This is a genomic window from Streptacidiphilus sp. BW17, from assembly GCF_041262485.1.
GTDB lineage: Bacteria > Actinomycetota > Actinomycetes > Streptomycetales > Streptomycetaceae > Streptacidiphilus.
In genome coordinates this window covers 167,358-223,543 of record NZ_JBGCCR010000008.1, presented here as the reverse complement: position 1 = coordinate 223,543, position 56,186 = coordinate 167,358, and the positions used below count along the sequence as shown (strand labels likewise).

Annotated in this window: 52 protein-coding genes and 2 pseudogenes (2 of these 54 cut by a window edge); 26 read left to right on the top strand and 28 right to left on the bottom strand. The window is 71.1% G+C overall.

Annotated features, from left to right (window positions below):
- Positions 1-648 carry the 5' portion of a glucose-6-phosphate dehydrogenase gene (zwf, locus tag ABH940_RS13020; RefSeq protein WP_370105314.1) on the bottom strand. Its footprint begins 717 nt before the window's first position, so the window shows 648 of its 1,365 coding nt (coding positions 1-648); its start codon is at positions 646-648; the stop codon falls past the left edge of the window.
- Positions 649-838: 190 nt separating this feature from the next.
- Entirely contained in the window at positions 839-2,422 is a 1,584-nt protein-coding gene (locus tag ABH940_RS13015; protein WP_370105313.1) for a DUF4157 domain-containing protein, read from the bottom strand.
- Between the two features lie 448 nt (positions 2,423-2,870).
- Between ABH940_RS13015 and ABH940_RS13010 the strand changes: the two genes are divergently transcribed.
- From ABH940_RS13010 to ABH940_RS13000, 3 genes are read left to right on the top strand one after another with little or no spacing between them, the layout of a single operon-like run.
- Positions 2,871-3,302: a hypothetical protein gene (locus tag ABH940_RS13010; RefSeq protein WP_370062822.1), complete on the top strand. Its 432-nt coding sequence runs from the start codon at positions 2,871-2,873 to the stop codon at positions 3,300-3,302.
- Positions 3,299-5,194: a GMC family oxidoreductase gene (locus ABH940_RS13005; RefSeq protein WP_370062820.1), complete on the top strand. Its 1,896-nt coding sequence runs from the start codon at positions 3,299-3,301 to the stop codon at positions 5,192-5,194. Before ABH940_RS13010 ends, ABH940_RS13005 begins: the two co-directional genes overlap by 4 nt.
- Positions 5,191-6,021 carry a hypothetical protein gene (locus ABH940_RS13000; RefSeq protein WP_370062818.1) on the top strand — a complete coding sequence of 277 codons (831 nt, stop codon included), beginning with the start codon at positions 5,191-5,193 and terminating at the stop codon, positions 6,019-6,021. The genes ABH940_RS13005 and ABH940_RS13000 overlap by 4 nt, the downstream gene beginning before the upstream one ends.
- Before the next feature lie 91 nt (positions 6,022-6,112).
- Here the strand turns inward: ABH940_RS13000 and ABH940_RS12995 are convergent, their stop codons facing one another.
- Entirely contained in the window at positions 6,113-7,600 is a 1,488-nt protein-coding gene (locus ABH940_RS12995; protein WP_370062816.1) for a sulfatase-like hydrolase/transferase, read from the bottom strand.
- 96 nt (positions 7,601-7,696) lie between these two features.
- On the opposite strand from ABH940_RS12995, the gene ABH940_RS12990 reads away from it, so the two are divergent.
- Positions 7,697-8,362, top strand: coding sequence for a TetR/AcrR family transcriptional regulator (locus ABH940_RS12990; RefSeq protein ID WP_370062814.1), 666 nt, complete (start codon positions 7,697-7,699; stop codon positions 8,360-8,362).
- A gap of 67 nt (positions 8,363-8,429) precedes the next feature.
- Here the strand turns inward: ABH940_RS12990 and ABH940_RS12985 are convergent, their stop codons facing one another.
- Together ABH940_RS12985 and ABH940_RS12980 are read right to left on the bottom strand one after the other, a co-directional pair.
- Complete coding sequence (locus tag ABH940_RS12985; RefSeq protein ID WP_370062812.1) at positions 8,430-8,948, bottom strand: SRPBCC family protein; 519 nt, start codon at positions 8,946-8,948, stop codon at positions 8,430-8,432.
- Entirely contained in the window at positions 8,945-9,271 is a 327-nt protein-coding gene (locus ABH940_RS12980; protein WP_370105312.1) for an ArsR/SmtB family transcription factor, read from the bottom strand. The genes ABH940_RS12985 and ABH940_RS12980 overlap by 4 nt, the downstream gene beginning before the upstream one ends.
- Before the next feature lie 252 nt (positions 9,272-9,523).
- On the opposite strand from ABH940_RS12980, the gene ABH940_RS12975 reads away from it, so the two are divergent.
- The 4 genes from ABH940_RS12975 to ABH940_RS12960 are packed head-to-tail and all read left to right on the top strand — an operon-like array spanning position 9,524 to position 13,045.
- Positions 9,524-10,285, top strand: a complete 762-nt coding sequence (locus ABH940_RS12975; protein WP_370105311.1) for an enoyl-CoA hydratase family protein — start codon at positions 9,524-9,526, stop codon at positions 10,283-10,285.
- An 11-nt stretch (positions 10,286-10,296) separates the two neighbouring features.
- Positions 10,297-11,148 carry a CoA transferase subunit A gene (locus ABH940_RS12970; protein ID WP_370105341.1) on the top strand — a complete coding sequence of 284 codons (852 nt, stop codon included), beginning with the start codon at positions 10,297-10,299 and terminating at the stop codon, positions 11,146-11,148.
- Entirely contained in the window at positions 11,148-11,897 is a 750-nt protein-coding gene (locus tag ABH940_RS12965) for a CoA-transferase subunit beta (RefSeq protein WP_370062804.1), read from the top strand. Before ABH940_RS12970 ends, ABH940_RS12965 begins: the two co-directional genes overlap by 1 nt.
- Positions 11,894-13,045, top strand: a complete 1,152-nt coding sequence (locus ABH940_RS12960; protein WP_370105310.1) for an NAD(P)H-dependent flavin oxidoreductase — start codon at positions 11,894-11,896, stop codon at positions 13,043-13,045. The genes ABH940_RS12965 and ABH940_RS12960 overlap by 4 nt, the downstream gene beginning before the upstream one ends.
- 33 nt (positions 13,046-13,078) lie before the next feature.
- On the opposite strand, the gene ABH940_RS12955 is transcribed toward ABH940_RS12960, so the two are convergent.
- Positions 13,079-13,546, bottom strand: coding sequence for a winged helix-turn-helix transcriptional regulator (locus tag ABH940_RS12955; RefSeq protein ID WP_370062800.1), 468 nt, complete (start codon positions 13,544-13,546; stop codon positions 13,079-13,081).
- A gap of 89 nt (positions 13,547-13,635) precedes the next feature.
- Here ABH940_RS12955 and ABH940_RS12950 point away from each other — a divergent pair, with 89 nt between their 5' ends.
- Entirely contained in the window at positions 13,636-14,130 is a 495-nt protein-coding gene (locus tag ABH940_RS12950; RefSeq protein WP_370062798.1) for a PaaI family thioesterase, read from the top strand.
- A gap of 46 nt (positions 14,131-14,176) precedes the next feature.
- On the opposite strand, the gene ABH940_RS12945 is transcribed toward ABH940_RS12950, so the two are convergent.
- The 3 genes and pseudogenes from ABH940_RS12945 to ABH940_RS12935 form a co-directional block, all read right to left on the bottom strand.
- Positions 14,177-14,965: an SDR family oxidoreductase gene (locus ABH940_RS12945; RefSeq protein ID WP_370062796.1), complete on the bottom strand. Its 789-nt coding sequence runs from the start codon at positions 14,963-14,965 to the stop codon at positions 14,177-14,179.
- A 101-nt stretch (positions 14,966-15,066) separates the two neighbouring features.
- Positions 15,067-15,400, bottom strand: a pseudogene (locus ABH940_RS12940) (acyl-CoA dehydrogenase family protein); the annotation flags it as partial.
- A 123-nt stretch (positions 15,401-15,523) separates the two neighbouring features.
- The gene (locus ABH940_RS12935) at positions 15,524-15,682 is read right to left on the bottom strand and encodes a hypothetical protein (RefSeq protein WP_370105309.1); all 159 of its coding nucleotides are present in this window, start codon (positions 15,680-15,682) and stop codon (positions 15,524-15,526) included.
- A 157-nt stretch (positions 15,683-15,839) separates the two neighbouring features.
- Between ABH940_RS12935 and ABH940_RS12930 the strand changes: the two genes are divergently transcribed.
- On the top strand, positions 15,840-16,562 hold the full coding sequence (locus ABH940_RS12930; protein ID WP_370062794.1) for a dienelactone hydrolase family protein: 723 nt from the start codon (positions 15,840-15,842) through the stop codon (positions 16,560-16,562).
- 131 nt (positions 16,563-16,693) lie between these two features.
- Here ABH940_RS12930 and ABH940_RS12925 read toward each other — a convergent pair whose 3' ends face one another.
- Positions 16,694-17,296 carry a chorismate mutase gene (locus tag ABH940_RS12925; protein WP_370105308.1) on the bottom strand — a complete coding sequence of 201 codons (603 nt, stop codon included), beginning with the start codon at positions 17,294-17,296 and terminating at the stop codon, positions 16,694-16,696.
- 227 nt (positions 17,297-17,523) lie between these two features.
- On the opposite strand from ABH940_RS12925, the gene ABH940_RS12920 reads away from it, so the two are divergent.
- Positions 17,524-19,155, top strand: coding sequence for an APC family permease (locus ABH940_RS12920; RefSeq protein ID WP_370062790.1), 1,632 nt, complete (start codon positions 17,524-17,526; stop codon positions 19,153-19,155).
- Between the two features lie 78 nt (positions 19,156-19,233).
- Entirely contained in the window at positions 19,234-19,596 is a 363-nt protein-coding gene (locus ABH940_RS12915; protein WP_370062788.1) for a 5-carboxymethyl-2-hydroxymuconate Delta-isomerase, read from the top strand.
- 288 nt (positions 19,597-19,884) lie between these two features.
- Here ABH940_RS12915 and ABH940_RS12910 read toward each other — a convergent pair whose 3' ends face one another.
- The 10 genes and pseudogenes from ABH940_RS12910 to ABH940_RS12865 all read right to left on the bottom strand — a co-directional run bounded on the left by ABH940_RS12910 (position 19,885) and on the right by ABH940_RS12865 (position 32,028).
- Positions 19,885-21,306 (bottom strand): amino acid permease, encoded by a 1,422-nt coding sequence (locus tag ABH940_RS12910; protein WP_370105307.1) that lies wholly within the window; start codon positions 21,304-21,306, stop codon positions 19,885-19,887.
- 178 nt (positions 21,307-21,484) lie between these two features.
- The gene (gene gap, locus ABH940_RS12905; protein ID WP_370105306.1) at positions 21,485-22,483 is read right to left on the bottom strand and encodes a type I glyceraldehyde-3-phosphate dehydrogenase; all 999 of its coding nucleotides are present in this window, start codon (positions 22,481-22,483) and stop codon (positions 21,485-21,487) included.
- Positions 22,484-22,635: 152 nt separating this feature from the next.
- Entirely contained in the window at positions 22,636-23,592 is a 957-nt protein-coding gene (locus tag ABH940_RS12900; RefSeq protein ID WP_370062782.1) for a GlxA family transcriptional regulator, read from the bottom strand.
- A gap of 152 nt (positions 23,593-23,744) precedes the next feature.
- On the bottom strand, positions 23,745-25,466 hold the full coding sequence (locus tag ABH940_RS12895; protein ID WP_370062780.1) for an ABC transporter substrate-binding protein: 1,722 nt from the start codon (positions 25,464-25,466) through the stop codon (positions 23,745-23,747).
- Positions 25,467-25,704: 238 nt separating this feature from the next.
- Positions 25,705-26,880 (bottom strand): ABC transporter ATP-binding protein, encoded by a 1,176-nt coding sequence (locus tag ABH940_RS12890; RefSeq protein ID WP_370105305.1) that lies wholly within the window; start codon positions 26,878-26,880, stop codon positions 25,705-25,707.
- 106 nt (positions 26,881-26,986) lie between these two features.
- A pseudogene (locus ABH940_RS12885) lies at positions 26,987-28,118 on the bottom strand (ABC transporter ATP-binding protein).
- On the bottom strand, positions 28,115-29,098 hold the full coding sequence (locus tag ABH940_RS12880) for an ABC transporter permease (protein WP_370105304.1): 984 nt from the start codon (positions 29,096-29,098) through the stop codon (positions 28,115-28,117). The pseudogene ABH940_RS12885 and the gene ABH940_RS12880 overlap by 4 nt, the downstream one beginning before the upstream one ends.
- Before the next feature lie 3 nt (positions 29,099-29,101).
- Positions 29,102-30,088 carry an ABC transporter permease gene (locus ABH940_RS12875; protein WP_370062774.1) on the bottom strand — a complete coding sequence of 329 codons (987 nt, stop codon included), beginning with the start codon at positions 30,086-30,088 and terminating at the stop codon, positions 29,102-29,104.
- 12 nt (positions 30,089-30,100) lie between these two features.
- The gene (locus ABH940_RS12870) at positions 30,101-30,550 is read right to left on the bottom strand and encodes a LacI family DNA-binding transcriptional regulator (RefSeq protein ID WP_370062772.1); all 450 of its coding nucleotides are present in this window, start codon (positions 30,548-30,550) and stop codon (positions 30,101-30,103) included.
- Between the two features lie 17 nt (positions 30,551-30,567).
- Positions 30,568-32,028 (bottom strand): GH1 family beta-glucosidase, encoded by a 1,461-nt coding sequence (locus ABH940_RS12865; RefSeq protein ID WP_370062995.1) that lies wholly within the window; start codon positions 32,026-32,028, stop codon positions 30,568-30,570.
- Between the two features lie 307 nt (positions 32,029-32,335).
- On the opposite strand from ABH940_RS12865, the gene ABH940_RS12860 reads away from it, so the two are divergent.
- Entirely contained in the window at positions 32,336-33,370 is a 1,035-nt protein-coding gene (locus ABH940_RS12860) for a LacI family DNA-binding transcriptional regulator (protein ID WP_370105303.1), read from the top strand.
- 219 nt (positions 33,371-33,589) lie between these two features.
- Here the strand turns inward: ABH940_RS12860 and ABH940_RS12855 are convergent, their stop codons facing one another.
- Positions 33,590-33,886, bottom strand: coding sequence for a GYD domain-containing protein (locus ABH940_RS12855; RefSeq protein ID WP_370105302.1), 297 nt, complete (start codon positions 33,884-33,886; stop codon positions 33,590-33,592).
- Between the two features lie 229 nt (positions 33,887-34,115).
- Here ABH940_RS12855 and ABH940_RS12850 point away from each other — a divergent pair, with 229 nt between their 5' ends.
- Positions 34,116-35,060, top strand: coding sequence for a S16 family serine protease (locus ABH940_RS12850; protein ID WP_370105301.1), 945 nt, complete (start codon positions 34,116-34,118; stop codon positions 35,058-35,060).
- Positions 35,061-35,197: 137 nt separating this feature from the next.
- On the opposite strand, the gene ABH940_RS12845 is transcribed toward ABH940_RS12850, so the two are convergent.
- Complete coding sequence (locus tag ABH940_RS12845; RefSeq protein WP_370105300.1) at positions 35,198-35,770, bottom strand: AAA family ATPase; 573 nt, start codon at positions 35,768-35,770, stop codon at positions 35,198-35,200.
- 480 nt (positions 35,771-36,250) lie between these two features.
- Here ABH940_RS12845 and ABH940_RS12840 point away from each other — a divergent pair, with 480 nt between their 5' ends.
- From ABH940_RS12840 to ABH940_RS12830, 3 genes are all read left to right on the top strand, one after another.
- Positions 36,251-36,574: a hypothetical protein gene (locus ABH940_RS12840; protein ID WP_370105299.1), complete on the top strand. Its 324-nt coding sequence runs from the start codon at positions 36,251-36,253 to the stop codon at positions 36,572-36,574.
- 92 nt (positions 36,575-36,666) lie between these two features.
- Positions 36,667-38,058 (top strand): DUF4331 domain-containing protein, encoded by a 1,392-nt coding sequence (locus ABH940_RS12835; protein WP_370105298.1) that lies wholly within the window; start codon positions 36,667-36,669, stop codon positions 38,056-38,058.
- Between the two features lie 123 nt (positions 38,059-38,181).
- The gene (locus ABH940_RS12830; RefSeq protein ID WP_370062758.1) at positions 38,182-38,565 is read left to right on the top strand and encodes a hypothetical protein; all 384 of its coding nucleotides are present in this window, start codon (positions 38,182-38,184) and stop codon (positions 38,563-38,565) included.
- Positions 38,566-38,626: 61 nt separating this feature from the next.
- Here the strand turns inward: ABH940_RS12830 and ABH940_RS12825 are convergent, their stop codons facing one another.
- Entirely contained in the window at positions 38,627-39,469 is an 843-nt protein-coding gene (locus ABH940_RS12825) for a hypothetical protein (protein ID WP_370105297.1), read from the bottom strand.
- An 84-nt stretch (positions 39,470-39,553) separates the two neighbouring features.
- Positions 39,554-40,618, bottom strand: coding sequence for a BadF/BadG/BcrA/BcrD ATPase family protein (locus tag ABH940_RS12820; RefSeq protein ID WP_370105296.1), 1,065 nt, complete (start codon positions 40,616-40,618; stop codon positions 39,554-39,556).
- A 191-nt stretch (positions 40,619-40,809) separates the two neighbouring features.
- Between ABH940_RS12820 and murQ the strand changes: the two genes are divergently transcribed.
- Positions 40,810-41,721, top strand: a complete 912-nt coding sequence (murQ, locus tag ABH940_RS12815) for an N-acetylmuramic acid 6-phosphate etherase (RefSeq protein WP_370105295.1) — start codon at positions 40,810-40,812, stop codon at positions 41,719-41,721.
- A 46-nt stretch (positions 41,722-41,767) separates the two neighbouring features.
- Here the strand turns inward: murQ and ABH940_RS12810 are convergent, their stop codons facing one another.
- Positions 41,768-42,694, bottom strand: coding sequence for a MurR/RpiR family transcriptional regulator (locus ABH940_RS12810; RefSeq protein WP_370105294.1), 927 nt, complete (start codon positions 42,692-42,694; stop codon positions 41,768-41,770).
- A 161-nt stretch (positions 42,695-42,855) separates the two neighbouring features.
- Here ABH940_RS12810 and ABH940_RS12805 point away from each other — a divergent pair, with 161 nt between their 5' ends.
- From ABH940_RS12805 to ABH940_RS12780, 6 genes are all read left to right on the top strand, one after another.
- Entirely contained in the window at positions 42,856-44,127 is a 1,272-nt protein-coding gene (locus ABH940_RS12805; protein WP_370062748.1) for an exo-beta-N-acetylmuramidase NamZ domain-containing protein, read from the top strand.
- Positions 44,124-45,248 (top strand): serine hydrolase domain-containing protein, encoded by a 1,125-nt coding sequence (locus ABH940_RS12800; protein ID WP_370105293.1) that lies wholly within the window; start codon positions 44,124-44,126, stop codon positions 45,246-45,248. The genes ABH940_RS12805 and ABH940_RS12800 overlap by 4 nt, the downstream gene beginning before the upstream one ends.
- A 216-nt stretch (positions 45,249-45,464) precedes the next feature.
- On the top strand, positions 45,465-46,361 hold the full coding sequence (locus ABH940_RS12795) for a carbohydrate ABC transporter permease (protein ID WP_370062744.1): 897 nt from the start codon (positions 45,465-45,467) through the stop codon (positions 46,359-46,361).
- Between the two features lie 76 nt (positions 46,362-46,437).
- On the top strand, positions 46,438-47,787 hold the full coding sequence (locus ABH940_RS12790; RefSeq protein ID WP_370105292.1) for an ABC transporter substrate-binding protein: 1,350 nt from the start codon (positions 46,438-46,440) through the stop codon (positions 47,785-47,787).
- 8 nt (positions 47,788-47,795) lie between these two features.
- Positions 47,796-48,842, top strand: coding sequence for a carbohydrate ABC transporter permease (locus ABH940_RS12785; RefSeq protein WP_370105291.1), 1,047 nt, complete (start codon positions 47,796-47,798; stop codon positions 48,840-48,842).
- A gap of 27 nt (positions 48,843-48,869) precedes the next feature.
- Positions 48,870-51,827 (top strand): PKD domain-containing protein, encoded by a 2,958-nt coding sequence (locus tag ABH940_RS12780; RefSeq protein ID WP_370105290.1) that lies wholly within the window; start codon positions 48,870-48,872, stop codon positions 51,825-51,827.
- A gap of 11 nt (positions 51,828-51,838) precedes the next feature.
- Here ABH940_RS12780 and ABH940_RS12775 read toward each other — a convergent pair whose 3' ends face one another.
- Together ABH940_RS12775 and ABH940_RS12770 are read right to left on the bottom strand one after the other, a co-directional pair.
- The gene (locus tag ABH940_RS12775) at positions 51,839-53,053 is read right to left on the bottom strand and encodes a beta-1,3-glucanase family protein (RefSeq protein ID WP_370062736.1); all 1,215 of its coding nucleotides are present in this window, start codon (positions 53,051-53,053) and stop codon (positions 51,839-51,841) included.
- Positions 53,054-53,234: 181 nt separating this feature from the next.
- Positions 53,235-53,432 carry a hypothetical protein gene (locus ABH940_RS12770; RefSeq protein ID WP_370105289.1) on the bottom strand — a complete coding sequence of 66 codons (198 nt, stop codon included), beginning with the start codon at positions 53,430-53,432 and terminating at the stop codon, positions 53,235-53,237.
- Between the two features lie 146 nt (positions 53,433-53,578).
- On the opposite strand from ABH940_RS12770, the gene ABH940_RS12765 reads away from it, so the two are divergent.
- Both ABH940_RS12765 and ABH940_RS12760 read left to right on the top strand, forming a co-directional pair.
- Entirely contained in the window at positions 53,579-54,724 is a 1,146-nt protein-coding gene (locus ABH940_RS12765) for a glycosyltransferase family 2 protein (protein ID WP_370062732.1), read from the top strand.
- Positions 54,725-54,793: 69 nt separating this feature from the next.
- Positions 54,794-55,777: a hypothetical protein gene (locus ABH940_RS12760; RefSeq protein ID WP_370105288.1), complete on the top strand. Its 984-nt coding sequence runs from the start codon at positions 54,794-54,796 to the stop codon at positions 55,775-55,777.
- A 15-nt stretch (positions 55,778-55,792) separates the two neighbouring features.
- On the opposite strand, the gene xylA is transcribed toward ABH940_RS12760, so the two are convergent.
- Positions 55,793-56,186 carry the 3' portion of a xylose isomerase gene (gene xylA / locus ABH940_RS12755; protein ID WP_370105287.1) on the bottom strand. It continues 779 nt past the right edge of the window, so the window shows 394 of its 1,173 coding nt (coding positions 780-1,173); its start codon lies beyond the right edge, outside the window — the gene reads right to left on this strand; it ends in the stop codon at positions 55,793-55,795.

Here is a 56,186-nt window from a genome sequence, read left to right as displayed (position 1 = left end):
GCGGTCGTAGAAGGCGCCGCGGTCGGCGACGTCGAAGGCCTCGGCCATGGTGATCTGGACGCTCTCGACATAGGTGCGGTTGAGCAGCGGCTCGAAGACCGCGTTGGCGAACCGCGCGAAGAGGATGTTCTCCACCGGGTCCAGGCCCAGCCAGTGGTCCACGCGGTAGATCGCGTCCTCGGGGAAGAAGCGGTGCAGCGTCGTGTCGAGGGCGCGGGCGCTGTCCAGGTCGGTCCCGAACGGCTTCTCGACCATCACCCGGGCACCCTCGGCCCGCCCGGCGGTGGCGATGCCCTGCGCGATCCGGGCGAACAGCGGCGGCGGCACCTCCAGGTAGAACAGCGCACCTCCGGATGCCGGGCCCATGGCCTCGGACATCGCGTGGTAGGTCGCGTCGTCGCCCAGGTCCCCGTCCACGTAGCGCAGCAGGCCGAGCATCGTGCGGGCCGCATCGGAGTCGGGATCCAGGCCGTTGAGCCGGAGCGAGGCCGCAGCGTAGTCCCGGAACTGGTCCAGCCCCCAGCCGCTCTTGGCCACCCCGACCACGGGGGCGTCCAGCACACCGCGTTCCACCAGCCCGACCAGCGCCGGGAAGGTCTCCAGCTTGGCCAGGTCCCCGGTCGCACCGAAGATCACCAGCGCGTCCATGCGATCACTTGTCGTGCGCCCCGCTGTCGTGCGCCCCGCCGCCATCCGAGCCTCCCGTGTGCCGTGTCCCTCCCCAGGCTCGGGGCACAGCGCTCAGTGGGCAGCGCGAGGGGGCCGCTCAGGTGACAGGCGCACCGGCATGGAGGAGGTGCCCCATGGGGAGGGGATTCCCGTACGCCTGTCCGGCGGATCAGAACCGAGGAGCCCGAGCCCCCGCCGCGATCAGGATGAACTGGGCGTACGAGTCGGCGTTCATCAGTGCCCGCTGACCCATGGCGTACCAGTTCGCCTGCCGACCGGACTCCTTGTTCTCACCGCTGTACTTGGAGGGGTCCCGCAGGGCGCGCTTGCCGATCATGTTCCGCTCGGTCTCCGCCGCCGCCTCGGGCATGGTGGCGGCCAGGCCGGCGAGGTACTCCTCCTCCTGCAACTCCGAGTCGTGGGCGCTGTACTGGTAGTCCAGCGTGCCCGCGAACCGGTGCGTCGCCTCATGGATGACGTACCAGGCGACCTGGCCCTCCTCCGTGAGGTTGATCGGGCCGCTGCGGCCCGTGTCCAGGGGCGGCAGGTCCTCGCTCTTCTGCTGGTTCGGGTTGGTCGCCCGGGTGTACAGGTCCTGCCAGCTGGAACCGACCCAGCCCGCGACTCCGCGCGGCACCTTCCCGTTGCCGACCAGGGTGAACTCCGCCCCGTGGGCGTTGAGCCCGGTCTGGATACGCCGTACGACCTCGGTGATGCGCGGCAGGAAGGTGGCGATCTGCTCGGGCGTCGCGGACCGGAACACCGGGAAGCCCGACTGAAGCCCCGTCAGCAGCTGGCCGCCCGGGTCGTTCCCCGCCGCCGCCAGCAGCGTCAGGGCCGTCGCGATGGCCTGCTTGGCCTCGACCAGGGCCCCTCGGGTCTGCGACTCGCGCTGCGGGTACTCGCGCTCCGGAATGGCGCCGCTCTTGCCGAACTTCGCGTTCGCGCTGCTGTGCACCTGCCGGGTCGCGTCGTCGTAGACGTCCCCGTGCCGTGGTGCGCCATGGCCGTCGATGCCCAGTTGAGTGGAGGTGCGGACCTCAGTCCGGTTGTCCCTGTTGACCCAGCGGGTCTCCCGGCCCGAGCGGGGGTCGCTGAAGTTGGCGCCCTGACTGAACTCCCAGACCGTACGCTGGACCGCCGGACCCCTGTGGGTCGCGTCGGCGCGAACCCCGGCCGTGCGCTGCGCGACGACGGACGGCGCGGTGGCCGCTCCCGACGCGAACGCGGCGCCGTCGGCGGCAGCCGCGCGCTCCGAGCCCTGCCCCGGGTCGGTCACCGTGACACCGGCGCCGCTGTCGTTGCCCGTCTCGCGGATCCCCCGGAGGTTCTTGTCGAGGTGGCTGGCCTCGTGGGCCAGGATCTCGGTGTTCCCGGCGGCCGACGGGCCGAGGAAGATGTGGCTGCCGATCGTCATGGCGTGCGCGCCGAGCGCCGCGGTGGCGCGTTGGGCGGTCGCGTTGTCGTGCACGCGGCCCGCGGAGAGGCCGTCGTTGCGGTAGAACGTCTTCGCCTTGGAGAGGAAGGGTCCGGGGAGCGGGCTGCTCGGCGTCGCCATCGCGGCGTCGATGAGGCTGCGACGGCTGGTCGGTTCGGTGTCCTCGGCGCCCCCGTGCGCGTGGCCGTGCTCTGCAGCCTCCGCACGCTGAACGGCTGGGTCCGCGTGCTCGCATCCCGGCCCGTGCTGGTGCCGTTCCTGCTCGACCACGCGGGCCACCGCGTCGTTCCCCGCCGCTTGCTGAAGGTCCAGCATCCGTTGGACCGGTGCCGGCGCGCCGGCACCGGCACCCGCACCGGTCCGGGTCGCTCTGTGACCGGCGTCCCGCTCGTTCGATGACCGGTTCGGCTTTCCCCGCGCGTGCATGACGTTCCCTTCGAACCCGCGTACGACCAGCGCCCCATCCTTACCGGCGCGCCGCCGCTTCCCGAAGGTCCGCAAGATCATTTCTCAGGGCAGCCCTGACGGTCCGTAGGGCGGGTCGACCTCGGGGCGGGCCGGGGCGCGACGCGGCAGGAGATGTCGATGTACGGCGTCCAGCCGCAGGACACCTACCCGCAGTTGGAGGGGGGCGCCTCCCCGACCGGCCTGCGTCGTGGGAGCCGCCGTGAGAGACGTCGTGCGCATGCGCATGAACAAGACCCGGATGAGGAAGGCTCCTGGCAAAGTAGTCGTCATGAGCATGAAAACAACGGGGGATGGAATGACGACCGTAGACGCGTTCCTTGCAGCGTCCGCGACGCTGACGGGCTTCCGCGAGGAGGAGTTACAGAAGACCGGACTGGTCGGGTCGTATCTCCTGCTGATCGCCGGAAGCGTCGGCGACCAGCCGTTACAGGGTCTGGTCGAGACCGTCGCCGCCGCGCCGGACCTCTCCCTGCTCCTGGCCGCCGCGGAGCGTGACCCGGAACTCGCGGTGCTGGCCCGCGCCGTGGCGCACCTCTGGTTCACGGGTGTCTGGTCCCCACCGTCCGGCCTCGGCCAGCCGTCCCTGGCCTCGCCGCAGGGCTACTCGCAGGGCCTGGTCTGGCGCAGTTTCGGCGCGGTGCCTCCCGGGACGGCCGGACCGGGGCACGGGAGCTGGTCGTCTCCCCCGCGTCCCGTCGGCCGGGGCATTCCTGCGGGGTCCCGGTGAGCGACCTGGATGCGCAGCGGTGGGACGTGGTCGTCGTCGGCGCGGGCTTCGCCGGAAGCCTGGTGGCGAAGCGGCTCGGCGAACAGGGCTGGCGGGTGCTGGTCCTGGAGGCCGGTCCTGGAGGCCCGGCCGGTGCGGAGGCGGAGGTCCGGTCGGCGGCCGTCGAGCGCTTCGGGGCGGCGCTGTGGAAAACACCCAACTCCCCCTATGAGACAAGTCGGTTCGCACCGTCACCGGACGTGACGGAGCTGGAGGGACTGACCGGTGGCGGGTTCCGCGCACACGGCTACCTCGAACAGCGCGGCCCGCTCCCCTACGCCAGCGGCTACCTGCGCGCCAACGGCGGCACCGGGCTGGCCTGGACCGGGCTGACCCCGCGCATGCACCCGGAGGACTTCCGCTCCGGCGACTTCGGCCACGGCCGCAACTGGCCGATCGGCTACGGCGACCTGGAACCGTACTATCGGGCGGCCGAACGCGAGCTGGGCATCTCCGGAGACGCCGACGAACAGCGCGCCGCCGTCGGGCTGCCGTTCCCGGACGGCTACCGGTACCCGATGCGGGCGATCCCGCGCAGCCACCTCGACCAGGTCATGGCTGCTGCCCTCGACGGCCACCACGTTCGCGACCCCGGCACCGGCCGACCCGTGGCGCTGCGCGTGACCACCACGCCGCACGCCCGCAACGGCCTGCCCCACCCGGACGAGCCCGACCCCGGATACGGCGCGCCGTGCTCCGGGCACGCCAGTTGCGTGCCCGTCTGCCCGTCCGGCGCAAAGTACACGCCCCTGCGCACGCAGTCCCGCTGGCCGGCCAACGTCACGCTGCGCACCCGCAGCGTCGTCACCCGGGTACGCCTGGACAGCGACGGGCGCGCACGGGGCGTGGACTACCTCACCTATGACGGCGCCGGACCCGAAGGCGCCGGAACCCAAGGCGCCGGAACCCAAGGCGCCGCCCCGAGCGCCCGGCCGCACCACGTCCTCGCGGAGCTCGTCGTCCTGGCCGCACACGCCATCGAGAACGCCAAGGTGCTCCTGCTGTCCGGGGCCGCCGACAGCAGCGGACTGGTCGGCCGGAACCTGATGGACCACCCGGTCCTGCTGACCTGGGGATTGATGCCCCAGCAGGTCGGCGCCTACCGAGGACCGGGATCGACCTCCGGTCTGGAGGGGTTCCGCTTCGGCCGGGCTCGCGCGCACCGGGCGCCGTTCCGCGTCGAGATCGGGAACTGGGGCTGGACCTGGGCCCTCGGCCCGCCCGAGGGCCGGGTCGCCGAGCTGCTCCGCTCCGGCGGCCCGCACCGCCGCGGCCTGCTCGGCAGGGAGTTGCGTGATGCGCTCGCCGACCGGGTCGGCCGCGAGTTCGCCTTCCAGTTCGAGATGGAGCAGGACGCCGACCCCGCCAACCGCGTCGCTATCGATCCCCGCCACCGCGACCGCCTCGGGATCCCCCGACCGGTCATTCACTACGATCTCTCCGGGTGGGTGCGGCGCGGCGTCGCCGCCGCGAAGCACGTCTCCGACCGACTGTTCACCCTGCTGGGAGCGGAGGACCACACCCGCTTCGAGCCCGGCCCCGCGTGGCCCGGCTACTTCGAACACGAGGGCCGCGGCTACGGCTACCGCGCCGCAGGCCACGGCGCGGGCACCCACATCATGGGCGACTCGCCCTCCTCGTCCGTGGTCGACCAGTGGCAACGGTGCTGGGACCACCCCGGGCTCTACGCGGTCGGCTGCGGCTCCATGCCGACCGTCGCCACCTCGAACCCCTCCCTGACCATGGCCGCCCTCGCGCTCCGCAGCGCCGAGCGGATCCACCTGGACCTGAGCTCACGCCGCCGCGTCGTCACCGCGGGCGCGCACCCGATCGAAGGAGACCTCGCGTCGTGAACGACCGCCGCCCGCTGCCGCTGCCGCCCGTCGCCGCACCGTTCCAGCTTCCGTTCCACTACGGCGCGCTGCACAACATCGGTGTCGACTTCCTGACCGACGCCGAGCCGGCCCGCAAACTCCTCGCCCAGCGACACCCGGCCCTGGCCGCGGCCGACTTCGGTGGACGGGCCTGCGTGTCGGTCAACTACCAGCTCTACTTCGCGCAGTATCCCAACGGCGGAGGCATCACCCAGGAGATCGAGATCAACCTGATCGCACACCCCGCGGGCGAGGAACACCGTGTCGCCGCGATCGGCTACCAGGACTACGCCCGCGGGATCGACCAGACCAAACTGCTCGGCATCGCCCGGCTCCACGTCCTGTGCGACAACCCGCTCGCCATCGACGCGGGACGCCTGTTGTACGCGGAACCCAAGCACCCGGGCTCGTTCGAGACCGTCATGCCGTCCCTCAACGGCCCGACCGACCACCACGCGTGGTCCATCATCTGCAAGACCCCCGAGGGCGCTCCGCTGCTGACTCTCGACGCCGACCTCGCCGGACTCGACGGGGAGCCCGTCAACAGCGCCCCCGTCACCGGCTACGGCACCGACGCCGAACAGCGCCTGCTCGCCGGACCGATGAACGTCTACCACCCTTACCGCTACCACCCGCTCGACACCGCCACGGCCGACCGCGTCCGACTGACCGTCACCGCCCCCGACCACCCGGCCGGCGCCGATCTTCAGCTGCTTCTCGGGGACGCCGCGGCGGTCGGCGCCTGGACGTACCAGTCCGCGCCCGTCGCGGCCCACAACCGCCCCTACTACCTCCCGTCCCGGTAGTGAACCCTCCGGTGCGGTCCGGGCAGTCCGGACCACACCGGACCGCACCGGTGCGAGGCATGGGGCCCGGGCACCACCCGAGTGGATTCCGCTACTCCAGCGGCGTGAGGTCGGTGCGCTCCAGTGCTCTCAACTGCGCGAAGTGCTCGCGGACCTGCGCCCGCCGCCCGCGGTCCATGGCGAGGTTCACGAGTTCGTGGGGGTCCTCCTGGAGGTCGTAGAGTTCGTGGTCGTTGTCGTCGAAGTCGGCGTCGGGGCCGAAGCGCATCTGTGACGGCACGAGCTGCTGGGGACCGTCGGCGGGCATGCCTCCGCCCACGCCGAAGTAGCGTGCGTACTTGTAGCGCCCGTCGAACATGCCGCGGATCGCGTACCGCGTCTGCTGGATCTGCCGGGTGTGCACGGCGTCATGGGCGAAGAGCACGTAGTCGCGGACCGAGGCGGCCGGGTCGCGGAACAGCGGGGAGAGATCGGTCCCCCGGAACGAGGCCTCCGGTCGCGCGCCGGCGAGCGAGCAGATCGTCGTGGCCAGGTCGACGTGCGAGGCCAGGGCGTTCGTCACGGTGCCGGCCCGGGTGACACCGGGGATCTTCACGTAGCAGGGCACGCGCATGATCTCGTCATAGACGAACGGCCCCTTGGAGCGCAGCCCGTGCGAGCCGCACATGTCGCCGTGGTCGGAGGTGAAGACGACGACGGTGTCGTCCCAGCCCCCTGAGGCCTCCAGCGCGCCGAGCACCGTGCCGAGGCTCTCGTCAGCGAGGCGGTGCAGTTGGACGTAGTAGTCGAGTTGGCGCAGCCAGGCGCGCTTGTCGGCGGGGTCGATCCGGCCCCACAGGCTGTGCTGCTGGTCGTACCGCCACTGCCGCTGGGTGTCGGGCTTGGTGTGCAGGTCGTCCTCGAAGTTGGCGGGAAGGTCGCTGAACACCCGCTCGTAGGGCTGCTCGTAGGGCGGGACGGCCTGTCCCCCGCCCCAGTCGCCGCCGTCGAGGAACTGGCGCACGAAGTCCAGCATCGCCGGGTTCGCGCGCTGGTACTCCGGCTGGTCGATCGGGTACCACATGACGTCGTGCGGGTTGACCAGCGCGACGGTGAGGAACCACGGGTCCGGCGCGTCGGCGTTCTGTCGCAGCCAGTGCGCGGCGTTGCGGGCGATGATCGGGTCGAAGTGCACGCCGGTGCCGGCCATGCCCATGAAGTGGTGGTCGTTGCCGTCCCAGTCGCCGTATCCGTAGGCCTCCATGTTCGGGTGTGCCGAGGCGGACAGGTGCCACTTGCCGAGGTAGGAGGTGCGGTAGCCGGCTTTCCGCAGGGCGCTGCCGATGGTCGGGACGCCCGGGTCCAGCTGCGGCTGCCAGGGAAGGATCACGTTCTCCGCGACCTGGTGCTGGGTGACGTACTGGCCGGTCATCATGGTGGCGCGCGACGGCGAGCACGGGGACGAGTGGGTCCAGTAGTTGGTGAACTCCAATCCTTCGGCGAGCAGTCGCTCGCGCCAGGGCAGCCGCACCGTGGGCGGGATCCAGCCGCGTTGCCGCTCCTGGTCGGAGACGACCAGGAGGATGTTGGGCTTCTTCACGCGTGAGCTCCTGACGCGGTCGCGAGAGCAACGTTGACGCACCGTCAGTTCTAACGCGAGTGCGTTAATCGTGCAAGATGCTCCACACTGGCCCGTGTGACTCCCGCATCCGACACCCGCGTGCGCCTGATCGAGGTGGCCGAGCAGCTCTTCGCCGAGCGCGGCATCCATGCCGTGTCCCTGCGCGAGATCGCGTCGGCCGCCGGCCAGCGCAACACCTCGGCCGTGGCCTACCACTTCGGCACCAAGCAGGCCCTGGTCGAGGCCGTCTACCAGCACCGCATGGCACCGACGAGCGAACGGCAACTGCGGCAGCTGGAACAGCTCGACGCAGAAGGGCGGGGCAAGGACCTGCGCGCGCTGGTCGAACTGCTCGTGCACTCCATGGCCGAGCGGCTGGACAGCCCCGAGCGGCCCAGCCGGTTCCTGCGGTTCGTCGTCAACGCCCTCTACGTGGAGGAGATAGCGCCGTACGACCTGGCCGCCCAGGAGTGGACGCACGGTATTGCGCTGATCCGGGCACGCATCGAGCAGGGTATGTCCGCGCTCTCGCTCTCCCCACGGGTCCGGGCCAACCGGTGGGAGTTCTTCGTCGGGCTCGTGCTGCACACCCTGGCCCAGCGCGAGCGACTCCTCGACACCTGTGCCGGCAGGAGCGGCACCACGCGCAGGAAACTCCCCAGCCAGAGCCTGCTGGTGGCGGACCTGGTCGACTCCGCCCTCGCCCTGCTGACCGCCGAGAGCTTCCCGACCATTCGGTGACTCCTCGTCAGTCTTCCCTGACCAGCACCTGGTTGACGGTCAGTCCGGCGGTCCCGCCGCTACCCACTCACGCCCGGTCCTCGGCAATCGCCTGGTAGACGGGCTTGAGTTCCAGCACCCGCTCCAGCCACTCGCCTCGTTCGCGTCCGGCCAGGTAGGCGGCCAGGTCTTCGGCGTGTGTCTGCCACCCGGCACCGTAGGCGGGGACGTATTCGAGCGGGAGGCCGCGTTCCTCGATGATCAGTCGGGTTCGACTGCCGACGGACGTGAGGTTCGCTTCCACGATGGTTTCGTTGGGCGTGCCCGGTTCGAAGGTAACCCGCAGGCGCCGGGGGGCGTCGCACACGTCGATGCGTCCGGGGCCCTCGTTGTCGCTGGTGAACTTCGCATGGATACGACCACCGAGGCGCAGCTCCCCGTCGACCACGGCGAGCCAGCGTGCCAGTCGGTCGGGGTCGGTCACCGCCGACCACAGGTCGTCGATGTCGGTGTCGTAGAAGTCTTCCATCGTCACCGCGCCCCTGCCGTCGTCGAGACGGCGCAGGCTGCCGATGATGCGGGGGTCGCGCCCGGTGGCACTGGTCATTGTTTGGCCTTTCGCTCTTGTTTTCCACGTGCGATTTCCGTGTGGAGATCACCCATGCGCCGTTCCCACAAGGCGCGATAGCGGCCTAGCCACTCGTCGAGCTCGGCCAGCGGCTCCAGGCGCAGGCTGTAGACCCGCCACTGCGCTTCCTGGCGCACCTCCACCAGGCCCGCCTCCCGCAGCACCCGCAGATGCCGGGAGACGCCGGGCCGGGCGATCGGCAGCACGGAGGCCAGTTCGTTCACGGTGGCCGGGTGATCCCGCAACACTTCCAGTACCGTCCGCCGACTCTCGTCGGACAGCGCGTGCAGCACAACGTCCATGGCAGCCAACGTACCCACTTGGGTACGTACCCGTCAAGGTACATGCGCGCCGACGCGCACCGAGGCTTCCAGCCAAGGCAATGGCGACAGGCGCGACACTCCGCCGAAGACCCCGGGGCGATGCCCGTGCCCACTCCTCCGGCCCCGCCGATGACGGGCATCACTCGTTTGGGCAGATCCGTTGCGGGCAGCCGTCCGCTCCCGTACCTTCACACCTAACAAATGTTTGGTTGAAAGGTAGCTGGTCGTCTCATGGCTGTCTCCACCTCGACGCCCGACAAGGGCGTGGCCGTCGTCACGGTCGATTTCCCACCCGTCAACGCCCTTCCGGTGCAGGGCTGGTACGACCTCGCCGCCGCCGTGCGGGCCGCGGGCGCGGACCAGGAGGTGCGCTGCGTCGTCCTGGCCGCCGCCGGGCGCGGCTTCAACGCGGGCGTCGACATCAAGGAGATGCAGCGCTCCGCCGGTCACGACGCGCTGATCGGCGCCAACCGCGGCTGCTACGAGGCGTTCGCCGCCGTCTACGAGTGCGAGGTGCCGGTGGTCGCCGCCGTCCAGGGCTTCTGCCTGGGCGGCGGCATCGGCCTGGTGGGCAACGCGGACGCGATCGTGGCCAGCGACGACGCCGTCTTCGGCCTGCCGGAGCTCGACCGCGGCGCGCTCGGCGCGGCCACCCACCTCGCCCGGCTGGTCCCGCAGCACCTGATGCGCACCCTGTACTACACCTCACGCACCGTCAGCGCCGAGGAGCTGCACCGGCACGGTTCGGTGTGGCTGGTCGTGCCGCGCGACGAGCTGGCGGCCTCCGCGCTGGAGCTGGCCCGGGAGATCGCCGCCAAGGACGGCTACCTGATCCGCCTCGCCAAGGCGGCGATCAACGGGATCGATCCGGTGGACGTCCACCGGAGCTACCGCTTCGAGCAGGGGTTCACCTTCGAGGCCAACCTGAGCGGGGTGGCCGACCGCCACCGGGACGCCTTCGTGACCGGCGAGGCCAAGGGGGAGGAACGTTGAGCGGCAAGATCATGACGCCGGATCAGGTGGTCGCCCGCCTGGAGAGCGGGATGACCGTCGGCATCGGCGGCTGGGGGTCCAGGCGCAAGCCGATGGCCCTGGTCCGCGCCCTGCTCCAGTCCGAGGTCACCGACCTCACCGTCGTCTCCTACGGCGGCCCCGACGTCGGGCTGCTCGCCGCGGCGGGCCGGATCCGCAAGCTGGTGGCCGCCTTCGCTACCCTGGACTCGATCCCGCTGGAGCCGCACTTCCGCGCGGCCCGCGAGCGCGGCGCCTTCGAACTGGTCGAGCTGGACGAGTCGATGTTCATGTGGGGCCTGACCGCCGCCGCCCACCGACTGCCCTTCATGCCCGCCAGGGCTGGTCTCGGCTCCGACGTCATGCGGGTCAACCCCCAGCTGCGGACGGTGACTTCGCCGTACGCGGACGGCGAGGAGCTGGTCGCCGTCCCCGCCCTGGAACTCGACGCGGCGCTGGTCCACGTCAACGCCGCCGACGCCCGAGGCAACGGCCAGTACCTCGGCCCGGACCCGTACTTCGACGACCTGTTCTGCGCGGCGGCCCGCGAGGCGTACGTGTCCTGCGAACGCATCGTCGACACCGCCGACCTGCTGAAGTCGGGCGCGCCGCAGACCCTGCTGATCAAGCGCTCCGACGTCACCGGCGTGGTCGAGACCCCGAACGGCGCCCACTTCACCTCCTGCCTGCCCGACTACGAGCGCGACGAGGCCTTCCAACGCGCCTACGCCGCAGCCGCCGCCGACCCGCAGGCCTGGGCGGCGTTCGCCGAACGCTTCCTGTCCGGGGACGAGGACGCCTACCAGGCCGCCGTCAGTGCTTTCCGTCAAGAGGAGCAGAATTGATGACCACTCGCGCCGAGTACTGCGTGGTGGCCTGCGCCGAGGCCTGGCGCGGCGACGGCGAGATCCTGGCCACGCCGATGGGCACCGTGCCCGCCGTCGGCGCCCGGCTCGCCCGGCTTACCTTCTCCCCCGACCTGCTGCTCACCGACGGCGAGGCGATGTTCATCGGCGACACCCCTGCGGTCGGCGCCAAGGCCGAGGTCGTCGAGGGCTGGCTGCCCTACCGCCTGCACCTGTCCATGGTGGCGGGCGGGCGGCGGCACGTGATGATGGGCGCCAGCCAGATCGACCGGCACGGCAACCAGAACATCTCCTGCATCGGCGACTGGGCCCGACCCGACCGTCAACTGCTCGGCGTGCGGGGGGCTCCGGTCAACACCGTCAACAACCCGACCAGTTACTGGGTGCCCAAGCACTCCCCGCGGGTCTTCGTGGACAAGGTCGACATGGTCTGCGGCGTCGGGTACGACCGCGCGGCTGCCGCGGGGCCGGCCGCGAGCCGCTTCCACGAGATCCGACGGGTCGTCAGCGACCTCGGCGTCTTCGACTTCGAGACCCCGGACCGCACCATGCGCCTCCGCTCGCTGCACCCCGGGGTGAGCGTCGAGCAGGTTCAGGCAGCCACCGCCTTCCCGCTGGTCGTGCCGGACGAGGTGCCGGCCACCCGGGAGCCCACCGAGGCCGAGCTGCACCTGATCCGCGAGGTGATCGACCCGAAGCGGCTGCGCGATCGCGAGGTCCGGTCGTGAGCACCGACAGCGCACGCAGCGCCGCGAGCTTCGGGACCGCGCTGACCGAGCTCGTCGGCGTCCGCCACCCCCTCGTGCAGACCGGCATGGGCTGGGTCGCCGGGCCGCGCCTGGTATCCGCCACCGCGAACGCCGGGGCACTCGGCAACCTCGCCTCCGCCACCATGACGACCGATCATCTCCGCACCGCAGTGCGCGAGGTCAAGGAGCGCACCGACGCACCGTTCGGCGTCAACCTGCGCGCGGACGCAAGCGACGCCAGGGACCGCGTGCGGATCATCATCGAGGAGGGCGTTCGGGTCGCCTCCTTCGCACTGGCCCCCTCCCGCGAGCTGATCGCGGAGCTCAAGGACGCGGGCGTCGTCGTCATCCCCTCCATCGGCGCCCGGCGGCACGCCGAGAAGGTCGCCGCCTGGGGCGCGGACGCCGTGGTGGTGCAGGGCGGTGAGGGCGGCGGCCACACCGGCGCCGTCGCCACCACCGTGCTGCTGCCGCAGGTGGTCGACGCGGTGGACATCCCGGTGATCGCGGCCGGCGGCTTCCACGACGGACGCGGGCTGGTGGCCGCGCTGGCGTACGGCGCCGCCGGGGTCGCCATGGGCACCCGGTTCCTGCTCACCTCGGACTCCACCGTCCCGGACGCCGTCAAGGCCCGCTACCTCGCCGCGTCCGTGCAGGACGTCACCGTCACCACCAAGGTGGACGGCCTCCCCCACCGGATGCTGCGCACCGACCTGGTCGACGGCCTGGAGCGCTCCGGCCGGACCAGCGCCCTGCTCCGCGCGGTGCGGCACGCCGCGGCGTTCCGCAGGATCTCCGGCATGAGCTGGTCGGCCATGGTCCGCGACGGCCTGGCGATGAAGCACGGAAAAGATCTGACGTGGAGTCAGATCTTGCTGGCCGCCAACACCCCGATGATGCTCAAGGCCGCCATGGTGGACGGCCGTCCCGACCTCGGGGTGATGGCCGCCGGCCAGGTGGCGGGTCTGATCGAGGATCTTCCGTCCTGCAAGGAGCTGGTGGAACGCATCATGACCCAGGCCGCGGACACAGTCGCCGCCCTGGCATGTCCGCCACAGTTGCCAGCGTGCCGCGCAGCGTCCAACCCAGTCCGCCGGCCCGACGGCCCGGTGCTCCCACCCGGATGAACGGGTCGCGGCATCATCTGACGTGATGTCAGTTCACGGCAGCGGCCGGGCCGACGCCGTCAAAGTCGCGCGCGCTTGGCGCGGGGTGAGCGGTCCGTGCCCGTCAGCGCAGTGGACGACGACTTCGAGCGGCGCCTCGCAGTCACGGTGGCTGACTTCCAGGGGCGGGCCGTCCGGATCCGCGGCCCAGCGGTCCCCCCACTGCTTGAGGGCGATGATCGCCGGCCACAGGTCCCAGCCCTTCTCGGTAAGTCGGTACTCGTGGCGGGTGCGGCTGCCGGGCTCGCGATAGGGGACGGCCGTCAGGATGCCGGCGGAGACGAGCTTGCGCAGCCGGTCCGAGAGCACGGCCTCGGAGAGCCCGACGTGCCGGCGGAAGTCGTCGAAGCGGCGCACGCCGTTCATCGCGTCCCGCAGGACGAGCAGGGCCCACCGCTCGCCGACGAGGTCGACGGCCCGCTGGACGGTGCAGTTCTCGGTGCTCGTCTCCAGCCACGTCATGGACCCATCCTAGGCTGACTTCGGGATTGACATCCAGATGCGCGGATGGCTAGCTTCGAAAAGTGAAGTCAGCTGAAGAGGGGCAGGACATGACCAGGTCGCGCACGTATGGCTGGCAGGATCCCGGTATCACCGCGTCGGCCGTCGGGGACGGGAGCGGGCTGGAGTTCCTGCGGCGGCTCCTCGCCGGCGAGCTGCCGCCGCCTCCGCTCGCCGAGACCCTGGGATTCACCCTGGACCAGGTCGAGTTCGGCCGCGCGGTGTTCGTCCTGGAGCCGGGCGAGGAGCACTACAACCCCATCGGCAGCGTCCACGGCGGCGTCTACGCCTCGCTGCTGGACTCGGCCGCCGGCTGCGCGGTCCAGTCCGTGCTCCCGGCCGGCACGGGCTACACCTCGCTCGACCTGAACGTGAAGTTCCTGCGCCCGATCACCGTCGGCACTGGCAAGATCCGCGCGGTCGGCACCGTCCTCAACCAGGGACGGCGCACCGCCCTCGCCCAGGCCGAACTCCTCGACTCCGAGGACCGGCTGCTCGCCCACGCCACCAGCAGCTGCATGCTCTTCCCGGTGCCCCGAACCTGAGCCGAGGGAGCGAACGTCAATGCCGGCCGCCGGACGGCCTGCTCCTTCACGGATGCTGGCTGCTGACCGAGACCGTCTCCCCCGTCATGTACGACGAGTAGCCGCTGGCCAGGAAGACGATGACGTTGGCGATCTCCCAGGGCTCGGCGTAGCGGCCGAACGCCTCCCGGGCGGTGAGCTCCTCCAGCAGTTCCCGGGTGGTGACCTTGACGAGGTGCGGGTGCATGGCCAGGCTCGGCGACACGGCGTTGACGCGCACCCCGTAGCCCGCCGCCTCCACGGCCGCGCAGCGGGTCAGCGCCATGACGCCGGCCTTGGCGGCGGCGTAGTGGGCCTGACCGGCCTGGGCCCGCCAGCCGATCACGGAGGCGTTGTTGACGATCACTCCGCCGTCGCCTGCGGCCTTCATCCGCCGCAGCGCGGCACGCGTGCAGCGGAAGGTGCCGTTCAGGGTGACGTCGATGACCCGGTCCCACTGTTCGTCGGTCATGTCTACGAGTTCGGCGGTGCCGCCGAGGCCGGCGTTGTTGACGACGATGTCGAGGCGGCCGTGGCGTTCCTCCGCGAGGTCGTACAGTGCGGCGACCTGCTCCTCGTCGGTGACGTCGCAGCTGCGTCCGGCCACCCGGTCCGCGCCGAACTCCGCCGCGAGTTGGTCGACCGTCTCCTTGGTGCGGCGGGCGTGTGCGTCGCCGATGACGATGTCCGCGCCCTCCTCCAGCAGTCGGCGGGCGGTCGCACCGCCGATGCCGGCTCCGGCGGCGGCGGTGACCACGGCGGTGCGGCCGGTCAGCAAGCCGTGTGCGGGAACGTACTCGGGGGTCGTGGGCGTCATGCGCGAGCCTCCCTCGGCAGGCCGAGCACGCGCTCGGCGATGATGGTGCGCTGGATCTCGTCGGTACCGGCGTAGACGGTGTCCGGACGGGAGAAGAGGAGGTAGACCTCGTTGAACTCGCTGGTCCCCGTGAGCTGAACGATCGGCCGCACCTCGACGCCCGGCTGGTGCATGGGCACCAGCAAGTAGGACGGTCCCTGGTCGCGGCGTGATCGGGCGGCGGTCCGGGCGATGACGAAGCACCAGTCGGACTCGTCTGCCAGCGAGGTCCAGATCCTCTGGCCCGTCACCACCCGTGCATCGCGGACGAGTTCGGCGCGGGTGCTCGCCGATGTGGTTGACCCGGGCGGGCGCGTCGGCAAGCGCGTACTCACCGGCGAGGTTGCCCTTCAGCCAGTCCCGGATCTCGGCCCGGAAGGCGTCGACTGTGGTCATACTCAGCCCCTTGGCTCTCGAACGTGGCTCGCGACGCCCTAGGGGCACGCTAACCTACCAAACAGTTGTTAGAGAAGAGGGCGCAGGCTGGACGTCGCAGCCCGCCCCGATGGCGTAACCGGCTCAGGCCGCCGGCAGACCGAGGTCCATCGTCCCGACGGACGTGCCGTCCGCCAACCCCGGCAACAGCTCGGCGCAGGCCTCCGCGTCGCCGGAGGCGAGCAGCGCCTCCGGCGTGAACACCGCCGAACCGACGCAGGGCGAAACCTGTTTGCAGACCACGGCAACCCCTGCTTAGCTATGCCGAGACCGTGCAGGAGAACGAGGAGGTGGTACCCGTGAACACACAAACGACATGGGTGCTCCCCTCTGGGGTCATGGTCGGGCGATAGGTCGTCCGGGAGCGCCGTTTTTACGAGCACTCCCGAAAGGCACGACCATGGAATTCACTTCCGAGCAGCGTCTCGACGGCGTCGTCGAGCGCGAGTTCACCCTCGGCGAGATCCCCGGCACCCTGTGGATGCCCGGATCCGCCTCCGCACCGGTACCGCTGGTCCTGATGGCCCACAACAACGGCCTGCCCAAGAACGAACCCCGGCTGGTCGCCCGGGCCCGGCACACCGCGGCGAACGGCTACGCGGTGGCCTCCATCGACGCAGCTGGATGCGGTAGTCGGCCCCGTTCAGCCGCCGACGACCAGGCCCGCGCGGACCTCCGCAGGGCGATGCAGGCCGGCGAGCCGGTTGACGAGATCTTCGAGTCCTTCATCGGCCCGCTGGTCGACAAGGCGGTCCCGGACTGGCGGACCACCCTGGACGCCCTCCTTGAACTGCCCGAGATCGACGGCCCGGTCGGGTACTCGGGGTGGACCGCCGTCGGCATTCGGCTGGCGGTGGCCGAGCCGCGCATCGCGGCCGCGGGTTTCTTCGCCGGGGGTTACGTGCCCCGCGCCCAGCGCGAGGAAGCCCGGCAGCTCACCATTCCGCTGCTGTTCCTGCTGCAGTGGGACGACGAGGGGAACCCTCGGCAGCGCGCCCTGGACCTGTTCGACGCCTTCGGCAGCAAGGAGAAGACGCTGCACGCCAACATGGGCGGGCACACGGGCACCCCGTGGTTCGAGCTGAAGGACGGGAACCAGTTCTTCGGTCGGCATCTGAGGTGAGGCCGGGCCGTCAGGCCGACCGCAGACCCTAGGCGGTAAGCGGGCGGCGCTAGACGGCGTCGACCAGGATGCCGCTCGTCGAGGACAGGTCCCGGCCCTCCTCGACGAGCGGCATCCTGCCGTGTCGCGGATCAGTCGGCGCAGACCGACGGCAGGGCGCGGAGCAGAGCGGCGTAGTGAAGGGCGTCGAGGCTCTGCTGGTGCCGGGCGTGGACCGCCGCTGCGGTCAACTGCCCGTCGCAGGAGGGCGCCTGGCGGCTGGCTTCGGCCGCGGCGATGGCCTGGACGAGTTCGGTGCCGATGGTGTCGAGCTCGACCCGGATGGTGGCCAGGCTGGGCCTGATGGTCGGGACGAGCGACGGGTCGGCGTCCCACTCGGCGTACAGGGCGCGCTGGACGACCTTGTTGGCCTCGATCTGGTCGCGGAAGATCTTCGCGACCGGCGCGGGGTCGATACCCAGAGCCGTGGCCTGCTGCTCGGCGGTGGCGATCTCGGCCGCCTCGCGCGCCGGGTCGTCGATCGGGCTGCCGGTCCCGTATTTGGCCGCCGCCACCTGGTCGCCCACCTCGACCCGCTGCGCGGACAGCGCCGCGATGGTCTCCAACGGCGTCGTCCTCGGCGCGGCGGCAGCGGAGCCCGCTCCGAGCCCGACCCCCGCTGCCGCGGTGGTGAGCAGCAGTGCCGCACCGACGACGGTGGCCGTCGATCGCCTCGACGTGATGAACAGTCGCACAGGAATCCCCCAGTCGTGTACGGAATGTCGCGCCGATCCTACCGGCGGGAATCGCGGCAACGCGGCGATTCGGCGGGATTTGCCTTCCCGCGCAGACACTGCCCCGATGCCGGCCCGCCGAGTGTCGCCGCGGCACCCCGGGTGGGCAGGAATCGGGGAATCGAGTGATCATAGGGACACGTCTCCGACCGCGGTCCGGCGCTGCACGAGCGCCTGGAGGTTTCACCATGGGTGCCTCGTCTCCGACTCCTGAGTCCTCCGAACCGTCTGATTCGTCGTGGGGCCTGGGCGCGTCCGTCGTGCCCGGTGAGGTCTCCGGTTCCGGTTCGGGCGAGAAGGGTCTGCGGGGCAACGCCCTCGGCCTGTTCTCCTCGGTGGCGATCGGCCTGGCGTCGACCGCACCCGCCTACAGCCTGGCGGCGACGCTCGGACTGATCGTCGTCGGCGTCGGTCTGCAGGCGCCGATCATCACCATCCTGGCGTTCATCCCGATGCTGCTGATCGCCTATGCCTACAAGGAGATGAACGCGGTCGACCCGGACTGCGGCACCACCTTCACCTGGGCCGCCCGGGCCTTCGGGCCCCGCACCGGGTGGATGGGCGGCTGGGGCATCATCATCGCCGACATCATCGTCATGGCCAATCTGGCCCAGATCGCCGGCATCTACGGCTTCCAGCTCGTGGGCCACGCGAACCTCGCTTCGAGCACGCTGTGGACGACCGTGGCCGGGGTCGTCTGGATCGTCCTGATGACCTTCATCTGCTACATCGGCATCGAGATCTCCGCGGCGCTGCAGCGCGTCCTGCTCTGCGTCGAGGTCGCCATGCTGGCGCTCCTTTCGGTGACCGCGCTGGTCAAGGTCTACAGCAGCCACGCGCCCGCGACGGCGATCCGCGTCTCGGGCTCGTGGTTCAACCCCTTCCAGGTGTCCTCCCCGAGCGCGCTGACCGCCGGCGTCCTCGCCGCGGTCTTCATCTACTGGGGCTGGGACACGGCCGTCTCGGTCAACGAAGAGACCGCCGACAAGTCGCGCACCCCCGGCCGGGCGGCGGTGCTCTCGACGGTCATCCTGCTGTTGATCTACGCCCTGGTCTCCACCTCGGCGCAGGCTTTCGCGGGCGTTGGCGACAAGGGCATCGGGCTGACCAACCCGGACAACTCCGGCGACGTGCTCTCCGGCCTCGGCGGAGCCGTCTTCGGCACCTCGGGGCTCGGCTGGTTCCTGTCCAAGCTGCTGATCTTCATGGTGCTCACCTCAGCCGCCGCCTCGACCCAGACCACGATCCTGCCGACCGCGCGCACCAGTTTCTCCATGGCCTTGCACAAGGCCATCCCCTCGCAATTCGGCCGGGTGCACCCGCGCTTCGCCACCCCGACATGGTCCACGGTGGGGATGGGCCTGGTCTCCATCGCCTTCTACGTCCTGCTGACCCGGATCAGCAGCAACGTTCTCGCGGACTCGATCTCCTCGGTCGGCCTCGGCATCGCGTTCTACTACGGACTGACCGGTTTCGCCTGCGCCTGGTACTTCCGCAAGGTGCTGCGCCGCAGCGCCCGCGATCTCTGGTTCAAGGGCATCCTGCCGCTGCTCGGCGGCGTCATACTGCTGTACTTCTTCTGCTACGCCGCCTTCGACGTCTACGCCGACCCGAACTACGGCCACACCACCATGACGCTGCCCGTGGTCGGCAAGGTCGGCGGCGTCTCCGTGATCGGCATCGGCGCGCTGGTGCTCGGCCTCGTGCTGATGCTCATCCAGTGGGCCGTCCAGGGCTCCTGGTTCCGCAACCCCGACGTGCCGGTCGGCGCGGCCACGGTGGAAGAGCTGGAAGCCGCAGAGTCCGCACCGCCGGACTGAGCGACCACGATGCGATGCGGCGGGTCATCGCGCAGACCGCGGGCCCCACCGAAGAGGTCCACGTGGTAAGAGTTCCTCATGCCGCAGATCACCGTTGAGTACTCCGCCGAGCTGACCGATGCTTTCGACCGGCGAGGTTTCACCCTCGCCCTGCACCCTCTGGCGGCGGACCTGCTCGACGGTCCGCTGGACGACTTCAAGACCAGGTTCTACGCAAGCGGGGAGAGCGTCATCGGGGAGGGCTCCGGGAGTAACGCGATGATCCACGTGGAGCTTGCGATCCTGTCGGGGCGCACGCCCGAGACCAAGCAAGAGCTTGGCCGCACCGCCCTGGAGACAGCCAGCCGCTACCTTGCGCCGGTGCCCGGCTTGACCGTCCAGGTGACAGTCGAGGTACGCGACATCGACCGGGTCAACTACCACAAGCGTGTCGTGGTGTGACGGGGACGGTTCTGTGTGGCGGACCGTCAGCGGCCTGGGCGGCGCTGTGCGATCGACTCGATCGCACAGCGAACACAGGCGCAGGGCGCGGCGGTGCGAGGGCCGTTGCACGGGCTGGCCGCTTCATCCCACGCACCGCGGCGAGGATCACCCCATGCACACGAGCGCCCGGCAGGGGGGCCGTTGGCCCCAGCCACCGTCGAAGGCGGTCGAGGACGTCGAGGTTCGCTAACCCGAAAGCCCCGCCGCACGGCGAGTGCCGCCAGGAGACGGCACTCGCCGATTCGGTCAGCGGGTGGAATCGGAGGCCGCCGCGCGCCGACGTTGCACGATCGGGGCGGCCGTCAGCACGACGGCTGCGGCCACCAGCGAGAGCACCATCTGCATCCGGCCGGCGGACGTGGTGAACATGTATGCCATCACGAAGCAGATCAGTCCGATGGTGGCCCAGGTCAGGTACGGGTAGAGCCACATCCGGACGGTCAGCTTCTCGGGCGACTCGCGCTCGATGATCTTCCGCATCCGCAGCTGGGACAGACAGATCACCAGCCAGACGAACAGCGCCACGGCGCCGGAGGAGTTCAGCAGGAAGCTGAACACCGTGTCAGGCGAGGTGTAGTTGAAGAACACCGCGACGAAGCCGAAGACCACCGAGGCGAGGATCGCCGCGTGCGGCACACCACGTCGGCTGACCTTGGCGAAGGCACGCGGGGCGTCACCGCGCTGCCCGAGCGAGAAGGCCATCCGGGAGGCGGTGTACAGGCCCGAGTTGAGGCACGAGAGCACGGCCGTGAGCACGATGACGTTCATCAGCTGCGCGGCGCCCGGGATGCCGACGTGCTCCAGGACCGCGACGTACGGGCTGCCCTTGACGGAGGCCGCGTCCCACGGGAGCAGGGTGACCACGATGAGGATCGAGCCCAGGTAGAAGACGCCGATCCGCCAGATCACGCTGTTGGTCGCCTTCGTCACGGCGCGGCGCGGGTCCGCGGTCTCGCCCGCCGCCAGCGTGACGATCTCGCTGCCCATGAAGGAGAAGACGACGGTCAGCATGCCGGTGAACACGGCGCCGACGCCGTGCGGCAGGAAGCCGCCGTGTCCGGTCAGGTTGTCCGTGCCGACCGCGTGGGTGCCGGGCAGCACGCCGAAGATCGCCAGGACGCCGACCACGATGAAGGCCGCGATCGCCACGACCTTGATCCCGGCGAACCAGAACTCGAACTCGCCGTACGAGGAGACCGAGCCCAGGTTGCTGACGGTCAGCACGGCGATCACGAGCAGGGCGAAGGCCCACTGCGGGACGCCGGGCAGCCAGCCGTGCAGGATCTTCGCACCGGCGGTCGCCTCGACCGCCAGCACCACCACCCAGAAGAACCAGTACAGCCAGCCGATGGCAAAGCCGGCCCAGCGGCCGAGTGCCCGGTCGGCGTAGGCGGAGAACGACCCGCTCTGCGGGTTGGCGGCGGCCATCTCGCCGAGCATCCGCATCACCAGCACGACCAGCACACCGGCCAGCGCGTACGAGAGCAGAATGCCCGGGCCGGCCGCCGCGATGCCGGCGCCGGAGCCGACGAACAGACCGGCGCCGATCACTCCGCCGATGGCAATCATGGACAGGTGGCGGCTCTTCAGCCCCGCCTGAAGGTGACCGCCTCCGGCCGCCTCGGTGGAGGCGGTCGGAGGAACCGGCCTTGAGGTCTCGGTACTCATGGATTGTGCTACCTCTCCTGCACGATGTGGTGTTCCGTGCAAACTCAGGAAAAGTAGCCCGACTATCCCCTAGATGTAACCCTCTGACCCAAATCGACAACATATGTTGAGGGTTATCTGAGGTTCCGCCCCTTCGGACGCCAGCGCGCCCCGGCGTCCTGGGCGCGCCGGCGTCCGGTCAGCGGGTGGCGAGGAGCTCGAGCGTGTCGATCACGCGGTTCGAGAAGCCCCACTCGTTGTCGTACCACGCGACCACCTTGACGTGGCGGCCGTCGACGCGGGTGAGGGCCGAGTCGAAGATCGACGAGGCGGGATTGCCCGTGATGTCGGACGACACGAGCGGGTCGTCCGAGTACTCCAGGATGCCGGCGAGCGGCCCCTGTGCTGCGGCGCGGTAGGCCGCCAGCACGTCGTCGCGGGTCACGTCGCGGGCGACGGTGGTGTTGAGTTCGACGATCGAGCCCACCGGCACCGGTACGCGGATCGAGTCGCCCGAGAGCTTGCCCTCGAGCTTCGGCAGCACCAGTCCGATCGCCTTGGCGGCGCCGGTCGTGGTCGGCACGATGTTGACGCCGGCGGCTCGGGCGCGACGGGGGTCGCGGTGCGGGCCGTCCTGCAGGTTCTGCTCCTGCGTGTAGGCGTGCACCGTCGTCATGAACCCGTGTTCGATACCGGCGAGTTCGTCGAGGACCGCGGCCAGCGGCGCGAGCGCGTTGGTGGTGCAGGAGGCGTTCGAGACGATCGTGTGCAGGTCCGGGTCGTAGGCGTCGGTGTTGACCCCGAAAGCGAGCGTGACGTCGGCGCCGTCCGACGGCGCGCTGACGAGCACCTTCTTCGCGCCCGCGTCGAGGTGCGCCCGGGCGGCCTTGGCCGAGGTGAAGCGGCCGGTGGCCTCCAGAACGATGTCGACGCCGAGTTCGGCCCAGGGCAGCTGGTCCGGTTCGCGCTCGGCCAGCACCGTGATCCGACGGCCGTCGACGACGAGGACGTTCCCGTCGACGCTCACCGGGCGCCCGAGCCGGCCGGCCGTGCTGTCGTAGGCGAGCAGGCGGGCGAGAGCGGCGGGCTCCGTCAGGTCGTTGACGGCGACGATCTCGAGGGCGCTGTCGCGCTCCAGCAGTGCGCGCAGCACGTTGCGCCCGATGCGGCCGAATCCGTTGATGGCGATGCGAGTCATTGAGTGATGTCCCTTCCCTTCCACTCCAGCCTCGCCTGCAGCTCAGACCGCTGACAGTGGCGGGATCGCCACGGTTCAAAAGGATCCCGCCAAGGATCCCGCCAACCCGGATTCCGCCCACCCGACCGCAGCGCGGTGTCCGGGCAGGCGGGTCACTCGCCCCGGGTGAAGGTGCGCCGGTACTCGCTCGGCGTGGTGCCGAGGATGCGCTGGAAGTGCAGGCGCAGATTCGCGCCGGTGCCGAGCCCGACGTCGGCGGCGATCTGTTCGACGCTGCGCTCCGAGCGCTCGAGCAGTGCGCGGGCCAGGTCGATGCGGGCGCGCATCACCCACTGCATCGGCGTGTAGCCGGTCTCCTCGACGAAGCGCCGGGAGAACGTGCGCGGCGAGACCCCCGCCTGCCGCGCCAGTATGTCGAGGGTGAGGGGCTCGCCGAGCCGGTGCAGCGCCCACTCCCGGGTCACGGCGAACCGCTCGCCGAGCGGCTCGGGGACGCTGCGCGGCACGTACTGGGCCTGGCCGCCGCTGCGGTAGGGAGCCGCGACCAGACGCCGGGCCGCGTGGTTGGACGCCGCCACTCCGAGGTCGCCGCGCAGGATGTGCAGGCACAGGTCGATGCCGGAGGCGGCGCCGGCGGAGGTGAGCACGCTGCCCTCGTCGACGAACAGCACGTTCTCGTCGACCCGGACGAGCGGATGCCTGGCCGCGAGGGCCCGCGTGTAGTGCCAGTGCGTCGTGGCGCGCCTGCCGTCGAGCAGGCCCGTGGCCGCGAGCGCGAACGCCCCCGTCGAGATGGCGGCCAGCCGCGCGCCCCGGTCGTGGGCGGCCAGCAGGGCGTCGACGACGGCCCGCGGCGGGTCGTCGCGGTCCGGGAACCGGTAGCCGGGGACGAAGACGACGTCGGCCCACGCAAGCGCGTCGAGCCCGTGGGCGACGTAGTACGCGAGGCCGTCGCCCCCGGTCACGAGGCCGGGCATCGCCCCGCAGACCCGCACCTCGTACGGCATGCTCGCGCGGGTCGTGAAGACCTGCGCGGGAATTCCGACATCGAGCGGCTTCGCCCCCTCGAGCACGAGGACGGCGACGCGATGAAGGCGGGAGGCTGACACAGGAAGAGGGTACGGCGGTCGCCCGGCTCCGCCGTCAACGCCTCGTACCGCGACAACTCCTGCCCCCGCAACGCGACTCCTCCGGCCTCGCCTCAGCCGGACCGGAAAGGCACTCCCGGGTCGGCTGAGGGAGGATCATCCGCTCCGCCGCGTCACTTGACGGGCGTGAGGTGCAGGATCATGTACTCGTAAGCCTGGTCCTGCGGGGACGGGTTGACGTAGGCGTCGGCCTGGGTGGGCCAGCCGGTGAAGTTCGCCGTGCTGAACTCGTACCAGGACGCGCCGTAGAGGACCGGAATCGCCGGCACGTCCGTCGAGAGCTGCTGCTGCAGGCTGTTCAGCGCGGCCTGCTGTGCCGCCGGGGTGGTGGCGTTCTCGTACGCCTGGACCGCTGCGTCTGCTGCGCTGCTCCGGTAGTGGCTGAAGTCGCCCGCCGACGGCTGACCGATGGGCGCGGACATGGTGGAGTCGATCATGAACTGGAGCCGCTGGAAGGCCGTGGTGCCCTGGCCCCAGTGCAGCGCCACGTCGTACTTGCCCGTGGTGATCGCGGTGTTCCAGCCGTTGTAGTCCATGTCACCGTTGATCTGCACGTCGAAGCCCAGCCCGTTCAGGGTCTGCTGCATGGACTTGGCGTCGCACCAGTAGTCGGTGAACGAGTTGGGGTCGATGATCGTGAACGAGATGGTCTTCCCGTTCTTGGTCCACTTCCCTCCGGCCTTGGCGTAGCCGTCGGCGGTCAGCAGGGACTGGACGGTGGCCGGGTCGGAGGAGGACTTCAGGTCGTTGGCGGTGGCCGGGTCGAGCGAGGACTGGTCCAGCGGCAGGGTCAGGCCACCGGACGAGGAGGCGGGCAGTTCGTAGTCGGTCTCGCACTGGCTGGCCATGGAGGCCCGGTCGATGGCCGCGCTGATGGCCTTGCGCACCGCCACGTCCGCGAGTGCGGGCGCGGTCGGGCTCTGGGTGTTCATCAGCAGCGCGACCGTGTTCCCGGCCGGGAAGTACGGCGCGGAGGACTGGAACAGGTGGTTGGTCTGCGGGTCCTTGGCGACGAACGAGGTCAGCACGTTGTTGATGTCGTTGCCGGCCAGGTCGAGCTGTCCCTGGGCGAGTGCGGTGGTGGCAGCGTCGTTACTGGCGTAGTTGGCCACGGCCACCTCGGGGACCTTGGCCTTGCCGCCCCAGTAGCCGGGGTTGGCCTTGTAGCTGACCTTCTGTGCGGTGAAGGCGTCGACGAGGTAGGGCCCGGTACCGATCGCCTGCGCGGACGGGATGACCGCGGTCGCCGGGTCGGAGACGGAGGACCACTGTGCCTTGGACACGATCAGCTGGTTGCCGATGGCCTGGGCGCCGGCCAGCTCCGGCGTGGCGAAGCTGAGGACCACTGTGTTCGCGTCCGGGGTGGTGATCGAGGAGGCCTTCGGCACGCCCTGCGTGTTGGCTGCGGCGTTGGCGGTCACCAGCTGGTAGGTGAAGGCGACGTCGGCGGAGGTGAAGGCGGATCCGTTGGACCACTTGACGCCGGGGCGCAGGTGGATGGTCGCGGTCCTGCCGTCGGTCGACCAGGTGATGCTGTTCGCGAGCCAAGGGGTGGGCGCCTGGCTCGGGTTGAGGGTGTCGTACTGCAGCAGCGGCTCGTAGATCAGCGAGTCGGTGTTCTGGGTGCGGCCGAGGGAGTTGCCGTCGAAGGGGTTGAAGTCCTCGGTGAAGGCGGTGGCGCCGGTGTTGTCCTCCAGATAGAGGGTCTCCGCCGCGACGTTGCCGCTCCCGCCCGAGCCGCCGGCCTTGGGGGAGGAACTGCCGCTGCAGGCCGTCAGGCCCATGCCGAGTGCGGCCATGACGGCCAGTCCCTTGATGGTGGTGCTGCGTCTCATTGTCGTACGCTCCTTGTGTCCGACCGGCGGGCGCCGGCTGTGGTGAGCGACCAGGTCCAGGTCCGTGAGCAGTGGTGCAGTGCGGTGACCCGACCGGTGCGAGCCGGACGGGTCACAGCTGTCGGAGGCGGATGACGCCTCGGGCGAGTTGGCCCTCGCCCGGGGCTCCGCGTCCGTCCTGCGGCAGAGGCCGCGCGGCTGTGGCGGCCCGGCTCAGACCGGGCCCGTGGTGTCCCCCTCAGCGGACGTCGGTGCTGTCTGCGTCTCCCGCCGACCGGACCGGCTCGGCGGCCGGCTCGGCGGCCGGCTCGGCGGCCGGATCGACGTCCGGGCTCGTCGCGTGCTCGGGGCCGAGCAGCCAGCAGGCGGCAACCTGCCGACCGTCGCCCGCACTTGGCACCTCCAGGGTCGGCGGTGCCTGCTGCGAGCAGAGCGGCATCGCGAAGGGGCAACGCGGGTGGAAGCGGCAGCCGCTGGGCGGGGAGACCAGACTGGGCGGCGCGCCCCGCCCGCGCAGGACCGGGGGTTCGGCCCGCTCCGGGTCAGGGGCGGCACTGAGCAGCAGCTGGGTGTACGGGTGGGCCGGTGCGTCGGTGACCCGCACCGCGTCGCCCGACTCGACGATCTGCCCCGCGTACATCACCACGATCGAGTCGGCGAGGTAGCGGGCCGAGGCGATGTCATGGGTCACGTAGAGGATCGCCAACTGCTCCCGCTCACGCAGCTCGTGGAGCAGGTTCAGCACGCCCAGCCGGATCGACACGTCGAGCATGGAGACCGGCTCGTCCGCCAGCAGCACCTCCGGCCCGACAGCCAGGCCGCGTGCGATGGCGACGCGTTGGCGCTGCCCGCCGGAGAGCTCGTGCGGGTACTTGTCCACGTAGTTCTCGGCGGGAGTGAGCGAGACGCGCTCCAGAAGTTCGAGCACCTGCCGCTCCAGCGCCTCGCGGCCGAGGCGGCGCCCGGCGTGGAGCTTGAGCGGTCGCTCCAGGTGGTAGCGGACGGTGTGCACGGAGTTGAGCGAGGAGAACGGGTCCTGCAGCACCAGGTGCACCCGGCTGGCGTAGGCGCGGCGGGACCGGGCGTCGCCGCGCACCCGCTCACCGTCCAGCAGCAGCTCGCCCGAGGTCGGGGTGATCAGCTGGGTCAGCAGCCGGGCCAGGGTGGACTTGCCGGAGCCGCTCTCACCGACCACCGCGGTGACTGTGCCGCGCGGCAGGGCGAGGGAGATGTCCTCGACGGCGTGCACGATCCCGGCACCGCGGCCGAGGCCGCCGTGGACCGTGAAGTGCTTGGTCAGGTTGCGCGCCTCCAGAGCCGGAGTCCCCGGGCGCTCCGGCCCGTGAACCACCGGACCGGGACGGACGGCGCTTCCGGCGCTTCCGGTGGTCCCTGCGCTCACGGTGTCGGTCATGAGGAGCTCCCGAGGGATGAGGTGCTTGCGGTCGTGTCGGCCGTCCCGCCGACCACGGACGCAGCCTCGACGGTCAGCGCGGCGGACGCCCGGACGGGCGAGGGGATCAGGGTCGGCGAGGGGAGGGAGAGGGCCTCCGGGGCGGGCTGCTGCCCGTCCTGCTGCCAGCAGGCGCTGACCCGGCTGGTCGACGGTGTCGCGTCCACGCGCTGCTGACTGGTCGTCAGGTCGACTGCCGGGGTGACCAGCGGCGGGAGGTCCTCGGCACAGCGGTCCTTCGCGAAGGGACAGCGCGGGTGGAAGGCGCAGCCGCCCGGCATCGAGCGCAGGCTCGGCGGGGAGCCGGGAATACCCTCCATCCGGACCCGCTCGCCGTGCAGGCTCGGGAAGGAGCCCTTGAGGCCGAGGCTGTACGGGTGGCGCGGGGCGCGGAACAGCTCGGCCGCGCTGGCGCGCTCCACGATCCGCCCGGCGTACATCACGGCGATCGAGTCGGCCAGCTCCAGCAGGAGCGACAGGTCGTGCGTGATGAAGACGACCGCGAAGCCGAGGCGTTCGCGCAGCCGCATCAGCTCTTCGAGGATCTCGCGCTGCGTCACCACGTCGAGCGCGGTGGTGGGTTCGTCCATGATGACGACCTGCGGCTCCAGCGCCAGCGACATCGCGATCATCACGCGCTGCCGCATGCCGCCGGAGAGCTCGTGCGGGTAGCTGCGCAGCCGGTCGGCGCTGATGCCGACCATCCGCAGCAGCTCCACCGCGCGCTCGCGCCGCTGGGTGGCACTCATCTGCCGCCGGTGCGCCTTGAGCACGTCGGTCAGCTGGGCGTCGATCCGGGCGACCGGGTTCAGCGCGTGCATGGCGCTCTGGAACACGACGGCCAGCTCCGACCAGCGGATCCGGCCCAGCTCCTTGACGTCGGCGGCCAGGATGTCGACGGTCTCTGCGGGTCCGGCGTCGGCGCCCTGCGGCCGGGAGTGGAACAGCACCTCGCCGCCGGTGATCACGCCGGGTGCGCGCAGCAGCCGGGTGAGCGCATAGGCGAGCGTCGACTTGCCCGATCCGCTCTCTCCGGCCAGGCCGAGCACCTCGCCGCGGTGCAACAAGAGGTCGACTCCGCTGACGGCGCGGACCGCGTCGGGACCGTAGCCGTAGTCCACGTCGAGACCGCGGACCTCGAGGACGACCTCGCGCCCGGTCTCCGCCCGGGGCGGGCTGACGGTCTGGGGCTGCGTCACGGTCGGGTTCCTTCCTCGGCGCGGACGACGGGGGTCAGGCCGAGCTGGAAGCGCGGTCCCCGGTTGCGCAGGCCCCGGCGGGTGCTGCGCATACGCGGGTTGACGATCTCGTCGATGCCGAAGTTGAGCAGTGCCAGGGCGATGCCGACGAAGGCGATGCAGAGGGCCGGCGGCCCGTACCACCACCAGGTGCCGCTGGTGGTGGCGCTGAACTGCTGGGCGGTGTTGAGCATGGTGCCCCACGAGGCGTTGGTCGGGTTGATCAGACCGAGCCAGGCGAGGGAGGCGTAGGCACCGACGCCGTAGATCACGGTGAAGATGAAGGACGAGGCCAGAATCGGCAGCAGGTTGGGGAGGATCTCGAAGAGGATGATCCTGCTCCGGCCCTCGCCGATGACCCGGGCCGACTCGACGTAGTCCTGGCTGCGCAGGGCCAGCGTCTGCGCCCGAAGTACCCGGGCTCCCCAGGCCCAGGCGCTCAGGGCGATGACCGCGCCGATCAGCAGCGGGTTGCCGGTGTCGCTGTCCGGCATCATCTTCATGACGACCATGAGGATCAGCAGACCGGGCAGGGCCAGGAAGATGTTGGTCAGGATCGACAGCACCTCGTCCGCCTTGCCGCCGAGGTAGCCGGCGCTGACCCCGACGAGCACGGACAGCACGGTGGCGACGATCCCGGCCACGAAGGCGATCAGCAGCGTGTCCCGGCCGCCGGCCAGGAGCTGTGAGAACAGGTCGTGCTGCTGGACGTCGGTGCCGAGCCAGAACTGTGCCGACGGCGGATGCGGGACGTTGTCCAGCGTGGACGCCTGCCAGTCGGGCGCGTGCGGGGCCACCATCGGCCCGAAGACCGCGAGCAGCACAAAGATGACCAGCATCAGCGAACCGATCGTCACCTTGGGCGAGCGCAGCCAGCGGGAGCGGCTGCCGCCGGAGGCGGAGCGCGGGCGACCTCGTCGCGGTCGGAGTGTCGGGGACACGGCTCAGGCCGCCCTTCTCGCGCGGGGGTCGAGCGCGACGTAGACGATGTCCGCGAGCAGGTTCGCACCGAGCACGGTGAAGGTGACGACCAGCAGGATTCCCTGCATCACGGGGTAGTCGGCGGCCTGGGCGGCGTTGAAGATCTCGCGCCCGACGCCGGCGTAGTTGAAGACGATCTCGGTGACGATGGAGCCGGTGACCACCAGGCTGATGGACAGCGCGAAGTTGGAGATGCTGGGCAGCAGTGCGTTCCGGGCCGCCACCGCGACCACGCGCCACTGGGGCAGGCCCTTGGCGGCGGCGACCAGGACGTAGTCCTCGTCCATGGTCGTGATCATCATGTTGCGCATCCCGATGATCCACCCGGCGATGGAGGCCAACGCCACGGTGGCGGCGGGCAGGGCGCCGTGTTCGATCACGTTGCCGATGAAGGGCAGGTTCCACCCCGGTGTCACCGTCGCGTAGCGGCCGGTGTCGTAGGCTCCGCCGGTCGGGAGGACCCCCCAGTAGAAGCCGAAACTCAGCATCAGCAGCGAGGCGAGGATGAAGTACGGGACCGCCTGGAAGAAGGTGGCCGCCGGCAACAGCGAGTCCAGCAGCCCACTGCGCCGCCAGCCCGCCAGGACGCCGATCAACGTGCCGACCAGAAAGGCGATCACGGTGGCCGAGCCGACCAGGCCGATCGTCCAGGGCAGGTCGTTGGCCAGCACCGTGGAAACCGGTGTGGACAGCGAGCTGGAGACACCCAGGTCGCCGTGGGCCAGGTTGCCCAGATACGTTAGGTACTGCCCGACCAGGCTCTGGTGTCCCCCGCCGTACTGGGCCTCCAGGGCCTGGAGCTGAGCCTGGGTCAGCGAGGCGGTGTTCATCTTGGCAAGGAAGTTCTGCAAGGCGCTGCCCGGCACCATCCGGGGGATGAAGAAGTTCAGGGTGATCGCCGCGACGGCGGCTATCAGGTAGAACCAGAGCCTTCTCAGGAGAGCTCGCATGCTGGTCTCCCGTCAGACGAGCCGACGCCGGGCAGGCGTCGCGGGGTCGGGCGGACAGCCGCAGCTCTCGCGGCGGATCACGCGGGTGGGCAGGACGACGTCGGCGCGGGTGGGGGCCGTGGCCGGCTGAGATGTAGTGATCATGGAGTGCAGGACCTCGAAGGCTCGCGCGCCGATCTCCTGGATCGGCTGCCGCACGGTGGTGAGCTGGGGACGCAGGTGGCGGGCGAAGGGCAGGTCGTTGAAGCCGGTGACGGCGACGTCGCCGGGGACGTCGAGCCCGTGCTCGGCCAGGGCGTGGATCACACCGAGCGCGGTCTGGTCGTTGGCGCAGGCGATGGCACGTGGCAGTTCCTCGTCCCGGGCGATCAGCCCGCGGACGATCTCGACGCCGCGGGCGGCCGAGTAGTCGCCCTGCCAGGCGGGACGTAGGACCGCCTTCGGCTCCTCACAAGAGTCCAAGCGCTGTGAATTCCGCGTCAGTTCACCGGCACGGGTATCGCCCCCTTCCGTGCCGCCTCGCCGTACCAGTAGGCGCTCGACTTGGGCGTACGACGCTGTGTGGCGTAGTCGACGTAGACCATGCCGAACCGCTTCGAGTAGCCGTAAGCCCATTCGAAGTTGTCCAGCAGGGACCAGGCGAAGTAGCCGCGGACGTCGATTCCGGCCGCCACCGCCCGGTGGACGGCGGCGAGGTGTTCCCGCAGGTAGGCGACCCGCTCCGGATCGCGCACCTCGCCGTCGGGGTTCGGATAGTCCTCGCAGGCCATGCCGTTCTCGGTGATCAGAATCGGGAGGTCGGGCCGTTCCTCGCGCACCCGGGAGAGCAGGTCGAAGAGCCCGGTGGCGTCGATCGCCCACCCCATACTGCTGACCGGTCCCGTCGGCTGGTGGAAGGCCACGGACTCGGAGCCCGGCCAGGGCGAGCCCTCGCCGGTCCCGTGCACCGCGCTGGTGCCCGGGCGGCCATCTGCGGAAACCCAGGCGGGGGTGTAGTAGTTGATCCCGAGCGCGCCGATCGGGGCGTGGGCCGTCGCGGTGTCGCCGGGTCGGACAAGCCGCTCCCAGTCGACCAGGTGGGCCGTGTCGCGCAAGAGGTCGTCGTCGTACCGGCCGTGGAGCATGGGGCCGAGGAAGACCCGGTTGCCCACCGCGTCGATGCGCCGGGCCGCCTCCACGTCCGCCGCGCTGTCGGTGAGCGGTCGGATCTGGTGCAGGTTGAGGCTGACCGACAGCGAAGCGTCCGGCACTGCCGCGCGCACCGCGGCGGCGGCCAGGCCGTGGCCGAGGTTCAGATGGTGCGCCGCACGCAGCGCCGCGGCCGGATCCGTCCGGCCGGGCGCGTGGACGCCGGACCCGTACCCGAGGAAGGCCGAGCACCAAGGCTCGTTCAACGTCGTCCAGTTCTTCACCCGGTCGCCCAGCGCACCGGCGGCCAGGGCCGCGTACTCACCGAACCGCTCGGCGGTCGCCCGGACCGGCCAACCGCCCGCATCCTCCAACTCCTGTGGCAGGTCCCAGTGGTAGAGCGTGGCCACGGGGGTGATCCCCGCCTCCAGCAGGTTGTCCACCAGCTGGCGGTAGAAGTCGAGCCCGCGCTCGACCGCAGGCCCGTGCCCGGTCGGCTGTACCCGGGGCCACGCGATCGAGAACCGGTACGCCGTGAGCCCGAGCTCGCGCATCAGGGCCACGTCCTCGCGGAAGCGGCGGTAGTGGTCCACTGCGACCTCCCCCGTGTCGCCGTGGTGCACCTTGCCCGGCGTGGCGCAGAAGGTGTCCCAGATCGAGGAGGTGCGGCCGTCCTCGGAGGCGGCGCCCTCGATCTGGTAGGCCGAGGTGGCCGCACCCCAGAGGAATCCGGGCGGGAAGTGCAGCAGCCCGTCGTCAGCGGGAGAGGCGCGGGTCGCCGACGGTGGAGCGGGCGGGCGGAGGGATGGCATGGCACCGGTGGAACTCATCGCAGCTGACTCCCTGGACGGACGACGGAGGCGGAACCGGAACGGACTGCCGTGGGACCGAGGAGTGGAGACCATCAGATGGGAGCGCTCCCATATCGCTCGGTGCCGGAAGCCTGAATCTTCTCGTGCGCCACTGTCAAGACCCGCGCAGAAACCTGTCCGATACATCTGGGAGCGATCCCAATCAGATCGCGCTAGGGTGGTGACCCCGCGAGCAGCGGCCGTCCCTGTGCACACCCCGGCGCAGGAAGAGCGAGCGCGTCATGAGCCCGGGGACGAAGGGAACGGAATGAGCACCAGGTCGGCCGAGCGCGGCGACGGACGCCCCACACTCGAGGCCGTCGCGGCACGGGCCGGTGTCGGTCGTGGCACGGTCTCACGCGTCGTCAACGGGTCGGCAGGGGTCAGCCCGCGGGCGCGCAAGGCCGTCGAGCAGGCGATCGCCGAACTCGGCTACGTCCCGAACCTGGCCGCCCGCTCCCTGGTCACGAGCCGGACCGACGCCATCGCCCTCATCGTTCCCGAGACCGAGACGCGGCTCGCGTCCGAGCCCTTCTTCGCGTCGATCATCCGCGGCGTGGCCAGCGAGATCTCGGACACCGACCTGCAGTTGCTGCTGATCCTGGTCAGCACCGAGCGCGAGCGCCGCCGCCTGGCCGGCTTCCTCGACGGACGTCGCGTCGACGGCGTGCTGCTGGTCTCCGTCCACACGGACGACCCCGTGGTCGAGCTGCTGGAACAGTCAGGCCTGCCCACGGTCCTCGGCGGACGCCGCTCCGACCTGGAACCGCTCAGCTACGTGGACTCGGACAACCTTCGCGGCGCCTGGGCCGCCGTACGCCATCTCCTGGACCTCGGGCGTCGGCGGGTGGCGACGATCACCGGCCCGCTCGACATGGAAGCCTCCGGCGTCCGTCTGGAGGGCTACCGTCGGGCACTCCGCGAGGCCGAGCTCGCCGTCGACCCGGGACTGATCGCCCACGGCGACTTCTCCGAGAGCTCCGGCGAACAGGCCATGGCCGAACTGCTCGCACGCGAACCCGCCCTCGACGCCGTCTTCTGCGCCTCGGATCTGATGGCCGCAGGCGCGATGCGCACCCTGCGCCGGGCGGGCCGCCGGATTCCGGCCGACGTCGCACTGGTGGGCTTCGACGACTCCCCCATCGCCCGGCATACCGAACCCCCCATGACCACGGTGCGTCAGCCGAGCGAGGAGATGGGACGCGCCATGGCCCGGCTCCTGCTGGAGCAGATCGCCGCCCCGAGCCGCAGCCACCGGCAGATCATCCTCTCCACCGAGCTCGTGGTCCGCGAGTCCGCGTAGGCCCTGTCGTCAAACTCCCGCCGGGCCCGGCTTGCCTGGCACGCCCTTCTGCCGCGTTGTCGGATCGCCCAAGTACGGCCCAGTACGAGGGCGACCCTCCGCCTTGCAGCTGGCCGCACCAGACAACCCGGGCTGATCCGACGCGAGTTTGACGACAGGGCCTAGCCGGTCGCGTCTCGGATTCAAGAGGGTTCGGGTTCACGAAGGAGGCGACGCGCCTCACCCCGCTGCCTTGGTGACGATCGCGTCCATTTCCTCCGCGCTGAAGGCCCGCATGCTCACCGTCCGGACGTTGCCGACACCGCTGATCTGCAGCAGGGCGGCGGTGGCCGTCTCGTCGTCCGGCGCCTCGACGGTGATCACAAGGTCGTAGGGTCCGACAGTCCAGTAGACCGAGATCACATTCCCGCCCAGCCGCTCCAGCGCCGCGCCGAAGGCCGCGGCCCGCTCGGTCGTGTCCCGATAGCCCCGGACGCCCTGGTCGGTCCAGCTCACAAGGCTGATGAAGGTGGCCATGGATGTTCACTCCTCTCCCACCCTTCCATCGTCGTCCCTCGCCGCCGGCCGGGCGAGTGCGCGGGCCCGGGCCAGTGGCCCGCGCACGGCGCGGTCGGTCCCGTCGGCATGACCGGGTGCACGCTGCGCGGGCGGTCGGGAACGTGGCACAATCTGCGCGCCCGCCCGCAGCATGGGTCGCCGAGAGTTCTGGCACGAGGGGCATCAGCGTCACCACCAGGGGGTTGCCATGTTCTTCAAGCACAAGCATCTGCTCAAGGACCTGCGTGAGCACGGACGCGAGGGGAACGCCGAGATCCTCTCCATGCGGACCATCGGGGAGGGCGGCAACATGCGCTCCGCGTGGTCGTCGGACGAGGACCTCACCACCACCTGGTTCGACTGCTGGATGAAGCTCCTCGTACAGCCGGTCGACCGCTCGCAGCCGCCCTTCGAGGCGACCGTGAAGTCCCGGGTGCACACCCTCAAGTGGCAGGGCAGCCACGTACCGGTCTGGTACGACCCGGAGGACCACTCCCGTGTCGTGGTCGACTACGAGGCCGACGTCGAGAACAAGATGCACCTCGCCGCCCACTCCGACCTGCTGATGCATCGTCACGACAGTCGGCTGGGGCTGGCCTGGACCCCGCTCTCCGGGGAGCTCGTGCCGGTGGAGGTCACTGCGGCCACGGGCAAGGGGCGGCTCACGGTCCCACGGAAGTGGTCGGCACTGCTGGAGGAGCCCGCGCAGGCGGCCTTCGCCTACGTCCGGGCCAACACCGCCCGGCTCCTGCCGGAGCTGGATGCGTCCTGGTTCACCAAGAACGACGTGCAGGTGGTCCAGGCCTACGGCAACGTCCCGGTCGGCGCGACCGTCGCCGACGGGCATGCCGCCGGCGCGGCAGTGGTCGCGGCCCTGGTCTCCTACCTCGGCGGCCACCTGGTGCGTCCCGAGGTGGCCGTGACCGGCGCGGTCACGGCCACCGGCGAGTTGGTGCCGATCGAGGGCTTCGGCGAGGCCCTGGACGCGGCCAAGCACAGCTACGCCACGGTGCTCGTCGCCCCGGCCGGCAACCAGGCGGAGGCGACGAAGATCGGGCAGCGGCGGCGCCAGGGCGTCGAGCTCGTCTTCGCCGGGCAGGTGGACGAGGCCCTGCACAAGGCCCTCGCCAGGCGTGCGTTGAAGGCACGCTAGCCGTCCCTGTGTCGGGCCCCGCGCAGAGGCGACCATGGCAGGACCCGACAGCGGTCCGTCGCGGAGCCTGCAGCTGTCGGGACCCGACACCAGTCTCACGCCGCATGCGGCCGGCGGTCCGAGCGGACACGCGGCCGTCACCCGGACGCGAGCAAACCCCGCCCCGGGGGGAGGTTGAGGGTGGCGAATGCGACGATCCGGTCCAGGGACGGCTTCCAGCCCTGTGTGGTGTCCACCACCAGGCAGGGAACGTCGAGGGCAATCGGGACCCACGACTCGATCGGCCGTTCCCCTTCCGCAATTCGGCGCAGGAGGTCAGCGTCTCCGTGCACCGCACGCGAGGGCACCTCGACAGATCTGCGGGCGACGCGCACGCGGGCGAATTCCGGATCGACAACGCAGCGCACGATCCGGATGCTTGCCAGGTCCGCCAGCGGCTCCAACCCCGGGCGCCACAGACGGTCCTGGAACGCAGCCTCCGCCACCAGGCTCCTGCCCGACTTCAGGAGCTCAGCCAGGGTCCGAAAAAACGTCTCCAGCGTCTTCAGGTCCACATGGTCGGCGGGCTCGGCACCAGCGGCGGCCAGGTTCTCCTTGATCTCGTCGCGGCAGACCGCAGGCCAGCCGAGCGCGTCGGACAGGGCGTGAGCCAACGTCGTCTTGCCGGCCCCGGGAGGGCCGCTGACGGCAACCAGTGTCGGGCGTCCCACAGTGCTGCCACCTCTCGTTCGACCAGGACACCATTCTCGACTCGGGCGCCGGTGTGGACCAGGGGCTGAGGTTGCCAAGGGGCCTCCGGCGCTCCGGGGCACGGTGAAGTGTCCGGCCACGGCGGAGGGCGTGAGCGGATCGTCCGTCACCACGATGATTCCGCGCTGGTCAGTAGGGTCGCCGGTCCGACCCGTCAGCGCCTGGACAGGTTCACCCGATCGGAGGCGCCAGGATGGCCGTGAGCTGGCATTCCGCGCGGCGCCGCCGGTCGGGGCGGGGTCTGTGGTGCGCATACGGTTCTTGACTGTCCGTTATGTCAGGGCTTGACTGCGAGCGACCAGCGCCGCCCCGTCCGGATCTTTGCTCCTCGCCGCCACCCAACCTGCCCCGTGAAGGGCCGGTTGCCGCCTGCGTCGGCCGTCGGCGCGGAATCCGGCGATCGCGGCTCCTCGCACCCACGTCCCAGCGGAGGACTGCGCATGTCCGAAACCCTCGACACCGAACGGCCTGGCGATCCGTCACCCCTGTCACGTCGCCGCCTGATCCAGAACGCCACCGCCGCAGGCGCCGTGACCGTGGCGGCGGGATTCGCCCTGAACGCCGGTACCACCGACGCCGCTGCCGCGGCACCGCGACCGGACACGGCGTTGTCGCACGACGCTCCCCGGCACACCGCTGCCGAGCCCTTCGTGGTCCGCGTGGTCGACGCCCGCACCGGTGAACTGGACATCTTCCACGGCGAGCGGCACCACCGGGTCCGCGACCCGAAGCTCGTCGCCGAACTGCTGCGCGCCGCGCGCTGACCCCAGTGTCCCTGGGGTGCCCCGGCCGGGGACTCCCCCGGCCGGACCCCACCTGTCCTCCGGCACCCATCACCCCATCTGCGAGGTTCTCCATGTCCTCCCACCGTGAAGCCCCCGAGATCGCCAAGGACCCGGTCGCCGACAGCACCGACCTGTACGCGTTCGTCAGCCCCGACTCCCCCGGCACCGTCACGCTGATCGCCAACTACATCCCGCTCCAGAACCCGGCGGGCGGCCCGAACTTCTACGAGTTCGGCGACGACGTGCTCTACGAGATCCACATCGACAACGACGGCGACGCCCGTCCGGACATCACGTACCAGTTCCGCTTCACCACCCACCTGCGGAACCAGGACACGTTCCTCTACAACACCGGCCCGATCACGTCCCTGGACTCGCCGAACTGGAACCGCTTCCAGACCTACACCGTCACCCGCGTCGAGCACGGCGGACGTCAGACGGTGCTGGGCAAGGACCTGATGTGCCCGCCGTGCAACATCGGCCCGCTGTCCACCCCCGACTACCCGGCCCTCGCGAACGAGGCCGTGCACCGCCTGGGCAGTCGGAAGGTCTTCGCCGGGCAGCGCGCGGAAGGGTTCTACGTCGACCTCGGCTCCATCTTCGACCTCGCCAACCTGCGCCCCTTCCAGTCGCTGCAGGTCTTCGCCAAGGCGATGAACTTCCAGAACGCCCCCGGCGTCGACAGCACCAAGGAACTCAACGTCCACAGCCTCGCCCTGCAGGTCCCCGTCGACGAACTGACCCAGGGTTGCTGGAACGGCAAGGACGTCGACAACCCGCACGCCGTCATCGGCGTGTGGACGACAGCGAGCCGCCGCGCCTCCCGCATCATCGAGCAGGGCCGCGGCAAGGACTCCGAGTCCGGTCCGTTCGTCCAGGTCTCGCGGCTGGGCAACCCGCTGTTCAACGAGGTCCTCGTCCCGATGGCCCGCAAGGACGAGTGGAACGCCCTGCCCCCGGCGGACGACAAGAGGTTCGCCTCCTACGTCGCCAAGCCCGAACTCGCCGGACTGCTGCCGGTGCTCTACCCGGGCGTCTTCCCGAACCTGGAGGCGCTCGACCAGTCCGGCAAGCCCCGCGCCGACCTGCTCGCGATCCTGCTCACCGGCATCCCCAAGGGCGTCGTCCCCGGCTTCGAGAACTTCACCGGCCCCACTGAAGCCGACATGCTGCGCCTCAACGTCGCGATCCCGCCCGCGGCAAAGCCGAACATCCTCGGCCTGATCGGCGGCGACCCGGCCGGATTCCCGAACGGGCGCCGGGTCTTCGACGACGTCGTGACCGTCGAACTGCGCGCCATCGCGGGCCTGACCTACGCGCTCGTCGACAAGTCCTTCACCCCGGACGCCGCAGCCGGCGAGATCACCGACGGCCTCGATAGCAGCTCACCCGAGAACCCCTACCTGAGCCGGTTCCCGTACCTCGGTGTCCCGTACGACGGCTACCACCACCCCGCCTCCTGAGCCCCGCGCCGTCGCCCACGGCCTCTTTTCCTGCTTGATCGCTTGATCGCTCCGGTGCCCCGCGCGGAAGGAACCTCCCAGTCGACGGGCACCGGAGCCCAACTCGCTTCCAAGGAACCGGTCATGACCCGCACAGAGATCCACGACCAGCCCGCCCTCGACCAGCACCAGCACCAGCACGGGCAGGGGCACACGCACCCGCCGCTGCCGGCCCCCTCCCGTCAGGGCAGCGTCGTCCTCGACATCGGCACCGGGACCGGAGCGTTGGTCATCCACACCACCAGCGCGGAGGACGAACTCGAGATCCACGTCAGCCCGACGGACCTGCCGGAACAGCGGACACACGCGGCCGTCCGCCCACGCCACCTCCCCGACCGGACCCTGTACGCCGCCGTCATCACCCCCCTCCCCGTCGGCCGCTACACCGTCTGGAGCCAGGACGACACACCGCACGGCACCGCCACCATCACCGAAGGACACGTCAGCGACTACCAGTGGACCTGTTGAACCCGGGCGTGGCGGCCGACGCCGATCACTTCGGCCGAGGATCGGGGACGTTCATCGGTGTTCAGGGGCGTTCGACAAATTGCAGGAAGCCGCCGAGCGAGAAGCAGAGAGCGCCGGTGAGGGTGCCCCAGTTGGCGATGTCGACGTTGATCAGGCTGCCGGTCGAGGGACGGGTGTAGGCGGCGAGCGCCGAGACCATGAAGAGGGCGGAGCCGAGCTGGTTCACTGCGACGATCCACCAGCCCAGGCTGCGCAGGCGCACACCGGGCCGGCCGTGACAGATCTCGACGAGTGCGAGGTGGCCGGAGATCAGGAAGAGCAGGCAGCCGACCACGTCGGGTCCCCAGATCAGCCGGTTGACCTGCTGGACGCTGAGCCCCTGAACGAAGGAATCCAGCAGGTTCACACCGAACACCAGCGTGCCGGCAAAGAGCAGGAACGTACTCAGCCAGTCCACCCGCGTCGGCTCGTAACTCCACCAGCGCCAGCCGAGGGTGACCAACCGTCCCTCGCCTCCCGGTAGGTGACGAGGCGAGTTGATGTCCTGGAGCAGCGAGACATAACCACCAGTGTTGAAGAACAGGCCTCCGGCAAAGTAGATCGACGCGCAGGTCGTGGCATCACCCGAGCCGAACTGCGCGACTCCGGCGCCGCCCGCGAAGAGGGCTCCGCCGATGACGAAGGCGGTCGCCGCAATGGCATTGAGCCTGCGCAGGCGGCTGAGGGCGACGTCGTCGGCGCTGGTGCTGCGGCTGGTCGTCGCACCGGGCGGGCGCACGGCGATCCGTCCGCGTCGACGGGCGAGTCGTGACTCCCACACAGCCGTGCCGCCGCCGGGAACACGCCAGGTGAGGCGGGTGGTGAACGGTCCCGCTCCCTCGGCGTGCTGTTCCGGCTTCTCCACGGGCCGAGCCTAGACCTACCGCCCGGACGTCCCACGAGCGAAACGCCGCAGGCGGCAGACGCCGAAACCGCGTGGAGCCGGGACTCAGGAGAGGCCTGCTTCTCTGCCGGTCGAGTCGGCCGACGCGGTCCGGCGGTACAGCCGAGTTACCAACGGCTCGTGCGGGCCGTCGGACTGACGGGCCAGCAGCCGGGCGCCGTACAGGGGGTCACCGAGGGCGTCCCGGACGACGAGCCGCGGGTGTCGCAGGGCCAGCGCGGCGTGGAGCGGGTCCAGGAGCGGTGCGCCCAGGTGCACCAGGCCGCCGGTCACGGCTACGGCGATGGGAGAGGGAACGGGTTCGGGAGCCTGAACGGGTTCGGCGCCCGTCCCCGTGGTCAGCCGGGCGGCAGTGGCGACGGTCGCGGCGAGCGCGGTGGCCGCGGCGTGCAGGATGGCGACGGCGGCGGGGTCACCGGCAGCGGCGCTCCGGGCCACGGCCGGGGCGAACCGGGCGGCGGACCGGGCCGGATTGCCGTCCTGCTCCAGCACGCCGGGCAGGCGGCCCAGATCGCCGAACAGGTCTGCGGCCTCCTGGCTCAGCGCCGTGGGCTCGCCCCTGCCGTCGCGGGCGCGCAGTGCGGCGCGCAGACCGGCCAGGCCGATCCAGGCGCCGCCCCCTTCGTCGCCGAGCCACGGACCCCATCCGTCGACGACGGAGAGGGCCCCCGTCTCGCCCACGCCGACGGCGACCGCACCCGTGCCGGCCGCGAGTACGACTCCGCTCGTCATGCCGAGGGCACCCGCGTGGGCGGTGACGGCGTCGCTGGTGACGGCCACCTGGTCGGTGGGGAGGGCGTCCAGCAGGGCCTCGGCCAGGGCGCGGGCGGCGTCCGGGGCGGCGACGGCTCCGGCCGCGCCGACGCAGAGCGCGGCGAGTCGGTCGGTTCCCGTCTCGGCGAGGAGGTCGGCGGACACCTTTCTGATCAGCGCCTCCGCCCGGGCCGCTCCCCCGGGGCTCGCCAGCCCCGGAGCGCCCGGCAGTTGACGGACCGCCAGGGCGGGGTCCGCACCACGCTTGGCGCGATCGGTGCCGGGCTCGGCAGGGTCGGACCACAGCCCGGCGCGGCAGCCGGTCTTGCCGAGGTCCACCGCGAGTACGGCTGCCATGACCCGTGCTCCGTTCGCTCGGACCCAGTGACCGGCCTGCGTTCCAGCGAGTATCGAAGAGGTGGACGGGCATGTCAATCATTTACCTGCATAAACAGAAGGCCGTATGTTTTTGACCGTCCCGGGGAGGCTGACTACGGTGGACCCCGCTCGGACGCGCTGCCGCCCGACCTGCGAAAGGACCATGCGCCGTGGATCTCAGTCTGCTGGGCACCGAATCCCCGCACTCCGGCACCGGAGACCTGGACCGGATGCCGGTGTCGGACCTCCTCGCCACCATGAACGACGAGGACGGCGCAGCGGTCAGGGCTGTCCGGGCCGTCCTTCCGGCCGTCGGGTCCGCCGTGGAGCTGATCGCCGCCTCGCTGCGACAGGGCGGCCGACTCGTCTACCTCGGGGCCGGGACCAGCGGCCGGATCGGCATGCTCGACGCGGTCGAGTGCCCGCCCACGTTCGGCACCGATCCGGCCCAGGTGGTCACCCTGCTCGCCGGCGGGCCGGGCGCGTTCACCACCGCCGTCGAGGGCGCCGAGGACGACCCGCAGGGCGCGGTCGTCGGCCTCGACGCGCTCGGCGTCGGCGCCCGGGACACCGTCGTCGGGCTCGCCGCCAGCGGCCGGACGCCCTACGTCGTGGGCGGGTTGCGGCACGCGCGCTCCCTCGGGGCGTCGACGGTGTCCGTCGCGTGCAACCCCCGGGCGCCGATCAGCGCCCACGCCGACGTCGCGATCGAGGTCGTGACCGGCCCCGAGGTGCTGACCGGCTCAACCCGGCTCAAGGCGGGCACCGCGCAGAAGCTGGTCTGCAACATGCTGTCCACCGCCGCGATGGTGCGGATCGGCAAGGTCTACGGGAACCTCATGGTCGACCTGCGCCCGACCAACGACAAGCTGCGCGACCGCGCCCGCCGCATCGTGGCCGAGGCCGCGCACACCGACCTCGACGCCGCCGAGCGGGCCCTGGCCGCCGCCGACGGCCACGCGAAGACGGCGATCATCATGCTGCTGACCCGATGTGACGCCGCGCAGGCCGGAGCGCTGCTGTCCGGGTCCGAGGGAGACGTGCGGACGGCCGTCGCCGCCGCCCCTGCCGACCGCACCTGAGGCGGAGGGCGGGGCTGACGGCGCGGCTGCGGCGGAGGGCGGAGGTTCAGGGCTCCGCGTGCCCGTGGACGGCCGTGTAGGTGCGTTCCAACGCGCGCATGGTGCGGCTGTAGTTGCGCTGCGCCACACCCACGAACAGGCAGTCGACGACCGTCAGCGCGGCGATCCGGCTGGCCATCGCCCCGGACCGGAAGGTGGTCTCGCGCACGGCCGTGGTCAGCACGTGGTCGGCCACCTCCGCGATCGGCGAGCGGGGGAAGTTGGTGATGGCGAGGGTGGCCGCGCCGTTGTCCCGCGCCTCGGCGAGCGCGGCCACCGTGTGCGCGGTGGACCCGGTGTGGGAGATGCCGATGGCGAGATCACCCCGGCCCAGCAGCGCTGCGGAGGTGAGCGCCCCGTCCGGATCCGGGAACGCGTTGACCCGGCGGCCTATCCGCTGCAGCTTCTGCTGCAGGTCCAGGGCGATCAGCGCGCTGGCCCCGGCTCCGTAGAGGTCGACCGCGTCGGCCGCGGCCACCGCGTCGATGGCCCGCTGCAGGGCGTCCAGATCCAGTTGCGCGGCGGTGTCCTCCACCGCGCGGGCGTCCGCGAAGGCGAGCTTGTTGACCACCTCCGCGAGCGGGTCGCGCGGGCCGATGTCGCTGCCGACGGCGGTCCAGCTCGCGGAGCCGTCCTCCTGCCCGGCCGCGGCGGCCAGCCCGATCCTGAGATCGGGGTAGCCCTTCAGGCCGACGGCACGGCAGAACCGCACCACGGTGGTCTCGGACGTGCGGCACTCGGCGGCCAACTCGCTGATGGTCTTGCCCGCCACCGCGCCTGGATCCGCGATCGCCGCCTCCGCCACCCGCCGTTCGGAGGGCGGCAGGGTCGGCAGCAGGGCCCTGATCCGGACCACCACGCTCTGCGGCGGCACGGAGGGCACAGCCGTCGCCTTCCGTGCGTCACGCCGCCGCCGTTCAGTCCCTTGCGTCATGGCGAAATCCTACGGACTCGCAGCCGACCAGGTCGACGGCCTTCGCACATGCCTGCCAGGCGGTCGGGGCGCGGGCGAAGCCGAGGTCGGTAATTTACGGCTGAACGACGGATACCGGAACCCGTTGACCCGTCCCGGAGCCCCGGCTAGCGTGTTCCGCCGTGAGGACCGCGACGCCCACCGCGATGCCGACCGTGACCACCGGCCTGGACCGGCTGCTGGCCGATCCGGACCTGCTGCCCGCCCGTCGCATCGCGCTGGCCACCAACGCCACCGGCCTCACCGCCGACCTGCGGCGCGGAGTGGACGCGCTGCGCGAACGCGGCTTCACCGTGACCGCGCTGCTGGCGCCCGAGCACGGCCTGCACGGCACGGCGCAGGCCGGCAGGTCCGAGGGCACCGGCAACGACCCGGCCACCGGCATCCCGATCGTCGACACCTACGAACTGCCCGCCGCCGACCTGGATGCGGCGATCGCCGCCACCGGACCCGAGGCCGTCGTCTTCGACATGCAGGACGTAGGTACTCGCTACTGGACCTACACCTCGACCATGCTGGACTGCATGGCTGCTGCCGCCCGCACCGGCGTCCCCTTCGCCGTCCTCGACCGCCCCAACCCGCTCGGCGGGACCACGGTCGAGGGCCCCGGCCTGGACCCGGCGTACCGGAGCTTCGTCGGGCGGCTGGACATCCCGCTGCGGCACGGCCTGACCGCCGGGGAGATCGCCCGGCTGGCCGCCCTGCGCTCGGCCGGGACGTCAACCCCGCTACCGGATCCGGTCGTGGTGACGGTCGGCGGCTGGAAGGACCGGTCGCCGGGCGCGTGCCACCCCTTCGTGCCGCCCTCCCCCAACCTGCCGACCGCGGACACCGCGCTGGTCTACCCCGCGACCGGGCTGGTCGAAGGAGTCAACGCGAGCGAGGGACGCGGCACGACCCGCCCGTTCGAGACCGTCGGCGCACCCTACGTCGACGACCGGCTGCTGCCCCTGCTGCGCGAGCAGGAGCTGCCCGGCGTGCTCTGGCGGGAGACCTGGTTCCGGCCGGTGTTCCACATGTACGCAGGCCAGGTGCTGCGCGGGGTCTCACTCCACGTCACCGACGCCGCGGCGTTCGCCCCCGTGCGGACGGGGCTGACCCTGCTGTGGGCGCTGGCCGGGCTCTACCCGGACGAGCTGCGCGTCCTGCCGCGCGGCTCCGGGACACCCGCGTCGGAGCAGGGCTGCGCGTTGGACCGGCTGTGGGGCTCGGACACCCTGCGCCGCGCGCTGGAGGAGGGACGCGACCCGCGCTCACTGAGCGGCCCGGCCACCACGGTCCACGCGACCTACCCGGCCGCCCTGTTCACGTCCGGGGAGGCAACCGAGGAGGCAACCCAGGCGGCACGCGAGAAGGCAACCGAGGAGGCACGCGAGGGGGCCTGCGCACCATGACCGACCCGCTCCACCGGATCACCGCCCTCGTCGACGCGGCCGTCGCCCGCCGGACCTGCTCGGCCGCCGCCGTCGCGGTGACCGTCCTCGGCGAGCCGGTGCTGCGGCACCGGACGGGCGTGCTCCAGCAGGTCGGCGACGACGGCACCGAACTACCCACGGACCGGCAGCAGTCGGTCGACCCCGACACCCTCTTCGACCTGGCCTCCGTCACCAAGGCCTACTCCGCCCACACGCTGCTCGGCCTCGTCGCGTCCGGCGCGCTGGCATTGGACGCGCCGCTGGCTGAGCAGCTGCCGGAGTACCGCGAGGGTGAGCGCGCCAAGGTGACGCTGCGTCAGCTACTGACCCACACCTCCGGCCTGCCCGCCGTCTGGGACGGCTGGCGTCCGGCGGCGGAGGGGCGCACCGCCCCGGGTGCCCAGGGCTCCTGGCCTCCCGACCGCCGCGCGCTCCTGGCCGACCTGGCCGCCACCCCGCTCACCGCCCCGCCCGGCACCCGCTGGGAGTACGCCTGCACCGGCTACCTCACCGCGATGCTGCTGGCGGAGCGCGCCACCGGCGAGCCGTGGGAGGCCCTGGTCCGACGGCACACGCTCACCCCGCTCGACCTCGCCGCGACCACCTTCCGGCCCGACCCCGCGCGCACCGCCGCGACCGAGCGCCAGCCGGAGTTCGCCCGGGGCACCGTCCGCGGGATCGTGCATGACGAGGCGTCATGGTCGTTGGGCGGAACGGCGGCCAACGCCGGGCTCTTCGCGACGCTGGAGGACGTGGTGCGGTTCGCCGAGGCCGTCCGCCGCGGTGAGGATGAGCGCACCGCCGCGTGGATGTGGGACGACCAGTTCCCCACCGTGCTCCCGCCCGACGGCGAACGCCCGTCCCACGGCGCATCATTGGGCCTGCGCATCGGCGAGACGGCGTGGATGGGCACAGCGGGCGTCGCCTCCCGTGGGCATACCGGCTTCACCGGCACCTCGCTGCTGACGGATCGCGACCGCGGCCTGACGGTGGTGCTGCTGACCAACCGCGTCCACCCGACACGTGACGGCGGCAGCGTGCACCCCCTGCGCGCCGCCGTCGCCGATGCCGCGCAGGCCTTCGCGGCGGCGACGTGCTGATGCTCCGTCATATACCGGGATTCCGGCGCCCGCAGGGGTCTCCTGCGGCCTAGCGTCTGTCCGGCGGGCCCAGCGCGAGCGTCATCCGGGCCCAGCGCGACGCGGGGCACGCGGATTCGCGTAAACCATTGACGCATTTTTTCCACCATCGGTAACCTTCCGACCACCTTCGGAGATTGGGACCGACCCGAACCCACCTACGGAAGGACCCTCGTTGTGGCCGCCGTCAACCAGCCTTCCGGGGCCACCCGCCGTCCCGGACGCGCTCTCCGGCGCGAGCGCGGGAGGGGGAGAGCCGGCGCCGCACCCTTCGTCGGCCACACCGTGCTGGTGCTCGCCTCCGCGGTCGTCCTGGTGCCGCTGCTGTTCGTGGTCTACCTCTCGATCAAGGACATCCCCGGCATCCTGGGCACGCCGCTGTCCCTGCCGACCAAGGTCCATCTGGAGAACTACTCGCAGTCCTGGTCCGAGGGCGATCTCGGCCAGTTCCTGCTCAACACCCTGATCGTGGCGGGTGCGACGGTCGCGGTGATCCTGCTGGTGTCCTCGCTGGCGGCGTTCGTCATCTCGCGCTACCGCTTCCGCGGCAACCAGTTGCTGTACCTGTTCTTCGTGTCGGGCCTGGCCCTGCCGATCCAGATCATCGCGCTGCCGATCTTCATCCTGATCGAGAACCTGCAGCTGCTGAACACCCTCACCGCGCTGGTGCTGGTCTTCGCCTCCGGCGGCATCTCCTACAGCGTCTTCATCCTGGTCAACTACATGCGCTCAATCCCGTTCGAGCTGCAGGAGGCGGCCGTGATGGACGGCGCCGGACCGCTGCGGATCTACTGGCACGTCGTCCTGCCCCTGGTGCGCCCGGCCCTCGGCATCGTCGCCGTCTTCCAGTTCCTCATGGCCTGGAAGGAGTTCTTCCTCCCGCTGCTGCTGATCCAGGATCCGCAGAACATGACGGTCCCCGTCGGCATCCTGTCGTTCGTCGGCGAGCACACCACCGCCTGGCAACTGCTGCTGGCCGGACTGGTGATCGTCTCGCTGCCCACGATCGTGGGATTCCTGCTGGTCGCACGGCAGTTCCGGCGCGGCCTGACGAGCGGCGGCGTGAAGATGTGACCCGCGCGTGCCTGTCCGGCCACCCCGCCCCAGTCCTTCTCCCCTGATCCGGGTCCTCGAAAGGATGCACCCCCACATGACCTCCACCCCCGGCGCCCGCCGCCGCAGCCCGCGCACCACGGCAGCGCTGCTCTCCTGCACGATCGTCGCAGCCACGCTCGGCCTCTCCGGTTGCGGCACCTCCGGCGGGTCCTCCGGCGAGCCGACCGTGACGGTGTGGTCCTGGCGGTCCCAGGACGCGCCGGTCTGGCAGACCGTGCAGCAGGACCTCAACAAACAGGGCGTCGACGTCCGGATCAACTTCCGCGCCATCAGCCCGACCTCCTACGACTCGGTGCTGCAGACCGCGATGAACGGCGGCGCCGGTCCGGACGTCTTCTACGACCGCGCCGGCGAGGGCACCATGAAGTACGCCGCCGCCAAGATGGCCGCCCCGCTGGACGGCAGCGTCGACACCTCGACGATCAGCAACACCGCGCTGGCCCCCACCCGGTACCAGGGCAGGACCTACGGCGTGCCGTTCGCCGTACAGACGATGGAGCTCTACTACAACACCCAGCTGCTCTCCGACAACGGCGTGGCCGTGCCGCAGACCTGGCAGCAACTGCTGTCGGCCATGGGGCAGCTGAAGTCCAAGGGGGTCACGCCCATGTACGCGATGGGCGTGCAGCAGTGGCTGCTCGCCCTGCAGATCGACGCGATCGGGGCGTCGACCCTCGACGACGCCACGGCCCAGGCCATCACCGCCAAGCAGGCCGACTACACCACGCCGCAGTTCGTCAACACGCTGGCCGCGTTCCAGCAGCTCGCGCCGTACCTGGAGCCGAACTGGCAGGCCGTCGGCTCGGCAGGCAACGAGCAGGAGACCCAGTTCGCGCTCGGCAAGGCCGCGTTCATCATCGACGGCGGCTTCGACACGGCGACGATCAACCAGGTCGACCCGTCGCTGAAGTACGGTCAGATGCTGGTGCCCTCGCCGGACGGCAAGCAGCCGCGCGAGGACTGGTACGCGGACGGCGACATCTCCCTCAACGCGAGCATCAGGTCCTCCGCCGATGCCGCCGCGGCCAAGAAGGTCGTCGCCTTCACCGCGACCAAGGCCTTCGGCGACGCGTTCACCCAGATCGCCGGTGAGATCTCGCCGGTCCAGGGCGTGCAGGTACCTTCCAGCTACCCGCTGAGCGTGCAGGCGGCGCAGTGGTACCAGACGCAGAGCGTCAACCCGGTCTTCGGCATCCGCTCGCCCATGGACACCCCGCCGGTCAGCTCGACGGACATCAGGACGAAGTCCGCGACCACCGATCCAGGCATCTTCACCGCCGAGCAGAACATCGCCGTGCCGCTGCTGGAGGGCAAGATCACGCCGCAACAGGCCGCCGCGCAGATCGACTCGCAGCTCACCTGGTACTTCGGCAAGAAGAACTGACGACCGCGATGGACGTTCCCACGACCGCCTCCGGCTCCGTCGACGCCTCGGTGTCGGCCACCGTCGAGGCCGCGGCAGACACCCCTCAGGCGCACCCGGCCAAAGGCGCCCCCCGGAGCGAGGTCGGCCGCTCCGCGCGCCGGCGGGGCGCGCGTCGTCAGCGCCTGGTGCTTGCCGGGCTGGTGCTGCCCTGCCTGGCGCTGTTCTCCGTGTTCGTCGTGTACCCGCTGCTCTCCGGCGTCCGGTACAGCTTCTACAACTGGGACGGCACCGGCCCGCTCAACGACTTCATCGGCCTGCGCAACTACGCGTACACGCTCTTCGACTCCCAGTTCGCGCCCGAGTTCTGGCACGCCGTCGAGCACAACCTGTACTTCTTCGCCATCTCGATGGTGCTCACGCTGGTGGTCGGCATCGCGCTGGCCTACCTCCTGCTGCTGCAGAGCGAGAAGGCGTCGCGGCGCTACTCGGTCATCCTGATGCTGCCGTTCACCCTGCCGCCGGTGGCCATCGCCTACGTGTGGACGGTGTACCTGGAGCCCGACACCGGTGTGGTCTACAGCGTCCTGCACACGCTGCACCTGGACGCGCTGGCCGCGCCGTTCCTCGGCTCCCCGACGCTGGCGCTGCCGACCATCGCGGTGATCACGGCGTGGGCCGGGATGGGCTTCCCGGTGCTGCTCTTCCTCGCCTCGCTGATGGACGTACCGCAGGACATGCTGGACGCCGCCGCCCTGGACGGCGCCGGACGGTTCCGCACGCTGTGGTCGGTGCTCATTCCCGCGATCCGGCCGACCATCCTCCTGGTCACCACCATGAACTTCATCGGCGCGTTCGGAACCTTCGACCTGATCTACATCCTCGAAGGCTCACAGGCCGGGCCGGACTACTCCACCGACGTCCTCGGCACGTTGTTCTACCGCACGGGCTTCGGGGGCTTCGGCACCACCGCCCAGTCCATGGGCCTGGCCACAGCCCTGGCCCTGCTCGGCTTCGTCATCGTGGTCGCGGTCTCCGCGGTCCTGCTGCGGCTGCAGAAGCGCTTCGCCGACTGAACTCCTCTCCGGTTGGAGGTATTTCAGGTGCCCGCATTCCGCGCACTGATGCGGTTCACGGTGGGAGCGGCGATGGTCGCGGTGGGCTGCGTCGCCACTGCGCCCACCGCGACCGCCGTCGCTGATCCGGCGTCAGCATCGGCGTCAACCTCGGCGTCGGTGCTGGAGCAGGCCTTCATGACGGGACGTCACCTGTCGTCCGACGCCGTAGCGGGGGTTCGTGCCGGCTCGGTGCGCACCGCCACCGACCCGGCGACGGGCACGCGGTGGGCGGAGGCCTCGTTCCTGCCCGCCGCCTCGGCCGGGGCCCAGGTGCAAGCGTCGTTCCAGGACGGCGCGGGCACCGGCCTCTTCACCAGTACGGACTCCGGGCGCAGTTGGCGCCTGGTGGGCGAGGCCGGGCCGCTGGAGTGCGGCCTCGGTCTCCCGCAGGCGGTGCGCACCGCCTGGGGCCTGGCCGGTCCGGCGGCCTGCGCCGCCCACACGGGCACCGCAGCCACGGCCAGAGCCGCCGGCACCACCGGCACCACCGGCGAAGGACTCGGCGGCTCGATCGCGCGGATCGCGCTCGGCCAGGTCGGGCTCGCCACCACCCCTGCGGTCACCTCCTTCGACGGTGTCGACTGCGACCCGTTCAGCACCCTGGACGGCGCCTTCTCGCCCAACTCCGACGGCTGCGGCTCCGACACCCGCTTCGGCGTGGAGAACGAGAACGAGTCCTGGTGCGCCGACTTCGCCAAGTGGGCCTGGATGCAGGCGGGTGTCACTCAGGACGTCGACACCCTCAACGCCGGGTCCGTCTCCTTCTACGCCTGGGCGCTCCAGCACGGGCAGACGCCAACGGTGGACGGCGGCACGGCCGCTCCCGGAGACGCCGTGGTGTTCTTCCCTCCCGGCCCGGTGAACGCGTCCCGCTTCGCCGACCATGTCGGCATCGTCTCCGCCACGCACCCGGACGGCACGGTCGACCTGGTGGACGGCGACTTCCTCGGCGCGAACGGCATCACCGCCGAGTACGACACCCATGTGTCGCTGACCAGTTGGGCCGCCGGGGTCTGGGGCGCGGGCGAGCAGTGGGTGATCGTCAAGCCGCCCGCCGTCCGCCAGGCGCCCGCCCCGGCGGTCTCGATCAGCGGCCCGCACGCCGCGGTCGCGGGAGCGCAGATCCACCTCGACGGGCACGCCGCGCAAACCGGCGGCACGGTCGCCCAGTACTACTGGACCTTCGGCGACGGCCGCGACACCAACACCGCCACGCAGTCGGTGGACCACGTCTTCCCCGGCCCCGGCGTCTACACCGTCACCCTCACCGCGACCTCCGACCTGGGCACCGCCGCCGTCAGGGCCTGGACCGTGGACGTGGCGGGCAGTTCCTCGACCGTCGTCGACGTCCCCGACCCCTCGCTCTGGTACTCCGCGCGCCTGCTGGACCAGTACCTGATCACCCCGGGCGCGGACGGCACCCTCGCCGCCGAGACCTCGGACGGCGTGGACTGGCTGCGTCAGACCGTCCCCGGGCAGCCCTCCCCCGTCGTCCCCGCGCACGCACCGGCGGTGGCCTCGCTCGGCTGGTCCGACCCGGCGGCAGCGGACGCCCGCACCCCGCACTCCTTCTACCGCGCGGCCGACGGCACGCTCGCCGAGACCTCACTGGGCAGCGGCGGCTGGACGGCGACCACCCTGCCCGGCTCCCCGGCTCCGGGCAGCGCGATCGTCGCGGCAGCCGTGAACGGCGACGGGAACGCCGCCGAGGGCGGTTCGCCCACCCCTGAGGTCTTCTTCTACGCCGCCGACGGGCGGCTCGCCGAAGCCGCCGAGCACAACGGCCGGTGGACCACCACCGTGCTCCCCGGCCCGGCCTTCCCCGACGCGGCGCGCGGGGCCCTCGCCCTCGCCGCGACCGGCGGCGGCGGCGCCGGCACCGCAGTCGTGCTCTTCCACCACTCGGGCGACGGGACCCTGGCGGTCACCCAGAACACCTCCGGCGCCTGGACGAGCGAGCGGATCGGCTCGGACTTCCCGATCGCCCACGACAGCGCGCTGACCGCGGTGACCGAGGCCTCCGACCGGGTCGCGGCCTTCTACACCGACACCGGGGGCCACCTCGCCGAGGCCGTCTCGACCGGGCGCGGCGGCTGGTCCGTCGCCGAGCTGCCCGGAGCACCCGCGCCCGGTACGCCGCTCATCGCGACCACCGCCCTGCTGCCGTCGGCCACCGCCGGCGCAGGCAGCACCGGCGCGACGGGCGTCGAGGTGTCCTACCTCACCGCCTCGGGCGCACCGGCTGTCACCGCCTGGGACGGCAGCGCCTGGTCCACCACCACGCTGCCCGGCACCGCCGAAGGGCTCGCCGGAATGAGCGCCTATCCGCAGTACGGCCACCCGCAGGAACTCTTTCTGTTCCAGGAGCCCGGCCTCACCGAGAGCGCCGGCCTGTCGGCGGACACGAGCACCGTCCTGGGCGCCGCGCCGGGCGCGGACTGGACCCTGTCCGCCCTGCCGTCCCAGCCGTCGGCCTGGCCCGACGAGGTCCTGCTCTACGCGGCCACCCCGGCCGACGCCGCCACCGCCCAGTCCGCCGCGGCAGCGGCCGGGCTGCCCGCGAGCCAGGTGACCCGGTCCTTCGCCTCCGCCTGGGCAGCCGCGCTGACGGGCCGTTACCTGGTGATCGCGGTCGGGTCCGCTGCCACGGACGCGCTGTACTTCAACGAATGCGGCTGGACCAACCCCTCCGGCGAGGACCCGGGGTCCACCCCGTTCTCCACGGTCGCCGGGCCTCTCGCGGGCCCCGCCCCGGCCGACTCCTACGAGAACGCCGCCGCGTCGACCGCCGCGCTGACCGCCGAACGGGCCACCGACCTGGCCTACTTCGCCGCCCACGGCACTCTCCCGCCGGGCGAACCGGCCGTCCCCGCGGCCGCCGCACCCACCCGGGCGTGCGGCGGCACCGTCGGCGGCCTCCAATGGCGGCGCGCTGGCAGATAACTGACGGCTGGTCAACTACCCAGCGAGATGGTCCAGGAGGTCGGCGCGGGGTCCTGGAGGTGTCCGTCGACCGGCGCGCTACCGGTCGGGCCGACATCGTCGTACGGGAACGCGTACCCGATGGACGCGTACTGGTGGACCAGGCGGGCGTAGTGGTTGGTGGTCGCGTCCGTGTAGTACTGGGCGGGCGTGACCCCGCTGGGCTGGTTCTCGCCCCCGGCCAGCAGCAGCGTGCTGCGGTTCAGCGCGGCGGCCAGGCGGGCGGCCACCGCGCCGCGGGCGTCGCCGCCGGAGTTGTAGAGCGGCCCGCTGTTGCAGCTGAAGATGTCCGCCGCGCTGGGCACGGTGAACGCCACGCCGTCGTCGTTCAGACCGGAGAAGGTGAGGACGCCGCCCGAGACCGTGCCGGAGAAGACGCCGAGGGACTGAGTGTCGACCGTCAGCGTCGTTCCCGCGAAGCGGCTCCAGACCTGGTCGAGGTAGGACGTCCAGTAGCCGCCGAAGTCGACGGTGGAGTGCGTGGGGGCCATGACGCGCAGCACGGTGCCGCCGCTGTCGGTGGCCACCAGGGTGTCCCACGGCGCACCGTCGCTCGCATGCTGGGCGACCAGCCCGGACGCGATCGAGGACAGCGCACCGTCGGGCAGCGGGCTGACGCTCTGGTTGCCGGCGCTTCCGGTGGACTGCATGGAGATCGGCGAGGCGACCAGGTCGACGTAGCTGATGTTGGCGTAGAGGTTGGCGCTGTTGTAGGTGAACTCGCAGAACGTCCAGTTGGTCTGCCAGTTGGGGTCCGAAGTGGTGAACCCCGGCTGGACGAGGCCGGGAACCCCGCCGCCGTTGGGCGGGTTGACGAAGAACTGGATCTTCTGGCCGACGGAGAACCAGACGCGACCGCCGATGACGTACTCGGAGAGCGGGACCGTGGTGGACGTGCCCGAAGCGCCCAGCGCGATGGAGTAGTCGGGCGCCGGCGTGAGGTTCGACGAGGGGCTCGGCAGCTGCTGGAAGGATCCGTCCGCCGCGACGAATCCGGGCCACCCGGTGCTGTCCGCACCGGAGATGTAGGCGTAGACGGTGTTCGAGCCGGAGTTGTTCTGCAGCGTGATCGGCAGCGACGCGGCGGCTGCAGCCGGTGCGGCGAGCCCCGGCAGCCAGGCCGGGGCGGTGAGTGCGGTCGCCGTGGCGGTGGCCGTGGCGGCGAGGAAGGTGCGTCGGGAGAGCATGCGTCACTCCAGGGGACGACGGGGCCCGCGTCCGCACGCGCGGAGGATTGGTGTAGACCTCAGGTCCACTCGTCGAGAGTCTGGTTCACCGTCGCGGACACGTCAAGACTTAGGACCGGCGATGCCGTGAGAATCCCTGGAGCGTTCAGGTTCTGAACGAACGACGGCAACGAACGACCGTCTACCGCCGGTCCTCGACAGGAAGCTCGTCCGGCAGCTCGAACTCGTCGCCACGGTCGTCGCCGTCGGTGCGGTCGTCGCCGTCGGTGCGGTCGCCGCGCACCAAAGGCGCGTCCGACAGGTCGTCCGGCTCCGCGAACGCCCGGAGGTCGTCGTCCGACCCCGGCTCCCGGGACGCTGCCCAGCCGTCTCGCGCCATCGTGTCCTCCTCCGTCGACCCCACCGATGCCCCGCCAGCTCAGCAGGGCCGTCGGCGCGTCGCACGCCGCGCACGCCCGTTCGCGGGAGGCCTGCCCACCGCTTAGCGTGACCTCACGAACACAATGTGCGAGGCAGGAGACCCTCATGGCTCCAGCGATGACGCCACGACTTTCCGTCGTCGTCCCGATCTACAACGTCGAGGACTACCTCCAGGAATGCCTGGACTCGATCGCCGGCCAGTCCCTGGACGCCTTCGAGTGCGTCATGGTCGACGACGGGTCCACCGACCGGTCCGCCGCGATCGCGCAGGCGTACGCGGAGGCGGACCCCCGCTTCCGGCTGGTGCGCCAGGAGAACCGGGGGCTGGGCGCAGCCAGGAACACCGGATGGCGCAACGTCAGCGACCGGGCCGAGTACCTCGCCTTCATGGACAGCGACGACACCCTGCCGCCCGACGCCTACCGCCGGATGGTCGCGTCGCTCGACCGGACCGGGTCGGACTTCGCCACCGGCAACGTGCTGCGGCTGACCGCCGACGGCTACGTGCCCTCCCGGGTCCACCAGGAACCGTTCCGCCGGGACCTGCCCGCCACGCACGTCACCCGCCTGCCCACGCTGGTCAGGGACCGTACCGCGTGGAACAAGGTCTACCGCCGCCGCTTCTTCGAGGACGCCGGCCTGCTCTACCCGGAAGGCATGCTCTACGAGGACGCGCCCGTCAGCATCCCGCTCCACTTCCTGGCCGCCGGCGTCGACGTCCTCCACGAGCCCGTCTACCACTGGCGGATCCGCCAGGAAGGCCAGCTGTCGATCACCCAGAAGCGCACCGACCCCCAGGGCCTGATCGACCGCGTCCGCTCCGTCGAGCTGGTCCGCGCCTGGCTGCTTGCCCGCGACCACGTGGATCCCGCCGACCGCGCGGCCCAGCTGCGCCTCTACGACGACAACACGCTCCGCGAGGAGCTCCCCATGTTCTTCGCCTGGGTCTGCCGCGGCGACCGCGCCTACCGCGCGGCCTACCAACAGCACGTCAGCCGACTGCTCCAGGAGGTCGACCCCGAGCACCTGGCCACGCTCAGTCCGCCCCTACGGCTCAAGTACCGGCTGACGTCGTGCGACCGCATCACCGCCCTGACCCTCGTCCAGCGGACGCAGCAGCACTACTGGCGACTGCGCAGGCTACTGACCCGCACCGCCCCGGTAAGAATCCTGCGCCTTCGAAGGCACGCCAATTCACCCCAATCGGAATATGGCACTCCAAAGCGTCCGGCCCAGGGCCCGGCACTGTAAGAACCGGGCGCTGGCAGGGCTCTGACAACCGTTGACACGTGGGCGAACACGGCGCTCTCATGGGCACCCATGTCGACCTACCCGCCTCCGTTCGGGCAGTCCGAGGATCCTTACGGGCAACCGCAGCATCCGCAGCAGCCGTACGGACAACCGCAGGCCCCCTACGGGCAGCCGTGGGAGGCTCCGGCGCAGCCCGCTGCCGACGCATACGGGTACGAATACGGCTACGGGTCCGGGTACGGCGACGTCCCCGCGGACGCCTACCAGCACCCCGCGCCCTACCCGTACCCGGACCCGTACGCGCAGCCCCCACAGCCCCCGCAGCCGCAGACACAGCCACAACGGCCCCCGCGGCAGCGTCCGGCGCCGGATCCCTACGCCGAGCTCGGGCGCCTCGACGAGGAGTACCAGGCGTCAAGTGCCCTGCCGCCACTGCGCTCCGAGACGCCGGTCGACGCTCCCGGACCCGCGCCCGAGCCCCGGCGACGCCGCCGCTTCGGCTGCTGCCTCGGCGTTCTCGTGCTGCTGGTCGCTGCGGCGGGCGGCGCCTACGCGTACTTCGGCCCGATGCTGGCGAAGCTGGGCACCTACCGACTCGCCCCGCCGAGCAGCTTCCAGGGCCTGACCTCGGACCCGACCAACGGGATGCTGACGGCGCTCAGCACCGCGGGCGGCCCGCTCCAACAGGCGGGAGCCACGCCCGTCGCCGCCGCCTACGTCACCCACGTCGGCGACAAGCTCCCGCAGGTCGCCCTGGTCGGCGGCTACGGCAAGGTGTACGCGCCGGACACCGAGGAGGCGGCCGTCTGGAGCGGGATCGGCACGGTGAGCGACAAGACGACCGAGCCGAGCGGCTCCCTCGGAGGCGTCCTCCAGTGCGCCGTGGGCCATGCGAACGGCGTCTGGATGCCGGTCTGCGCCTGGGCCGACAACAGCACCGTCGCGATGGTGCTGTTCACTGGCCAGTCGAGCCGGACGGACACCCCGCCGGACTTCACCGCGCTGAGCCAACGTGCCCTCGCGCTCCGCTCCCTCACCGAGGTCAAGAAATAGCGCGCCGAGGGAGGTTCACCGCGCGCCGAGGAGGTGCTCCAGGGCGAGCTGGTCGAGCGCCTCGAAGGCCATGCCCCGGCGTGCGGCGGACTCGACGTCGAAGTCCTCGAAGGCGAGCCGGTCGGCGAGCAGGCCGGAGAGGCCGTCCCCGGCCGTGGGAAGGGCGAGTTCGGGCAGCCGTGACTCGGCCAGCGCCGCGACGACCTCGGGGTCGGCGCGGAAGGCGCGGGCGCGCTCGGCCAGCAGCAGGTAGGTGCGCATGCAGGCCGCGGCCGACGCCCACACTCCTGCGAAGTCCTCCGTGCGCGACGGCTTGAAGTCGAAGTGGCGCGGTCCCTGGTACCCGGCCGACTCCAGCAGGTCGACCAGCCAGAACGCCTGCCGCAGGTCGCCCGCGCCGAAGCGCAGG

Excerpts from the sequence above, each read along its gene's own strand:
- ABH940_RS12985 (WP_370062812.1), bottom strand. The coding sequence starts at position 8,948 with ATGACCAGTGCCACCGGGCGCGACCCCCGCATCATCGGCAGCCTGCGC.
- ABH940_RS12790 (WP_370105292.1), top strand. The coding sequence starts at position 46,438 with ATGACCTCCACCCCCGGCGCCCGCCGCCGCAGCCCGCGCACCACGGCA.
- ABH940_RS12860 (WP_370105303.1), top strand. The coding sequence starts at position 32,336 with ATGAGCACCAGGTCGGCCGAGCGCGGCGACGGACGCCCCACACTCGAG.
- ABH940_RS13010 (WP_370062822.1), top strand. The coding sequence starts at position 2,871 with ATGACGACCGTAGACGCGTTCCTTGCAGCGTCCGCGACGCTGACGGGC.
- ABH940_RS12895 (WP_370062780.1), bottom strand. The coding sequence starts at position 25,466 with ATGAGACGCAGCACCACCATCAAGGGACTGGCCGTCATGGCCGCACTC.
- ABH940_RS12950 (WP_370062798.1), top strand. The coding sequence starts at position 13,636 with ATGACCAGGTCGCGCACGTATGGCTGGCAGGATCCCGGTATCACCGCG.
- ABH940_RS12930 (WP_370062794.1), top strand. The coding sequence starts at position 15,840 with ATGGAATTCACTTCCGAGCAGCGTCTCGACGGCGTCGTCGAGCGCGAG.
- ABH940_RS12890 (WP_370105305.1), bottom strand. The coding sequence starts at position 26,880 with ATGACCGACACCGTGAGCGCAGGGACCACCGGAAGCGCCGGAAGCGCC.
- ABH940_RS13015 (WP_370105313.1), bottom strand. The coding sequence starts at position 2,422 with ATGCTGGACCTTCAGCAAGCGGCGGGGAACGACGCGGTGGCCCGCGTG.
- ABH940_RS12810 (WP_370105294.1), bottom strand. The coding sequence starts at position 42,694 with ATGACGCAAGGGACTGAACGGCGGCGGCGTGACGCACGGAAGGCGACG.
- ABH940_RS12855 (WP_370105302.1), bottom strand. The coding sequence starts at position 33,886 with ATGGCCACCTTCATCAGCCTTGTGAGCTGGACCGACCAGGGCGTCCGG.
- ABH940_RS12865 (WP_370062995.1), bottom strand. The coding sequence starts at position 32,028 with ATGCCATCCCTCCGCCCGCCCGCTCCACCGTCGGCGACCCGCGCCTCT.
- ABH940_RS12970 (WP_370105341.1), top strand. The coding sequence starts at position 10,297 with ATGACGCCGGATCAGGTGGTCGCCCGCCTGGAGAGCGGGATGACCGTC.
- ABH940_RS12835 (WP_370105298.1), top strand. The coding sequence starts at position 36,667 with ATGTCCTCCCACCGTGAAGCCCCCGAGATCGCCAAGGACCCGGTCGCC.
- ABH940_RS12965 (WP_370062804.1), top strand. The coding sequence starts at position 11,148 with ATGACCACTCGCGCCGAGTACTGCGTGGTGGCCTGCGCCGAGGCCTGG.
- ABH940_RS12945 (WP_370062796.1), bottom strand. The coding sequence starts at position 14,965 with ATGACGCCCACGACCCCCGAGTACGTTCCCGCACACGGCTTGCTGACC.
- ABH940_RS12840 (WP_370105299.1), top strand. The coding sequence starts at position 36,251 with ATGTCCGAAACCCTCGACACCGAACGGCCTGGCGATCCGTCACCCCTG.
- ABH940_RS12800 (WP_370105293.1), top strand. The coding sequence starts at position 44,124 with ATGACCGACCCGCTCCACCGGATCACCGCCCTCGTCGACGCGGCCGTC.
- ABH940_RS12980 (WP_370105312.1), bottom strand. The coding sequence starts at position 9,271 with ATGGACGTTGTGCTGCACGCGCTGTCCGACGAGAGTCGGCGGACGGTA.
- ABH940_RS12920 (WP_370062790.1), top strand. The coding sequence starts at position 17,524 with ATGGGTGCCTCGTCTCCGACTCCTGAGTCCTCCGAACCGTCTGATTCG.
- ABH940_RS12820 (WP_370105296.1), bottom strand. The coding sequence starts at position 40,618 with ATGGCAGCCGTACTCGCGGTGGACCTCGGCAAGACCGGCTGCCGCGCC.
- ABH940_RS12875 (WP_370062774.1), bottom strand. The coding sequence starts at position 30,088 with ATGCGAGCTCTCCTGAGAAGGCTCTGGTTCTACCTGATAGCCGCCGTC.
- ABH940_RS12760 (WP_370105288.1), top strand. The coding sequence starts at position 54,794 with ATGTCGACCTACCCGCCTCCGTTCGGGCAGTCCGAGGATCCTTACGGG.
- ABH940_RS12910 (WP_370105307.1), bottom strand. The coding sequence starts at position 21,306 with ATGAGTACCGAGACCTCAAGGCCGGTTCCTCCGACCGCCTCCACCGAG.
- ABH940_RS12830 (WP_370062758.1), top strand. The coding sequence starts at position 38,182 with ATGACCCGCACAGAGATCCACGACCAGCCCGCCCTCGACCAGCACCAG.
- ABH940_RS12785 (WP_370105291.1), top strand. The coding sequence starts at position 47,796 with ATGGACGTTCCCACGACCGCCTCCGGCTCCGTCGACGCCTCGGTGTCG.
- ABH940_RS12975 (WP_370105311.1), top strand. The coding sequence starts at position 9,524 with ATGGCTGTCTCCACCTCGACGCCCGACAAGGGCGTGGCCGTCGTCACG.
- ABH940_RS12915 (WP_370062788.1), top strand. The coding sequence starts at position 19,234 with ATGCCGCAGATCACCGTTGAGTACTCCGCCGAGCTGACCGATGCTTTC.
- ABH940_RS12775 (WP_370062736.1), bottom strand. The coding sequence starts at position 53,053 with ATGCTCTCCCGACGCACCTTCCTCGCCGCCACGGCCACCGCCACGGCG.
- ABH940_RS12765 (WP_370062732.1), top strand. The coding sequence starts at position 53,579 with ATGGCTCCAGCGATGACGCCACGACTTTCCGTCGTCGTCCCGATCTAC.
- ABH940_RS12955 (WP_370062800.1), bottom strand. The coding sequence starts at position 13,546 with ATGACGTGGCTGGAGACGAGCACCGAGAACTGCACCGTCCAGCGGGCC.
- ABH940_RS12850 (WP_370105301.1), top strand. The coding sequence starts at position 34,116 with ATGTTCTTCAAGCACAAGCATCTGCTCAAGGACCTGCGTGAGCACGGA.
- ABH940_RS12770 (WP_370105289.1), bottom strand. The coding sequence starts at position 53,432 with ATGGCGCGAGACGGCTGGGCAGCGTCCCGGGAGCCGGGGTCGGACGAC.
- gap (WP_370105306.1), bottom strand. The coding sequence starts at position 22,483 with ATGACTCGCATCGCCATCAACGGATTCGGCCGCATCGGGCGCAACGTG.